We start from the raw sequence: 56,521 nt of genomic DNA on the forward strand, positions 1-56,521 counted from the left end.
GCGGCTGCCCTTCCACAAGTCGCCCAAAGTCGTCGTGTTTGGCACGGACATCCCCGTGACTTCCACGGGCAAATACCAGCGCAACAAACTGAAGGCTTACTTTGAACCGTGGCGTGACGCCCAGTTCACCGCATAGGCCGGCTGATCGTGGGCGGGCGTGGACAGTTCCCGCTGCGGCTGCCGGGACGCCGGCTGGTCGCGGTAGGGGCAGTGACGGCAGCCCGAACCACAGCAGCGCCCACGGGCCAGAAGATACCGCGCCGTAAAGACGTAGCAGCCGTTTTCAAGGTAGTAGTCGTCGCCTTCGATGAGCGCCATCCCGCTTGACCGATGGGCCGGTGAACGCGGCCATTATGGGCAGTCTGTGGGGACGGACGGCGGCGTGCGCCAGAGAATTTCGGTTTGCTGCGCCGAAATGAGCCGGTAGGCAATCCCGCGCCATACAACAACCCGGCAGAACAGCGACACGACCGTATTGGCAGCATACAGCATGGCCGTCGGGATGTGGAGACAGCAAAACAGGATGCGCCGCCGCCAGTCGCCGATGTGCTGCGCGCCGAGCGCCTGCCGGACGGCCAGCAGGGACAGGGCATCATCCAGCCCGCCGAGCAGCCACAGCCCGACCAGTCCCAGGTGGGCTGTCGAAAGCACACCGGCCCAGGCATCCCGCAGCCCTTCCAGCCCGATGCCGAGGACGACGAGCGTAAAGAAGCCGTACCAGAGCAGGGCAATGCGCCACATCGCCGGGTGATAAATGCGGGTGATGAGGATTTGCCGGGTCGTAAACTCCCACAGATCGCGCCAGCCAAGGCCATCGGATGAGGCCACAAGACAGGTTGGAACAAACACCATCCGTCGCCGGTAGGCGCGCAGGGCGGCGCTGGCAACGTAGTCATCGCTGAGTGTTCCACGCCATCGTTCGGCCAAGCGGAGTTGTGCGAACGTCGCCCGCCGGAGCGCCATCGAGCCGCCCCAGACAAAGCTCGATCCGCCGGGTTTGAGGTTGGTCAGGATGACGGTGTTCCAGTGTGCGCGCCACAGGCTGGGCAGATCAGCGTTGTCCAGCGAGTACCACCGCATGCCGCTGGTCGCGCCAACCTGCTCATCGCCAAGGGGTGCGACCAGTTCGCGCAACCAGTCGGGCGGGATTTCGATGTCGGAGTCGAGAAACGCCAGCACTTCACTGTCCGGCCGGGCGGCTGCCACACCAGCCAGCAGGTTGTGAACTTTCTGACCGCTGTCGGTGGCCAGCCCGGCGACAACAAGGCGGAGGCGTCCGGGATGTTGCAGCACCCATTGGGAAAGCTGCTGATAAGCCGGATCGGTCTCGCTTTCGACGACAAACACCACCTCGTAGTCGGGAAAGTCGAGGGCGGCCAGTCGCGGCAGGCTGCGACGCAGTCCGTCGTCATCACCCTTGCACGGCGCAATGACGGTCACAAAGGGCGCGTAGTCCTTGGGATGCGCCCGTGCGGCAACAAAGCGTCGCACACAGGCAAGGAGCTGGAAGCCTTCCCAGAGCCGAAGCAGGGCGCGGCCCAGCAGCGGTAGCAGCAGCAGGTCAAACCCGTGTGTGACCAGTCCTCCGGTCATAGGGTCTGACCACTCGGCTTCAGCGCCATACCGGCCAGGGCCCTGGCGACACAGCCGGACAGCGTGCGGACGGCCTGGTTGGGTGCATGGGGCGGAAGTTCATAAACGGCCGTAAACCCGGCGGCGCGCCACTGCGCTTCGGTCAACCGGACGCGCCCGGCAAAGGCCACCACCGGCAGGTGGCGCTGCGCGCCCAGTGCGGCCAGAAATCCCGTGGACTTGCCGTGAAGGGACTGTTCATCAAGTTGTCCTTCACCCGTGAGCAGCGCTGTGGCGCGGGTCAGTTCAGCCTGGAAGCGGGGGTGTTCGGTCAGCCAGCGCGCGCCCAGTACCCGTTCGGCGCCGAGCCAGGCAACCAAGGCAAAGGCCGTACCGCCGGCCGCGCCAGTACCGGGAAGGTCGCGGACGCGGCGACCGGTTACGGCTTCAAGGACCTCGGCCCAGTGGTGGAGGTTGGCTTCGAGCTGCGGCAGTTCGTCGGGTGTCGCGCCTTTCTGTTCGGCAAAGGTATGGACCGCGCCGCTGGGGCCGAGCAGCGGATGCAGCACGTCACAGGCGCAGATGAGGCGACCGCCGCGCGCCCGGAAGGTTTCCGGCGGGCTGTCCGGTTCAGGCCCTTCAATCCGCTCCACCTGACCGAGGCCCGCGTTGCCGGGAGGCACCGGGTTGCCATCGCGGTCAAGCAGCCGGACACCAAGCGCCTGCAACACCCCGGCGCCGCCGTCCATCGTCGCCGTGTCGCCCAGACCAAGCACGATGGTGTGCACCTGCGGGCGCGCCATGATGGACCGGAGCAGTTCGCTCGTCCCGCGACTGGAGAGGTGCGCCGGGCGCCGGGCTGTTTCCGGCACGAGATCAAGCCCCGACGCCAGCGCCATTTCGGCATAGGCTGTCCCGTCTTCGCCCAGAAGAAACGTGACCGGAATACGCCTTCCAACCGGTGGGTGCACGTTCGTCTGGTGTTTCCGCAGGTGTGGGGAGAGGCGGCGAATGGCATCGAGAAAGCCGCGCCCGCCGTCACTCATCGGAAAGCTTGTGGAGTCGAGCGTTGGATGGGCGCGATGCAAGCCCAAGGCTATGGCCCGGGCCGCCTGCACCGACGAAAGCGTACCTTTGAACCCGTTGGGAGCGATGAGGATCACGCGCTTATTCAGGCTTCTTTTCGGTCACGACCTGTTTGACAGCATGCAGGAGTTCATTTTCGCTGAAGGGCTTGGCCAGAAACACCGTGTCCAGCGGCAAATCCGTCGCCCGGTCGCGGGCGCCAAAAGAACCGCTCATGAGAATACACCGGCAGTTCGGATATTCTCTGGCGATGTCCTGAAAGACACGCTGTCCGCCGCCTTCCGGCAGGATGTCATCGGTGATGAGCAGGTGAATGGGTTTGCCACTCTGCGCCACGATGTGGTGAAGCGCCTCTTCGGCGGTTTGGGCGGAGAGAACTGAAAAGCCGGCATCGGTGAGCCACTCGCAGACGAGTTCGAGCAGGTCCGGTTCATCTTCGACGACGAGCGCCGTCAGACCGACGTAGTTGCCGGTCGGACGCCAGGACAGACGCGCTCTGGGCACCAGGCTCGGATCGGCTTCGGCCATGGGCAGGAACAGGTGAAACGTCGTTCCCAACCCAAGTTTGGACTCCACTTCAATGAAGCCACCGGCTTCGGTCACACAGCCATAGACGGCCGCCAGGCCGAGACCCGTGCCTTTACCGGCTGGTTTGGTGGTGAAAAAGGGTTCAAAGAGACGGTGGCGCGTTTCGGCGCTCATGCCAACGCCGGTGTCCGAAACCGCGATGACGGCGTAATCGCCGGGCGCAGGCGGGGTGGCACAGGCCCGGATGCGTTCCGGTGAGGGGATAAGCTGGTCTTCCGTGAGGAAATGTCGCGTCGTCTTCACGGTCAGGGTGCCGCCTTCCGGCATGGCATCCCGCGCATTGACAATGAGGTTGAGCAGGCACTGCGAGAGCTGTCCGGCGTCTATGGACACGAACAAGGCCTCTGGATGAAGCTGCCTGGTGAATGTCACCCGCGCCGACAGGATGCGCTCGGCGAGAACGGCCGTTTCGGCCGCAACCGGATTGATGTCCTGAACGAGGGCAACGGAGTCGCTTTTGCGGCTGAAAATCATAAGCTGCCGCACGAGTTCAGCGCCACGCTTGGCTGCCGTCAGAATGGACGACCGCTGCTTGGCGAGGCGCGCATCGAGCTGGCTGGACCGCGCCCCAATCATTTCGGCATAGCCTTGGATGACGGACAGGATGTTGTTGAAGTTGTGGGCCACGCCGGAGGTCAGTTGCCCGATGGCTTCCAGGCGCTGCATGCGCCGGAACTGCTCTTCCCGCTGTTGCCGGCCGAAGGTTTCTTCGGCCACGGCGACACAAAATTCCCTGGCGCACAGCTCCAGACGGGCCAGGGAGAGGTGCACACTGATGGGGACACCCGCTTTGGTCTGATGCCGCCAGGCCACCGGCTGGGTGAACCTTTCCATCGCCACTTTCTGGCAGGGGGCCTGCACAAGGTAGTCCTGCCAGGCAACAGCCGTATCTGTCGTGGCCAATTGCCGCACATCCATCCCCACCCACTCATCGGCTGGATAGCCATAGAGTTCCAGGGCGGCGACGTTTCCGTACTCAATCTTCAGGTTTTGAGGGTCGAACGACCAGACCGGCAGCGGAAAGTGGTCGAAAAGCCGGTGCCAGGTTTGGGTTGTCAGGGAGGCTTCGCGGGCGTGGAACTGTTCGTCCTGCAGGGCCGCCAGCAGCTCTCCGGCACGCATCAGGGCGGACGGAGACAAGGTTCCCGCTTCAAGCAGGGCTGCCAAGGCTTCATGGTGAAGCGCCGTGAGCCGGTGTGTGTCGGTGGAAGCTGCCGCGAGTGATGCCGTCAGGGAGGTGAGCGCCGTTGGAAGGCCGGCCGGATCGTCGAGGCAGATCTTGAGCGCCTGCAAATAGGCTGCAAACAGTGGTTCTGGAGAAGACATGGAAAGGCCCATCTGACCAATGGATGAGCGGAGTCTAAAACAGGCTGTTACACGTAAGCAATCAACGTAGTCTGCCGTTCATACACGTTCGCCGGGAGGGGAGGGGGGCTTTGGCAGTTTCCCGGCCCAGTCCGAAGTGCCTGGGCGCCTGCCCGTTGGGCAACGGTTTCGATGTGAATTGCAGGAAGTCTTGAGGCAGCCATCCACACAACTGGCTGTTCTGCCGCTCACACCAAGGCGGCACTCAAAGCCGGAAGTTATATGACAGCTTGAAAAAGAACGTCCGGGCCTGGCGAAAAAGTCCCGGCGTCCGGCGTCCGGCGATAGGGTCAAAGCCGTTGAACAGCAAGTCGTTATAGCCCACAAAGACCGCTGTGTTGGGGTATGGGTTATAGGCATAGAGCACGCTCAGCCCAAAGCGACGGGCGGCGCTGTCGTAGTCAAACAGCCCGCGAAAGGATGTGTTCTGGGTGAACTGGTACGTTGTGCGCAGGCGAAAGATATTTTGATCGAAGAAGGGACTCCTGGTGCGCTGGTCGCGCAGGCGGCTTTTCAGATAGAGCAGTTCCAGGTTGAGTCGTTCATTGGGGCGAAAGGTGATGGTTTCACGCAGGTCGAGACGCCGACCAACCGTGGTGTTGGAGGGGTCAAGGTTGAGTCCGGTTCCAAAACTCAGGTTGCCCGAAAATGTCAGACGCTTGAAGCGCGTAACCGAGTGTCGTAGTTGCACTGCCCGGTGTGAAAGAACCCTGCCGGCAAAGCCATCGCGGTTGAACTCATAGCCCGCATAGAAAAAAATACCCCGGCGCAGTGTCACATCAATACCAGGCTTGACGTTCTGGAGTTCGGGGAATCCCGTGCTGGTTTGTGAGCGATAAGCCTGGACGAACGGCCAGATTTCGGCATACCACTTTCTGTCATCAACCGGACGAAAGGCATAACCCACTTCAGCAAATGTTCCCTGGTAGCCGGTTCGATCCACGAACCCGGCATCGTTGCGATACGTGGGGTCCACCTGCTGGTGATCGGCAAAAATGCGCCAGTTGCGCCCGAATAAGCTGTAGTTGACTGTAAATGATTTGCCGCGTTGTGTCAGTCCGTCGGGCGTGGTGGTTTGGGTTTGCGTGAACTGCCCCCGAAGCGTGGTATCTGAGCGCACACGGACGCGCGTATCCACCGCTGCCGCCTGGTTGGTTGTGCCGGCCCAGTGCGTCCTGGTGAAAAAGCCGCCGATGGCCGAGTCCCGCCAGAAGTCCCGCTGGTAGCGTCCAACGAGGAACAGGGCATTGGCGCCGGCTCCAGTCTGTCCGGGAGCCACCCGCTTGCCGGGCGCACGGTCGCTGGCCGCCAGAAAGGCAAAGGTATTCCGGCCAACTTTGCCTGTCAGCTTGGCACCCCAGTCTGGATCAACGATGGTCCGACTGTTGAACGGCGAAAGCCCGTTGTACTGTTCGTTTACGGCCAGACTCCGAAAGAATTCCTGTCCTTCCAGAAAGAAGGGCCGACGTTCCGGGAAAAAGAGTATGAAGCGCTGGTTGACATTGACCTGCGGCGTATCAGCTTCAACCTGTGAAAAATCGGGATTGGCCGTCGCGGTGAGGGTGATGTTGGGTGTGATGGAGAAAGCGACGGTAAGCCCGGCCTCGGCCTTGCGGAAGGTGGCCACCCGTCCGTCAGGGCGTCGTTCGTCGTTGAGCGAGCCGATGACGATAGGAACGACATCAAGTGTGCGACTGATCCGCAGGTCGTCAAACCCCCGGAGTTCGCCACTTTGAACCAGAAGGTTCGATACCTGGCGTGACACGGGCTGCCATGACGTGCGCTCGGCTTTGCGGGCAATCCACCGCTGGAGATGCAGTCCCCACACCGCATCCTTACCAGCCCGAAAACGCAGGGTTTTGAATGGAATCGCGATCTCGACCACATAGCCATTGGCGGTGACGCGCCCCTTTGACCTGAAGATGCCGTCCCAAGTGTTGTCAACGTCTCCTTCCTGGTTGATAAAGCCGTCGGATTGAATGCCCAGCGGGTTGAAGCTCAACCGGTATGCCCGCACGTGGTCATTGTAGGTGTCAAGCATCACGATGACATAATCATCATCGTCAATGTCGTCCCGTCGGGTCACGCGCGCGCGAATGGACTGCGAATCCGTGTCGTGCGCCTGGAAGGCCAGGTACAGGTGTTGATCATCACGTGCCAGCCAGGCTTCTGTTTTTTCTGAAGCCGGGGCGTTGTCGCCCGGTTCAACCTGGAATGGCAGTTCGACCTTGACGGCTACCTGCCATTCGTCCGGCTCAAGCCTGCCATCCACTACGGGCGGTGTGGCAAGGAGCGGCAACGTGAGTGCCGTGTCTCCCGCTGCGCTTGCCCGTCCTGTGCCGGTCGCCACCAGAAGCCAGGTCAGCAGGCAGGTGAGTAATCCCACAGCGGTACGGAACGGCATCCTCATGGGTTTCGGCTGGAAGCTTGCAACGGATTCGGTCTGTACCGCTATTCGCAGATAGGATAAATCTTATCTGCGCTGCTTCAGAGCCTATGCCCGAGTGAAACCGGCTGTCAAGTCCGCTGCGGAGAACAGTCTGCTGTATTTGGCAGGAACCAGCTTAGGTGATTGTGGCATTCGCTGTGGTCATAACCCCGTGACACTACCTCGTCGTAGCCCATAAGCCAGCAGGCCACAGCCGACGGCGCCGGCCGTGAGCGTGCCGAACAGCCACCAGCGCAGCGGAATCGGTTGCCGTTCGCGGGGTTGGCGGGGCATCCAGATGGGCCACGGGCGGCCGACGTAAAACACCTCAAAGTTGAGCGCCCACAGCGGGCCATCGTCCGCCCACTCAGGTGACAGCCCAAAGATGCAATAGGTGTTGGTGTCGTCGTAGGGGCCGGGCCGAAACCAGCAGGCTTTGTCCCGTGCCGACGGGTTGACCGGATCGAGCAGTTCCGCCGGCCGCGCCAGCAGCGCACTTTCCCGGAAATAAAAGCCCGGGTCCGTTGCCCAGAAGTGCGGCGGCAGACAGCGTTCCAGAAAGAACCGCTGGTGGTCGAGGCTCAATCCCAGCGCCTGCACCCCCAGCCCGACGGCGACGATGACCACCGCCCCCCAGCGCATCAGGGTATTTGAGGGCAAAAAGGCAAAGGTCAGTGACCACAGCGGCAGGATGGGCAGCAGATACCGCGGCCCCCAGCACCAGTCGCCACCATAAAACGAGATGCACCCGATGAAGCCGACGAGGACCACCGAGGCTGCCAGGGTCATCTGCGCCACCATAGGCGCGCGCGCCCGCAACCCGGCGTAGCCAAAGAACGCCAGCAAGATCGGCGGGCTGTACCACAATACCCCTTTGCCGGGGCTGATGAGGATGCCCGGCACACCATAGAGCGGATTGCCCCAGAAGGAAGGATGTCCGGGAATGTCGAACTTGCCGGTGGCGAGAGGATGCCCGAAACGAAGCGTGTTATAGACCCCGAAGATCACCAGCCCAACGCCGCAGGCCAGACTGAAGGCTGCGATGCGTTGCAGTGAAGCGCGTCCGGCGTCCGTCTTCCAGAAGTCCGTCCAGAGGTGGGTCAGCCAGGGACGCATGTCGCCAGACCATGGAGGCCGGGTGATGTTCACCCGCGAACACATCAGCGCCAGAAAGGGCCACAGCAGCACAAGGTGTTCGACAAAGTTGACCAGCCAGCCGGCGCACAGTCCCCCGGCAAGGGCATACCCGACCGACTGCCGCCGGGCGCTGCGGTAGGCGCACCAGGCAGCACACAGGACGAACAATGCCTGCTGGAGGTTGTCAAACGTCGTCGTGGCGCCAATAAACGTCAATGTGGCAAAGGCATTGACCAGTGTCCACACCACGGCGCGACCGGGAGAAACGCCAAGGTCAAGCAGAAAGAAAAACAGCACTACGGCCAATCCCGCGCCAACAAGGGCGCAGGTGAGGGAAAACAGAAAACGCTGGCGTTCGCCTTTCCAGTCGTCGCCGATTTTGCCGAGGGCTACCAGTGGCACGCCCATTGCCGAAGCACCCAGACCATAGTGGCTATACAGCCGCTGGTCTTTTCCCCGAACGCCAATCCACTGGAGCGCCGGGTCGCGCAGGGTCGGTTGTCCGGCTTCCACCAAGCTGCGCGCCACCTCGAAGCGGCACTGACCGTCAATGATGTCAATCCGGCCGGGACTCATCAGGACATAGACCGCCCCGACGAACAAAAACAGCCCGGCAGCCAGCCAATGCGCACAGGATTTCACAAAAAACAATCGTGGAGACGACAGGATTTGAGCTTGCATTCGGGTTTTGGGCGCAAGTATATGCACACCCATGAGGTTTGCCCATGCCTGCTTTCATACACTGTGGCCCCTCACTGTGGCCCCTGCCGCGCTGGGCCGTGGCCGGGGCTTGTGCGCTGGCCGTTGCGCTGCCTTTGTGGACAACACCGTTCCCACCAGTCACCGACCTGCCCCAGCACGTTGCCCAGGTGCGGCTGTGGTTTGAAACCCTGGCCGGAATGCCACACCCGGACGGAACGCGCTACATCATTCAGTGGTGGACGCCCTACAGCCTGACCTACTGGCTCATGGGCGGATTATGGCAGATGTTGCCGCCGGTGCGCGTCGGGCAGGCGATAGTGCTATTGCAGGCGCTCGCCTGGGTGTTTCTGGTGCACTGGCTGGCGGCCCGGCGGCAACGCTCGGCGGCTGCGGCGGCCCTGGCCACGACCCTGTTTTTCAACCATACGCTGTACTGGGGATTTGTCAGCTTCATGACCGGTGGCCCCCTGTTTCTGCTGTGGGTTCACACAACGGCCCGGGACGCGCCCATGACACGCCGCCGGCAACTGCTTCTTCTAGGCTTGGCAGCGTTGCTCTATGCCGCCCACGCCCTGTGGTTTGCCATGGCGCTGCTGTGGTTTGGGGTGATGGCGTGGGGATTGCGACGCCCTTGGCGCACGGTGCTGCACAACGGCCTGTGGCTGCTGCCGCTCGCGGCGCTGGCGGCACTGATGTACAGCCGGATTGGCTACGCCACAACTCTCGTGGAGCATAAAACCCTGTGGCGCGTGCCGGTGGTCGGGCGGCTGTTCACCCCGTGGTTGCCGGAATCGGTCTATGGCGGCCTGAGCGGTCCCGTGGAGCCGCTGGCGCTGGCCGGGGTGGGGCTGTGGCTGGTTGCCGGATTGGTCCGGCATCGGCGCCAGTGGCGGTCCGCCAGCGATCCGGTCTGGCTGCTGGCTGGCGGGCTGTGCCTGGCCGCCGGGTTGCTGCTGCCTTACCAGTATCAGTACACCATTGAGTTTGCCGAACGCTGGATGCCAGCCGCCGTAACCTGTCTGCTGCTCGGCGCACCGGCTTTGGATGTACCACCGCCCGGCAGCGACACCCGTTCTGTTCCGGGTTGGCCGCGCGCCGTCGCCACAGCGGGCTGTGTCGTCTTCTGCGGCTGGACGGCGCTGGTCTGGCAGGCGTTTCAGCGCGACTACCTGCCCGGTCTGCCCGAAGCGCTGGCGGCGCTTCCGTCCCAACCGCGTGTCGTCGGGCTGGATTTCGTCAAGGAAATTCCGGGCTTCCAGCGGCGTCCGCTGATGCAGATGCCTGCCTATGCCCAGGTGCTGCACGGCGGCGCCTACAGCCTGTCCTTTGCCAAGTTTCCGCAGAGCTTCGTGCGCTATGAAACGGATGCCGTGGTGGGCTGGACGGATGGCCTTGAATGGTCACCCGAACGCCTGACGGAGCGTGACCTGGGCTACTTTGATTTTGTGCTGGCCGTGGGCGACCGCTGGGCGCACGAGCGTTTGCAGACAAAGTTTCCCCGGCTTCAGCCCCTCACCGGCGACGACCGCACTCCCTGGCGGTTGTATCGCATCAGCGCCTGCGCCCATCACCAGTGATGTTCCCCAGGCGCACCGGGGAACACGTGGGCGTTACTCGTACTGTTCCCGCCGCCCGCGCGGCGAAGGCTGGAAGCTTTCGGGATAGTTGGCACTCTCGATGAGGTTGAGTCCCGACAGGGCCGGCGCAGATTCTTCCAGGATTTGCTTGGTGATTTCGATATTGGCGAGCAGTTCGTCGAAGTCCAGGTCCGTCGCGCCCGCCCCGTCCAAGGCCGTCATGGTCACGATATGGTCGTTGATCAGACTGAAGCGGTTTTCAATCGCCTGAAGTTGGGCCTCGACCCGGCGGACACTGCGCTCAATCTCATCGAAGGTCTTGAGGCGGCGGCGGAGAACATCCAGGTTGTGTTCGAGCAGGGGGCGGGTGGCTGCATCGGCCGTGGTCATCTGGCGCTCAATCTGGATGATCTGGTTTTGAATGGCATTCCGGTTGACCGACCGCAGGTGGGTTTTGCGCCGCCGATAGACATCAAGCAGGTCAACGAACTGCTCCCACATCGTATCCAGGCACTGGATGGATTCCGGGAGTTTTTCGAGTTTGGTGAACTTGAGATAGTTTTCGTAGATTTTGCTTTTCTGGAAGCGCAGATACTCGACCATTTCACGGTCGCGCGGCTCGAAGGTGCGGATGAGTTCTTCCCGCTGCCGCCGCCGAAGCATCTGCCGCTGCCGGGCCGCCCGGCGTTCGACAAGACGCCGGTAAGCATTCATCGCCGGGACGACCGTGAGATAGGTCGCTTCCAGCGCCGCGCCCGCCACGAGGGGCATCCAGTCCTGGGTGTAGGCGGCCGCCGACAAAAACAACACCATCGTCCAGATGTTGTAGGGTTCGCCAGCGGCTTCCTTGACATAGTTGATTCGTGAGGTAGCAGAGGTCAAACCGCTCATGACACTTTGGACCTGGATGTGGCCAGTGTTTGCTCGTGGGAGCGTCAAAGTGTCGCACCATCGTTCTGGCATTTCAAGGCATTCTCACATTCCTGCGCGGGCCACATGGTGCCTGTGGGTGATGCCTTGCCGCCGCCGGCCGGTCTGGTTTGAAAACCCCGGGAGGCTTACATACAGTCGGCTTTCCCTTGTCCGAGCCACTTGCACACCCTGCTGATCCACCACGAGGCTTGTTCATGGCTGCCCTGCTTTCTGCGCCCTCAAAATCAGCCACAATGCCGCCAACCGCCGTTGGGAAGGACCAGGCGTTGGTGTGGACGAGCTGGGCGACCCTGTTGGCGCTCGTGGTGTTTGCCCTGTGCAGTGGGCAGGTCTATGCGCCTCCCGTGGCGCGCCTGACAGAGCCGGAAGCACTGACCCGCGCCGAACGTCTGCTGGAGCGTCTGCGCCCAGCCGACCTCTCCGGTGTGCCGCTGGCGGCGTACCAGAGAGCCGGGCAGTGTCAACGGCATCCGGTTGATTTGGCCCGGTGGGAGTTTGCTTTTCTGGCGCCGGACAGGAGCCACCTGTACCGCCTGACGCTGAATGCCACCGGCGACTTCCGGTACTTCGCTGTTTATCGGCGTCGCCCGGCAGTGGAAGCCGCCGCCGCGTTCAATGAGGCTGCCGTACGTCAGCAGTCCGAAGTCTGGCGGGACTTTCTCAGAGCGGAAGCCGGAATCACCCCGGTGCCTGTGACCGAAGCGCCACCGCCCGTCCGGGAAAGTCCCTTTCCAGGTTCGGTCCGGGACATCCTGCGGCGTTGGAAAACCGATCATGCGCAGTGGGCCTTTGTGGAAGTCAGCTTCGACCAGCAGGGGCTTCAATCCCTGGGGGTGACACCGGCGGAGACACCACGCCCTACCGGAGGCAGCGTTTGGGGTGGTGTCCTTGTCATCGGGTTTCTCGCGCTGGTTTTCTGGCTTCCCTGGCTCCTGGTGTTTGTGCGTGGGATTGCCCGCCGTGAAATGGGATCGCTCACCACGCTCGTTACAAGCGGGGTCCTGGCGACGCTGCTGATGCTTTGGCTCACAACGCTTCTGGGGGTTACATTGGTCACACACTTTGCCTGGCTGAACCCGTCCATCTCGGAGGAGGGATTTGTTGTCCTGCTGTCAGATGCCGGCTATCGGTGGGTGATCTTTTTCATCACTTTGCTGGTGGCGGCGGGCGTGTCGCTGGGGGCGCTGGGTGTGGGGCTGGTTTCTCTGGCCGTGACGGAGTCTTACGACTGGAAGCGCCAGCGGCAGTTGCTGGGCGATGTGTATCGCCTGACGCGCCGGGGCGGCCTGACGCCCTTGCAAATGCTGCGGCTCAGTGTGGGGAGCGTCGCGCTGGCATCGTGGGTGCTGGCGCTGGAAACCGGCGTCCAGTGGATAACCGGGCAGCCTCTCCTTCCCTGGCATGAGTTTGCTGTCTGGTCGCAAAGTCTGGCTATCGGGCGGTGGCCGGGTTGGAAAATCATCGGCGAATGCCTGGCCGACGTATGGCTGATGACCATCTGGCTGCTGCCCCTGGTGGCCTTTGCCCGCGACCGCCTTCAGGATCGTTCCACGGGACTGGCGGTTGGAGTGCTGTTGGGCTTGATGGGTTTGCCCTTCGTCATCGGCGACTGGGCCATGGCCTTAGGCTATGCCCTGCTGGTCACGGGACTGGTCTGGGCGCTGCTGAACTATGGCTGGCTGGCCGTTGTGTTTGGCCAGCTTCTGGTAGGCGGGCTGTTTCCTCTGCTGTGGGGGCTGCGGTTTCCAAATGGTTTCGAGCCGGCGTTTCTGCTGGGTGGGATGCTCATCATCCTGCCGCTTGGGTTCCTCATCGGGTTTCGCCGGCCGGCGCGCCGCCTGCGAAAAGAGACTTTCGATCTCGCCCCTCGGTACATCCGCGATCGCCTCCGCCTCGAACGCTGGCGCGAAGACCGCGAAGTGCGGTGGCTGATTCACTGCAACCTGCTGCCGCCCTCCGGTTTTCGGGATGAGCGGCAGCGCGTCCTTGCCGAGTACGCCCACCTGCCCGAACAGGGCCAGGAGTGGTTTATCGTGCTGCCGTTGGGTCCGGAGCGGATTGGCGTGGGGATTGGGGAAGTGAGCGGACAGGAACTCCAGGCTTCCCTGCTGGTGGCGATTGTACTGGCGGCCATCCGGTCCAAGGCGGCCCACTATGCAGACTGTCCAGCGCAGGTCATCGAGCGCCTCAATGACTTTTTATCCCCCCGCTTGCGGGCGATTGGTTCGCAGGTCCGGCTGCTGTACGGTATCGCCGATTTCCGCACGGGTGAGTTTATCTACTGTAATGCCGGCTATGTTGCGCCGGTGGTGCTGCGACCGCGTGCGGGGGAAAAGCCGTCGCCCTCCAGCCTGACGGGGGCGCGGAACAGTGCGCTGGACGGCCGCACGGACCTGCGGTTTACCGAAAATCGGGTGTGTCTCGAACGGGGGAGCCGGGTAGTGCTGATGAGTGACTGGCTGGCTGAAGTTCAGGGGCTGGAGTCTGATGCGCCCGACCTTGCCTCACGCTACGAAACCCTGTTGGCGTCTCTGGATGAACCGCCGGAGGGCAACCTGCCACGTGCCGTAATTGACTATGCGCGTGAGCGCCTTCAGCCACCGCCCGGTGAATCGTTTGCCAAGTCCCCGGCTGAGACTGAAATCACCGTCGTCTGCCTCACCTTCTAAGCCTGGGGAAGGCATCCGCCGGGTCACCGGCCGTGTGATTCGGCAGCGGCGCGCTGTCTGCTCTTGCCGTGGGTACGCCAAACAAGTACCTTGCGTGGCCGGGCATGTGGCTTGTCTGGTGTGGCCGTGGCCCGTGATTGCACCCCTTCCCGGAGATGTTGCCGCAATGTCTTTCCTCGATCAGATGACCAAAGAACTGCTCAAGCGGTACGGACGCCTTGCCTTGGGCAAGCCGTTTGCCCCGGTTTTCCTCAACATTCTGGCGACGTCCGTCTGTGACATGCGCTGTGTCCACTGCTTTTTCACCGAAGAACTGGATGACAAAGAGCGCAAAAAGAACCAGATGAAAACGGAAAACATCGTCCGGGTCAGCGAGACCCTGGGGGGGAATCTCTCCGTGCTGGTCATTGCCGGCGGCGAACCGTTCACCCGCCTCGACCTGCCGGATATTGCCCGGGCGTTTTACGAAAACAACCAGCTTGAATCCATCTACCTGATGTCCAACGGGCAAATCCAGAAGCGCATTCTGCCCGATGTCGAACGCATCCTGACCGAGTGCCCGAAACTTCACGTCACCGTGGCGCTGGGCCTTGACGGACTCGAAGCCGACCACGACCGGATTCGGCAGAAACCGGGCAGTTGGGCGCGGGCCATTGACACGGCACGGCAGCTCCAGAAACTGAAGAAAAGCCTGGCGCGGCTCGACGTACAGACCTGCACGTGCGTGATGAACTCGAACCAGGACCGGCTGTTCGAGTGGTATGACTTTCTCAAGCACGACCTCCGGCCGGACAAAATCAACGTCAACTACATCCGTCCGCCGGCGGCCCGCCCCGAAGAACTCAACATTGATCTTGAGCGTTACCGGCGGTTGTCCCAGATGATCCTTGAAGATTCGCGCAGCGGACAGGCCAAGAACGTGTACGGCGGGCCGAATGGCGCCTTCAAGGCTGCCGTGGACATCTACATGCACGAACTCATCGCCAAAACCCAGGAAGAGAAAAAAGCCCAGCTCCGGTGTTTTGCCGGTACAGCCGGCGGCGTCATCTACGACGAAGGCACGGTGTCGAGCTGCGAAAACCTGCCGCCCATCGGCAACCTGCGGGATTACGACTGGAATTTTTCGGCCCTGTGGTACTCCGAAGCCATGCAGATGCGGCGCGCGCGGGTCAAGGACGGCTGCTTCTGTACGCACGAAAGCAACTGCTACTACCCATCGCTGGCGTTCAATCCGAAGCACCTGGTCAAGATCAAGCGTCTCGAACGCGACATCATTGCCGCCCGCAAGCGGGTCGAAGCCGTTGAACAGCAGGCAACCGTCGCCACGGCTTCATCCTGAACCGCACGGCATGTTCAACCTGGTGTGAAAGGCACAGCGGCGGCAGGAAGCGTCTTCCGGCCGCCGTTGCTCTGTTGTGTGTGCTTCCGGTGATTCGTTTTTGCCGGGGGCCTGTGCCTGACCGGTTTGACGGCCGGGTTGCACACCTGCCGTCGGGTTCGTCATAATCGGCTGCGGCTGGTGGCTGTTCCGCCACCTCTTCCGAAGTCACTCCAGGTTGGAATTTTGGGGTTTGTCCGATGCGTACCTTTCGCCGCTATGCCCCATCCCTTCGTTTGCGGGTCGCTCTGACCTGCCTCCCGTTGCGGCGGCGGGCCGATCTTTTTGCTGACTAGCCTTCCTTGGAAATCGGTTGCTCTGTCTGTCACACGCCGGCCGCACCAGGCCTGCCGGTTGCCCTTATTGCCGATGCCTTTTTCCAAGGAGGTCATCATGTCAGCCGCGATTCCAACGCTTACCAAATTCCCGCAGCTCATCACGGAACTGCCCGGCCCGAAGGCCCGGGCCATCGTTGAACAGGACCATCGCTACGTTTCGCCGAGTTATACACGCCCTTACCCGCTGGTCATCGAGCGCGGCTGGGGCGCGATGATTCAGGATGTGGACGGCAATGTGTTTTTGGACTTCAATGCCGGGGTCGCTGTGCTGGCGACGGGCCATGCCCACCCGGAGATTGTGGCCGCGATTGCCAAACAGGCGGCGGAGTTTGTCCACATTGCCGGGGCGGATTACTACTACCCACAACTTGCGGCTCTGGCCGAGCGGCTCCAGACGGAAACGCCGGGGGATTTCCCCAAGCGGGTTCACTTTGGTAACTCCGGCGCAGAGGCCGTCGAATGCGCCCTCAAGGTGGCGATGTATGCCACCCGGCGCACGAAGTTCATCGCCTTTTTCAACAGCTTTCACGGGCGGACGATGGGGGCGCTGTCGCTCACCTCTTCGCGGGCGGCCCAGCGGTTGGGCTTCGGCCGCGCGGCGCTCGATGTCACCCATATCCCCTATGCCAACTGTCTGCGCTGCGCCTACGGCAAAACGCCTGACACCTGCCAGGTGGAATGTGTGAAGGTCATCGAAGAGCGGCTGTTCAAAACCACCTGCCCGAAGGAAGAAGTCGCCGCCGTCGTGGTCGAGGCGGTACAGGGCGAAGGCGGCTACGTCGTTCCCCCGGCCAAGTTTCACCACGAACTGCGCCGGCTGTGCGATGAGCACAACATCGTCCTCATCGTGGATGAGGTTCAGTCCGGCATGGGACGTACCGGGAAGATGTTTGCCATCGAGCACTTTGGGGTTGTCCCGGACGTGCTGTGCGCGGCCAAGGGGATTGCGTCGGGGCTGCCGCTGAGCGCAACCGTGGCGCGGGCTGACCTGATGAACTGGCACGTCGGCGCGCATGCTTCGACCTTTGGCGGCAATCCCGTCGCCATTGCCGCTTCGCTCAAGACCTTTGAACTGCTCCACAACGGCCTGCTCAGGAACGCGGCCGAAATGGGCGAACGCATGCTGGGCGGACTGCGCCTGGTGCAGGCAAAGTATGCCGACCGGATTGCCGACGTGCGCGGATTGGGCCTGATGATTGGCGTCGAGTTTGTCACTGACCGGCGCAGCCTGACGCCTGATCCTGAACTCCGCAACCGCATCGAGCAGGAGTGTTTCCGCCGCGGCCTCATCGTGCTGGGGGCCGGGGAGTCCACAATCCGGTTCTCACCACCGCTCGTCATTGACGCCGAGCAGGTGGACTGCGCCGTGGAAATTTTTTCAGAGGCTATCGGCGCGGCACTCAATGCCTGAGTATCCAGCCACAGCCATATCTGGTGGGCGTCCCTTGGGGAGCGGCCCACCCTCGCTTTTTGGGCTGTCTCTGGGATAGGTTGCCCTTGGTACGTCCGGCTTCGGTGCCGGTCGCCTATCCGATTGCTGAAAGGATGTCGTTCCATGCAACCAGTCGGTTATGCCCCACCGCCGCCACCGGCCAAAAAACGCAATGTCTGGCTGTGGGTTCTGGGTGGCTGCGGAGTCCTCACCCTGCTCGGTATCGTGGCCGTTGGCGTGGTTCTCTACATTGCCTATTACGCCGCCTCGCGGGCCGTGGATGAAGTCTCGAAGAACCCCGTCCGCACGGCAGCCAAACTCATCGAGTTGGCTAATCCCGACATTGAGGTGGTGTCGGTGGATGAGGAAAAGAAGCTGGTGACCTTCCGCGACAAAAAGACCGGCACCACGACGACCGTTTCGCTTGAAGAGTTTGAGAAGCAGGCCAAGTCCGGGGAGGAAACGGGTAGTCCGGGTCCGTCCACCGGCAGCCAGCCGTCGTCTTCGCCGCCGGATGTCGGCATCAGCGAAAAGGATAACCTTCCCAACTGGGTCCCGGTGTATCCGGGGGCCAAGGTCACGGCCAAGGTGACATCGGGCAGCGGCAACAATGCGTCCGGTTCGCTGACCTTGATGACGAGAGACAAGCTCGAAGCGGTGTTCAGCTTCTATGAAACCAGGCTGGACGGTACTGGTTTTTCCGTGACACGTGCCGCATCCGGCGGCTACCGGGCGATTGCCGCCAAACGTGACTCCGGGGAAAGTATCAGCGTCATGGTGATGAAAATGGAGGCTGAGGACCACACGGGAGACGATGACGACTACACGGGTATCGTGATCACCTACAAGTTGGAGTAGTGATGCCCGCCAGTGTCACGCCCAGCCTTGGACGGCATACATCAGCAGCCCGGAGCGGAGCTTCGGCTCAAACCAGGTGGACTTCGGGGGCATCACTTCTCCCCGGTCAGCAACAGCAAACAACGCCTCCAGCGAAGTCGGGTAAAGGGAAAAGGCGACTGCTGCCTGTCCGGTGTTGACCCGCCGTTCCAGTTCCGCCGTGCCGCGAATCCCGCCGACGAAATCCAGCCGCCTGTCCGTACGGGGATCGCCAATGCCCAGCAGCGGCTCCAGTACCTGCATTTGCAGGCGGCTGACATCCAGCCGCGCCAGGATGTCCTCCCCTTCTGCCGGACGAAAGCGGAAGCTGTGCCACCGGCCGGCGCAATAGACCGAAAAATCACCTTCCGCAGTGGGCGTTGGCGTGGCCGGACGTGGCTCGCATCGGGCTTGCAAAGCCGCGATGAAGTCCGTTGGTGCATAGCCGTTGAGGTCACTGACAACGCGGTTGTAGGGCAGTATCCGCAGTTGACCCGCCGGGAAAAGCACCGCCAGAAAAAAGTTGTAGGGTGCTTCCGCTGACGGGTGCGGGTCCTGCGCACGCCATACGGCGCGGGCGCGGCTGGCGCTGGCCGAACGGTGATGCCCGTCGGCGACATAGAGCGTCGGAACATCCGCAAAGGCCAGGCGAACCTGGTCGGTCTCCGGCATGCGCCAGACCGTGTGCTGAATGCCATCCTCAGCCGTGAAGTCATACAGCGGCCCACCGGAACAGGTCTGCGCCACGAGCGCCTCCAGCGCCGGTACGTCCCGGTAGGCCAGAAACACCGGCTCCGTATGGACGCCCAGCGCCAGCAGATGCCGGGTGCGGTCGTCTTCCTTGTCCGGGCGTGTCTTTTCGTGCTTGCGGATCATGTCCCGGTCGTAGTCGTCCACGGCGCAGACGCCGACGATGCCGGTCTGTGCCCGTCCCGCCATGACGAGCCGATAGACAAAGAAACCGGCTTCCTCATCAGTCAGCAGCGGCGCTTCCCGGATGAGCCGCTCCAGGTTGGCCCGGGCGGTCTGGTACTGGAGTTCCGCCTCCGGCGGGGTGTCGTCCGGCAGGTCCACGTCCGGCCGGGTGACGTGCAGCAGGCTGTAGGGGTTGTTGGCAACCAGCGCACGGGCTTCGTCGCGGCTGACAACATCGTAGGGAACCGCGGCCACGTCCGCGACGCGGGCGGGCTGGGGACGAAGTGCGCGAAAGGGATGAACAATGGCCATGGTGTGTCCGATACCGGTTTGAACGTGCAGGGAATGGGGAAAGGCTGGTTACTCCAATGGCGGGCCCTGGCGATGCAGCGCCGCCTCGGCCACGAAGTGCTTGAACAGGGCTTGTGAAAAGGGATCGTGGTCGGCGTTGATTTCCGGGTGCCACTGCACGCCGAGCACGAAGTGGTTGGGCTGGGTTCCGACGACGGCCTCGATGACGCCATCCGCCGCCCAGGCGATGGCGCGCAGGTCGCGGCCGAGTTCGTCAATTGCCTGGTGATGGTGACTGTTGACACGTGCTGTGACGCCTCCGGCCAGCTTGGCCAGCAGGCTGTCCCGGTCAATCTGAATGCCATGGGCAACCCGGCGAAAAGTGCCGCGCTGCTGGTGCTGCATGACGTTTTCGACCTGCGAGGGCAGGTCCTGAAACAGCGTTCCGCCACGGTGGACGTTGAGCAGTTGCATCCCGTAGCAGATGGCAAGGACGGGAAGCCGTCGGGCATCGGCAAGGCGCAACAACTGAAGGTCGGTTTCATCCCGTTCCGGGTGAACCGGGCCGAGTGCGACATGCGGCGCCTGCCCGTAGCGGAACGGGTCAATATCACCGGGATTGCCGGACAAAAGGATACCGTCAAGCACCTGGGCGACGGCGTCAAGGTAGCCCGGCTCCGTCAGCAGCGGGATGAGCAGCGGAATCCCACCGGCGTGCAAAACCGCGCGCGGGTAGGTCGTGCGCAGATGATAGGTGTCCTTGTCGGGGTCAATCCGAACGGTGATACCAATGATGGGCTGCTTCGTGTATGGTGCGGGCATCGTCGGATGTTCTCGTCAGACCTGTTCGCTGGCGTGGGCGCAAGCCAGCCTTGGCCCCGCCAGATCACGTAAAACTCAGAATGGCGCAGCATCGCGCCAAAGGATGACCATAACGTGACAAACCTTGCAATCACAGACCTGCAAACCGGCGCCGGCGCGGTAGCTGAAAACGGTCATGTCGTCACCGTCCACTACACCGGCTGGCTGCTTGATGGAACGAAATTCGACAGCTCCCACGACCGGCGGCAGCCCTTCGAGTTTGTGCTTGGGTTAGGGCAGGTCATTCGCGGCTGGGACCTGGGGGTTGCCGGCATGCGCGTTGGCGGCAAGCGGCAACTGACCATTCCGCCAGAGCTGGCCTATGGTAGCCGAGGGATTGGGCCGATTCCACCCAACGCCACCCTGCGCTTTGAGGTCGAACTGTTGTCGGTCAAACCGTGAGGGCGTTGGTCATTGTCCCCGGCCATGCCATTTGTCTGAGACCTGATGCCCCGGACTTGACGGCGGATGACGCTTGGGCGCTTCAGCCATACCAGCGCGGGGAAGGTGGTTGCTACCTGGAGCACATCCGGGCGGGCGTCCGGTGGACAGCGGAAGATGACCACCGGTGGCTGGTGTTCTCCGGCGGAGATACCCACCGGGAGTATCCGACCCGAAGCGAAGCCGAAAGCTACCGGCAGGTGGCCGAAGCCCAAGGTTGGTGGCACTGCCGGGAAGTTGCCGCGCGGACGCTGACCGAGACCTTTGCCCGCGATTCCTACGAGAACCTGCGCTTCGGTCTGTGGCGCTTCCACGATGCCTTGGGTGCGTGGCCGGCCGAAGTCTTCGTGGTTGGCTGGGCATTCAAGCAGCAGCGGTTTCAGTGGCATGCCGCCGCCTTGGGCTGGCCCGCAGAGCGGTTTCACTACATAGGCGTCAATGATCCGCCGGACCTGGCTGCGGCCCAGGCTGGCGAATCACAGGCACTCCGCGATTTCCTGGCCGACCCCCACGGCCGGCAGGGGCGGCTGGCCGCCAAGCGCCACGCCCGCAATCCGTTCGGGCACCAGCCGCCGGCACACTGGCAGGCTCTGGGCTGGCTCACGAGGCTGGTTCCTGGAGAAGCTTTTTGACCTTGCGCTCAAAAATCCCTTCGTTGATGCCGCCGGTAACGGTGTCCCGGATGTTGCCGCGCCGGTCAATGAAGACGGTGTAGGGAATCGAGTTACCAATCCCGAAGCGGGCCGCCGTGGTGGAATCAGCCATGCCAATGGGGTAGCTGATTTGGCGTTTGGCAAGAAATTCCCTGACGACCTTCGGCCCTTCCTGATCGACCGAAAGACCAACGATTTCGAGACCGTCGCCTTTGAGACGACGGTAGGTGGCATCGAAGCCAGGCATTTCGGCAACGCAGGGCGGGCACCAGGTGGCCCAGAAGTTGACGACCACGACCTTTCCACGATGGGCGCTCAAATCGAACTTGCCGGCGTTGAAGGTTTCGACGGCAAGGTTGGGCGCCGCCCGCGCGGCTTCCGGCGCTGGCGAAGAAGAAGCCGTTTTGGACGGCGCACCCGATGAAGATGGAGACGGTGAATCCGTCGGCGTGGACTGACAGGCCAGCCCCAGCGTGGCGCCAAGAACCAACACCAGGGTGAGACCATAACGTGGGGTAGGCGTGGACATTGTCATAGACGCTCCAGCGTGGTGAAATCCCATGTGGTTATCATGCGCCGAATGTCACCTCCAAGACAACCGGCTTGCTACCGGCCAGACCTTTAGGTAGCGTCAACCTACGCTCAGCGCCGCTCATTGCCAGCACCACGCACTGGTGAAAAACGCCATGGGGTTCGTTCCACTTATTCTGGTTGTCATCGTGCTTCTGCCCCTCGTGTGGCTGGAGCTGCGGCGCTACGGCCGGGCGCGGCTGGACGGCAAGGTGTCCGACGCAATGCGGGCGCGGCTGGGCCGCCGGTTGCTGAGCGCCGGTTTGCTGGTTGTCGTCACGGCGCTGGTGGGGTTTGGGCTTGAGTTCCGTACGCTGTTTCAGCCTTCCCAACTGGTGGGCTACTTCCTCATCTGCGGATTGCTGCTGTGTCTGCTGGTGGGCACGATGATCTATGACATCCGCGCCGTGGTGCGTCAGTCGCTGCTGGAATTTCACGACCGGGATGCCGAAGCCGCACGTTTCCAGGCGTTCATGGCGCGGGATGCCAGCCTGCCCCACGAGTTGTTCCAGAAGGGCCAATCGGGCGGGAGAGAGCCAGGGCGAACCCGCAAGCCACTGGGCTGAACCTTAGAAAGTGCACTGCCATGAGTGAAACGATTGCCATGATACCCCCGTCGCCGCCGGCTGGCGATCCGTTGATTGGACGAACGATTGCCGGACGCTTCCGGGTCATCAGCAAGCTGGGCGAAGGGGGGATGGGGGCGGTGTACAAGGCGGAGCAGCTCAAGGTCAATCGCCTGTGCGCCATCAAAATTCTCAGTGCTTCCTTTGCCTCCGACCCGGATGCCCTGGCCCGTTTCAACCGTGAGGCGCAGATGTCGAGCGCCTTCAGTCATCCCCACGCGGTGACGATTTACGACTTCGGGGATGACAACGGGTTGCACTACCTCGCCATGGAATTCGTCGAAGGGGAAACACTGTCGTCGGTGTTGCGCCGGGAGGGACCCTTGCCATTGGCGCGAACCCTGGCGATTGCCCGGCAGGCCTGTGCCGCTCTTGATGCCGCCCACCGCATGAACATCGTGCACCGCGACCTCAAGCCGGACAACATCATGCTGTCCCGCCGCGACGATGGCGATTGGGTGAAAATACTCGACTTTGGGATTGCCAAAATGGCCGGCGACGCCCCGCAGCGCGGGCAGGATTTGACTCAGGCCGGATTTGTGGTAGGGACGCCACTCTACATGTCGCCGGAGCAGTTGGCCGGCGAGCGGCTCGATCCCCGGTCAGACATCTACAGCCTGGCCATCATCATTTACCAGATGTTGACGGGGCAGTTGCCCTTTGCCGGCGACAACATGCAGTCCGTCATGGTCAAGCGGCTGACGGAAGACCCGCTGCCGGTGTGGAAGGTCAACCCCCGAGTGGCGATTCCTCCCGGTGTCGAGGCGGCCCTGATGCGCGCCCTGCAGCGCCACCGTGACCGCCGGACACCCACCGTGCGGGATTTCATCGGCGAGCTGGAAGCCGGATGTGCTGCGCCCGGTGTGGCTGCCCCCGGAGCAACACAGGCGCAGCCGGCCGCCGGGAGTACGTCGCCTTTCGCACCGGGCACCTCCCCCTTTCCAGGCGAGGAAGCCTACCAGACGACGCCGGGTGCCACGCCGATGGCTTCCACGCCACCTCCCAGTCCGGTTGCCACGGGAGGCGCGTCCCCGCTGCCAACGGTGGCGGCCAGCCCGCCGCCGGTTGGAGGAACGGTCATGCAACCGGGTGCTGCCCCCGGGCAGGCGCTCCCGCCGCCGTATCCGGCTGCGCCTTATGCACCTCCTCCGCCGGGGTATCCGCCGGCCCAGACCGGTTTTCCTCCCGCGCCGTCGGTGGCTCCGGCCGCCAGGTCGGGCGGTGGGGTCGGCATGATTTTGGCGGTGGTGGCCTTTGTCGGGGTGCTCGTTCTGGGGGGCGGGGCGCTGGGTGCCTATTTCTTTCTGTGGCCGCGGGATAGCGGGCGACAGACGCGGGACGACACGCCACCCCGACGGAATGGGTCAGCCCAGGAGCCGCCCAAGCCGTCTCCTGTTGAGGCGTCTGGTAGTGGTGCGCCGTCCAATGCAGCCAAGGAAGCCTTCGCCAGCGGCGTTCAGGCGCTTGCCCAAAAAAGCTACGCCACGGCGGAACGCCATTTCCGTGCGGCACTCGATGCCTCTCCCGGATTCGGGAAGGCGCATCTCAACCTTGGCATTGCCCTGTATCACCAGCGGAAGTTCGGCGAGGCGCTCGATCGCTTTGCCCAGGCGGCCCGCCTGTGTGATGACGAAGCCTGCAAGAACTTCGCCTGGAACTACCGTGGGCGCCTGCACTGGGAGCAACGCGAGTACGCGCTGGCCGAAGAGGATTTCCGGCAGGCTCTGACCCACGATGGCAACGATCTGTCGTCGCTGGCGTTTCGCGGCTTTATGCTGCGGCTGGACGGGCGGACGGCTGCGGCCAACGAACTGTTCGACCAGGTGCTGGCGCGCAGTCAGGACGAAAATCTGAAGTCGGTCGTCCGGCAGTGCAAAGGCGCGGCGCTGCCACCGGCAACCGCTTCTGATGCCGGGATTGGCCCGGGGCAGTAACGGTTTCAGCACACCACAGTCTTATGACGCCAACCATCATCGTTCTGGATGATGAAAGTTCGGTGGCCTTCACCGTCGCCCACGCCATTGCGGCCCTGGGCTGGCATCCGGTGGTATGTCCGCTGGCACTGACGGATGCCACCCGGCTGGATGAGCTGGCGCCGACGCATGTCGTCCTCGTCACCGGCCAGGCCCCGGCGGTATCCCAACCGGTCATAGACACGCTCGTGGCCGCGCGGCTGGGGCACACGGCTTTGATTGGGATTGGCCAGGGAGCCCTGTCCTTGGGGGTGGCGCTGGGGCTTTCGGTGCCACCGGAGCGCCCGGTGAGTCCGGGACTGGTTGAGGTCTGCCACGATGGTTGCCTGGCGTTTGGCAATCTCAAGTATCGCTTTCGGGCCTGGGCATCCCGTCTTCCCCGTCTGGGGGCGGAGAATCTGCCAGAGGCGCTGGAGATGACGGCCACGACGCCTGCCGGACTGCTGCTTGGCTTCCGTCACCGAACGCACCCATGTGAAGGGGTGCTGTTTCAGCCTGAATCAAGCGGTACGCCGGACGGACTCCAGTGGTTTGCCAATGTATTTGGCGTCCGCTCGTGATGCCGGCCGGCAGCCGCACGCGCCGCCGCCAGCAGGTGCGCCATCGTCTGGCTGGCGTAGCCGGTGAGGGCAACGTCTGCGCCGACCGGCTCGATGGTGCCATCCGTCAGGTTCAGGGTTTCTTCGAGCGTGGCCGCACCCTGCCCCCCGATGGCATTCAGTCCACCACCGCCAATGATGCGCGGCGCCAGAAAGCAGGTGATTTTGTCAACCAGACGGGCATCCACGAAGGCCCCGGCCAGCGTGCTGCCACCTTCGACGAGCAGGCTGGCGATGCCCTCGGCAAAAAGCTGATTCAGCGCCGCCGGTAGCTGTGGACGGCCCTGGGCATCGGCTTCCACATAAAAAATACGGACACCGTACTGTTCGAGCCGGGACAGGTCTTCCAGCCGCTGCGGTGAAACAACGGTGACCAGCCACGTTGGACATACCCGGGCCGTCTGGACGAGGTGTGCCGTCAGGGGAAGGCGCACCCGCGCCGAATCAAACACCACCCGCACGAGCGGGCGGTGGCGGTACTGCCCGGTGCGGTCCGTGAGCTGCGGGTTGTCGGCCAGAACCGTGCCTGTGCCAACGGCAATCGCATCGTAGCGATGCCGCAACTCCTGTCCGGCCGCACGGGCGGCGGCACCCGTCACCCACTGGGAAGCGCCGGTGCGGGTGGCGATGCGTCCATCCAGACTCGTGGCCAGCTTGAGGTGAACGAAGGGGCGGCGTTCAAGCTGATTGATGATAAAGACTTCATTGAGCTGCGTGCCTTCCACGGGAAGCACATCCGTCAGCACTTCGATACCGGCTGCGCGCAACCGGGCAAAGCCACGTCCGTTGACCTGTGGGTTGGGGTCACGAATGCTGGCCACGACGCGCTGGATGCCGGCGGCAATGATGGCTTCGGTACAGGGTGGGGTGCGTCCGTAGTGGGAGCAGGGTTCGAGATTGACGTACAGGGTTGCCCCCCGGGCCCGATGGCCGGCTTCGCGCAGCGCCCAGACTTCGGCGTGGGTGGGTTCCGGTTCGTGATAGAAGCCGCGTCCCACGATGGCCCCGTCGCGGACAACGAGGGAGCCCACCAGCGGGCGGGGGCTGACCCGCCCCCGTCCCTGCCCGGCAAGGCATAAGGTTTCACGCATCAGGGCTTCATGCTGTGTCATACGGTTTCTGTCGCGTCCGGCGCTGAGCCTCACCCTGGGCCTTATGGAAGCACAAAGCCGAGCGCGGATGCACGAACCACAGCCTGTTTTCTGTGTCTTTATGTCTCTGTGCTCTCACGCCCCGCCAGTGGGGCCAGCGCACCGGCAAAAGCTGTGGTATAGTGTGACCATCGAAACGGCATGGTTCACTGTATAACGACAGGCCCAGCGCCGAATATCCATTCTGAAGCGAGCCGGTCAGCTTGTTTTCCGGTCTCACTTCCGCCGGGTGGCAGTCCTGCCCCCGATGAAAGGCGCGGTTCTACGGAGAGCACCAAGGATACGTATGTCGCAGTCACTGCCACCGGCCGACGAGCATCTGACGGACTTGCTGGCGACGCTCTCTCCCTTCAATCTGCTTCAGAGCCTGTCCCACGAGTTGCGCGCCCCGCTGACGGCGATTCTGGGCTGGACGGAGTGGTTTTCAGAAGGCATTACCGACGCCCGGCAACAGCAGGAAGGCATCCGTCACATCCGGTCGGCTGCGGAAAAGATGCTGCAACTCCTTGACGACTACAGTGATCTGGCCCGGTTCGGGGAGGCCGAAGGTCTGGCGACGGCGGCCACCGACCTGCTGGTGACGCTGCGCCGCATTGGCCACGGGCTGGAACTGGTGGCCCAGCCGCGACGGCAATCGCTCCTGATTGCCGTGGAAGAACAGGCGTCATCGGTGACCGTCTCCCCGGTGGTGCGGCAGGCACTGTGGCTCGTCATGCGGCACGCTTTCCAGATGTTGCCGGAGGGGGCCGTGGTGAAGGTAAGCTTCAATCCGGTTGGCCAGGTGTTGGTGGAGAGCGATGCGGCGCCCCAAGAGAAGGTCAGTGCCGGGGGACTGAAGCTGGCGCGTTTCCTCATCGCGCGTGAGGGAGGGGCGCTGCTGGTCGAGCCACGTGATACCGGGATGGGCATTGTCATCCAGTTGCCCACCCCGGACATGATCACCGTGCCGCCCCCGGCGACGTTGACCGGCCCGGCGGGCAGCGCGGATGACAGTCTGGCGCCGGCCCCCAGGGCCAGGAAAGTCCTCGTCATTGACGATGATGAAAACCTGCTGAAGCTGCTGGGGGCCGTTGTCAGTGCGGCCGGATATTGCCCCTACCTGGCGACGAGCGGGGTGCGTGGCCTCGAAACGGCCCGGGCCACGAAGCCGGATGTCGTGCTGCTCGATATTGGCATGCCGGGCATGGATGGCTTTGCCACATTCAACATACTGCGTGCCGAGCCGGAGTTGGCCAGATCGAAAATCGTGGCGCTGACGGCCTACACGGGCGCGGCCGAACGGGAACGGATTGCGCTCCACGGCTTTGATGGCTTCATTCCCAAGCCATTCCGGCGCGAGCAGTTGATTCAGGTGCTTTCAGAACTTTCAGTCTGAACAAGGGTGACAGCGCATGTCCAGGACACGTCCAATGGTGCTTGAAGCCTCCGAGCTGGAAAAACAACTCGGTGATTTGTCAGCCTGGCAGTGCCAATCCGGTCGTCTGGTGCGGACACTGACCTTTCGCAACTTCGCGGATGCCTTGGATTTCGTCAACCGGGTTGGAAAACTGGCCGAAGAAGCCGACCACCACCCGGACATCCTGCTGCACAACTGGAACCAGGTTACGCTGACCCTTTGGACGCATGACGTGGGCGGGCTGACCATGCTGGATGTGAACCTGGCCCACAAAATTGATGCCGTTGTCAGCTAGGGCGCACGAAGCTCCCAAGGCACACAAGCGGTGATCGCCGGTGATGTTTTCACCCGGGTAAGGGCTGGCGCGCCTTTTGCGCGAGGCGTTCGGCCGCAGCCAGGCCACTGAGAAAAGCCGCCTCGACCCGCCCGCCAATCAGATAGTCGCCACAGAGGTCGAGATTGAAGTCAGCGCCGGCTGTTGCGGCATCCGGGTTCGGCAGGCCTACCGCCGGGTTGGCATAGCGCCACTGTTTGATGTTCACCCACCGGAGCGTCGGCAGGTCAATCTGGAAGTGCTCACTCAGTGCGCTTGCCAGAACCTGGATGACCGTTCCTTCCGGCTGGTCAAGCAGGCTGTGGCTTGCATCCGGGCCAAACTGGGCGATGACAATGCTGTTTCCGTCAGGCACCCGGTACGGTGCCAGCCGGTCGAGCCAGGCCAGCCAGCCAATGGGAGCCTCCCTGGATGTGGCCCGCAGCGCGCCTACGCCGGGGTAGGCCGTACTGGGTGGCGCGCCCCAGACCACGGTGATACAGGGGTGATACGTCACCCCTTCGAGAGCCGTTTGCAGTGTGGTGAAAGGCGTTGGGAGGGGATGGCTGCGCGCCAGAAGCTGGGCGGCCTGTGGCGCCGGAAGCGCCAGGATGACCCAGTCGGCCGAGCGGATCCCACCCAGGGTCGTGTTGTCTCCACGGGTGTGAATGCTCCAGCGGCGCAGCGTCGCGTCCCAGGCAATGGCTTCGACAAAGCATTCCCGGACGACCCGCGACTCGCCTATCCGCGCCACAATGGCCTTGGCCAGGGTGGTCATCCCGGAACGAAACATATAACGGTGCGGAAAACCGGGAACGGCACTGACTTCAGGCTGACTGGCATCTGCCAGAGCCGTGGCCAGGTCGTGAAAGGGATAACTCACGACCGGGGCCGCCAGAGGAGCCAGGGCTTCAGTGACGCCGACTTCGTGCAGAAAATCGGCAAAGGCAGTCGTCTTGACCGTGAAGTACTGCGCCCCGTGGTCGAAAGAGGTGTCCTCGTGGCGACGGGTGGCCATGCGTCCACCCAGCGCGCGGCTCTTTTCCAGGACTTCACAGTTGAAGCCACGCTGCGTCAGGGTATAAGCCGCCGTCAGTCCGGCCAGGCCCGCGCCGATGATGATGACATCCATGACGGTTCAGAAGGGCGGGAGGCACGGCATCGCGCGTCCCGGTATCTTTCAGGGGAAATAAACCCTTGGCCTGGCACCTAGCTTGGGGGCGTACCGCCATGCCACTGCAGGTTGCGCCCGTAGGCGTCCAGGATCATCTGCGCGGCACGAAAACCGGACAGCGTGGCCCCTTCCATGCTCGGCGTGTACCCGTGGTGGGTAAAGTCGCCGCAGAGAAAGAAGTTTTCGATGGGGGTCTTCTGGGTCGGGCGCCGGCTTTCAGCGCCTGGCTCACAACGATACAGGGCCTGGGGAATCCGCACCACAGTGCTTTTGATGAGGTTCGCCTGGGCCACTTCCGGGAAGAGTTCGGTGAGGTCGTCGAGGCACAGGCGGACGATTTCACCATCGTCGAGGTGGAAGATGTCCTTGGCCGGGGCGACGATCATTTCGATGAGACACACATCGTCAGCGTAACCCGGACTCGTGACCGACAGGTTGACGACCAGCGACATCACCGTTCCGATGGCAAATACGGCATTGTCGAGGGCAATCACCTTGCGGTCAAAGCGAAGCTGGACGGTGATGACCGGGATTTCTTCAACCTGCCAGAGGCGTGAAAAGAACGGATAGCTCCAGGCCTGACCCGGCAGGACTTCCCGCAGCGCGTGCAGTTCCATGGCCGAGACATAGACATCAGCGGTAAGGAATTCACCGTTGGTCAGTTCCAGCCCCAGCGCGCGGGGAGCGTCGTTGGAGAAGTCAATCCGCGCCAGCCGGGCATTGGTACGAATGCGCGCCCCGCGCTTTTCGAGGTAAGCCTGGATGGGTTGAAAGAGCCGCTGGCAGGGATCGCCGTCGAGAAAGCCGATGCGTGTGGCGTTGAACCCCTGGGCAATCGAGGCCATCTGGAAAATGATGACCCGTGCGGAGACTTCGTCGGGGCGCAGGAAACTGACCGTCCGTGACAGTGGATCGAAAAACCGTCCGATGGCTTCCCGGTTGACGCCCAGGTTGGCTGCCCAGTCGCTGAAGTTTTTGACATCCTGGTTTTCGATGAAGTTCTTGTCACCGGTAAAGGCCGGCAGCAGACCTGTCAGCAGCTTGAGTTTGTCGCCGAAGCCGAGCAGGTCACTGCCAATCATCGAGCGCAGGATTTCGACCGGCCCGGCCGAGGGCGAAAAGGAAATGTTGGAGATTTTTCCACCCTTGCTGGCATACACCAGTTGCTGCTTTTTCCACTGGATGCGGTCGGCAATGCCCACCCGCTCCATGAGGGCGATGAGGGATTTGTAGCTACCCCGAATGACGTGTGGGGCCGTTTCAACCCAGTCGCCGTCTTTGTCCAGCCAGGAGGAGACCCGTCCGCCCAGCACTGGGCGTTTCTCCAGCACTTCCACTTCGTAGCCGTTGTCGGCCAGTTCGACGGCACAGGCCAGTCCTGCCAGGCCAGCGCCAATGACGATGACTTTCATAGTGCAAACAATCCAGTGACAGCAGTCCCGTCTGGCAAGCCACGGGGTATCCTGCTCCGTCCTGCCAGAACGGGAATGAACGATACGCGCAATGCAGCCACCTAAGCTAGTGATTTTCGCTGGCCGCGAATGCGAGCTTCTGAACGCTTCGTGTCCCGTCCGTTGACCTGTTGGCGCGGGCAAGGTAAACACATACCCGGTGCCAGGATTCCCCGGCCCGACGCCAGGATTCCCCGGCCAACAAACTTTGTGTTTCGACGCTCAAACTTTTTTCCATGTCCGAACAAAAATTGCCAACGCGCGCCGAGGACTTCAATGAGTGGTACAACCAGTTGGTTCTCCGCGCCGAGCTTGCGGATTATGCCCCGGTGCGTGGCTGCATGATCGTCCGGCCCTACGGCTGGGCGCTGTGGGAAAACATTCAGGCGGCGCTCGACCGCCGCTTCAAGGCCACGGGCCACCTCAACGCTGCTTTTCCCCTGCTCATTCCAAAGAGCTTTCTGGAACGCGAAGCCTCGCACGTCGAAGGGTTCTCGCCCGAACTGGCCGTGGTCACGATTGGCGGCAACAAGGAACTCGAAGAACCGCTTGTGGTGCGCCCAACGTCGGAGACGGTCATCGGGCACGCATACGCCAGGTGGATTCAGTCCTACCGTGACCTGCCGGTGCTCATCAACCAGTGGTGCAGCGTCGTCCGGTGGGAACTGCGGACGAAGCTCTTTCTGCGCACGCTGGAATTTTTCTGGCAGGAAGGGCATACGGCGCACGCCACCTTCGAGGAAGCCGAAGCCGAAACCCGCCAGATGCTGGATGTCTATACCGATTTTGCCGTCAACGAGGCGGCGCTGCCGGTCATTCCCGGTATCAAGTCCGAGTCGGAGCGCTTTGCCGGCGCTGACCGCACCTACTCGATTGAAGCCATGATGGGCGACGGCAAGGCGCTCCAGGCCGGTACTTCCCACAACCTGGGGCAGAATTTTGCCAGGGCGTTTGACATCCAGTTCCTTGACCGCGATGGCGAACGGAAATACTGCTGGACAACGTCGTGGGGGATGTCCACGCGGATCGTGGGCGCGATCATCATGGTGCACGGCGACGACCAGGGCCTGGTCCTGCCGCCCCGCCTGGCGCCGATTCATGTGGTCGTTGTTCCGATTCACAAAAACGAGGACGAACGCGCGCGGGTGATGGAATCCGCCACGGGCCTGTATCAGGAAATGGTCAAGGTGGGCCTCCGGGTCAAACTTGATACGCGGGAAGGGTTGACGCCCGGCTTCAAGTTCAATGACTGGGAAATGCGCGGTGTTCCCCTGCGCATCGAGATTGGGCCGAAGGATGTGGAGAAGGGCGTCGTCGTGCTGGCACGGCGGGACCGTCCGGGCAGGGAGGGCAAGTCGGTGGTGGGCCGTGAAGGTGCCATTGTCACCATTGCCTCCATGCTGGAGGACATCCAGCTCGCCATGCTCGCTAAGGCCAAGGCGTTTCGGGATGCCCGTCTCCACGATGTGGCCGACTATGGCGCTTTCAAGGAAGCCATCGAAACGGGCTTTGCACGGGTGTGGTGGGATGGCGATGCCGCACTCGAACGTCAGATCAAGGAAGAAACCAAGGCAACGCTCCGGTGCATTCCGCTCGACCAGCCTGACCAGATGGGAAGGTGCTTTATGACCGGGCGGCCGACCCGCACCCAGGCCATCTTTGCGCGGGCCTATTAGGGGCGGCAAGCCAGGGGCGGCAAGCGACTCCGGCTGGCGACGTGTTGCCGTCCGTCCGGCTGGCTTGGTCCGGCTGGCTTGGGTTGCCCGGCCGGGCAAAATCAAGCAAGCTGAAACTCCCCACCGGTTTTTTCCGCAATCGTTTCTGTTCCAAGGACACCTGCCATGTCGTCTGACGAGCCTCTTTCGCCCCAACCCGAATCGGAAGCAGACTCTGCACCGGATACGGACCGGGCATCCGGGGAAGCCTCCGGGGACACTGCGCCGGCTGCTTCCACGGCGACGGATGCCGCCGCCGAAGCTGCACCTGGGACGGCGGAGCGGGAAGTTCGCTGCCGTTACTGCGGGCAGCGCAACCGCGTCCGCGCCGACTGGACGCCACGGGCCGGCGTCCGCTGTGGCCGCTGCCGGCTGCCGCTCGATGAGCAGGCGCACCGCAAGTTTCCGGGGCTGTCGCCACATGAATACATCCACCCGCTCGACTCCCAGGCGCTGGAAACCCTTCAGCTCATTCCGGGCATTGACCCGCTGCTCAAAAAGGCGCTCGAAGTCACGGGCGAAACCTACCTGCGGGTGATGTTTACGGCCAACGGCGTCAAGGTTTCGGAAAAACAGTGTCCTGACCTGCATGCCAAACTGGAGGTTGCCTGCCAGACCCTTGGCATCCGGGAGTTGCCGGAGCTGTATCTCAGTGTGACGAATCCTCTGGGCGGCGGCGGACTGGGCTTCAATGCGTTCACGAGCGGCGTCGAGCGTCCGTTCATCGTGTTGTTTACGCCGCTCATTGAACGGCTCGATGACATCGAGGTGCTGGCCGTCATGGCCCACGAACTGGGACACATTCACTGTCACCATCTGCTCTACAAAGTCGCCGCCGAACTGCTGTTTCAACTGGGCAGCTATGCGCTGTCCCGCGCACCGTTGCCGCCGGGAATTCCCGATCTGCTGACCTGGCCCGTGCGCAGCGCCCTGCTGACCTGGTATCAGAAAGCCGAGTTGAGCTGTGACCGGGCGGCCCAGCTCGTCGTTCAGGAACCGCACGTGTTGACCAGACTCATGATGAAGCTGGCCGGCGGCACGCTGACCTCGCGGCTCAATCACGAGGAGTTCATTGCCCAGGCCCGCGCCTTCGACCAGCGCAATGAGAGCAACTTCATTGACCGCTTCTGGACGTGGCAGATTGCCAGTGGGCGCACGCATCCCTTCCCCATCTGGCGGGTTTCAGAAATTCTCAAGTGGACAGAGAGCGAAGATGGCTTCAAAAAACTGATGAAGCCCGCCGCGCTCGCCACCCTATCCTGACTGATTCAAGCCGGTTTGAGCCGGCACGCAACGCATGAGGGCATTTTCGGCTTCCACCCCGCACGAACCCCGACTTGACTTTCACGAATGGAAAACCGGGACGATCATCGTTGAGCGGACAGGCATCCGGCGTCCGCTGTTTGCCCTGCGGCAGGCCGATCAGGTTCTGGCACATCTGGTGTGGCAGCGCCGGCGCGCCGGACGGTATGTGGCACTGGCCGACGGCCTGACGCTCGATGTGAGCGTCGCGCGCATGGGCTATGAACTCACCATTCGGGATGACACCCAAGGGTTGTCCCGGTTGCGGATCAACCGCCGGCGCAACCCACATCGCGCCCGGATGACCATCGAGTTGCCGGCCGGCCGGTTTTTCGTACGGCTGCGCCGCGACAAACGCCAACCGGGGGATTTTGCGCTCCACGTACGGCGGGAGTTCTACAAACAGGACCTGCTCGAAGTGCAGTTCGAGCGCGCCCACCTCAACGCTCACCATGCTTCGCTGTCGCGCCGTCTGCTCACCATTCAGGTGTATCCCGTCATGCGCTGGGAGGCCGTTCACTTCCACCACCTCGTCGCCTTGCTGGTGGGGTGCATCGTGTTCGTCGGCGGACACGATCAGTTCCGCTTTGATCCACGGGTGAATCCCTACATGGTCAAGCGGCGCGGATGAACATCCTGCACGTCAGCTCAGGCGATGCCTTCGGCGGCGGGGAGCGGCACGTGCTGGAACTCGTCCTTGCCCTGGCTGCCCGTGGGCATCGGCTGCACGTGGCCACCCCGGCCGACGGGGCCTTGGCCCGAAGGTTGCGCGAAGCCGCCGGCGCGCAGCCATCCGTTGTGCTGCATCCGCTCCGGGTGCGTCATGCGCTTGATCTGGGGGCAATGTGGTCGTTGGTGCGCCTGGTGCGCACACACCGCATAGACATCCTGCACGCCCACTATGCGCGCGACTATCCGGTGGCCGCCGGCGTCGTCCGCTGGCAACGCCAGTGGGGAAACCACCGCCCGGCCCTGTTTCTGACCCGTCACCACTATGCGCCGTTGAACGGGCATCGGCTGTATGCCTGGTGGTTGAGTGTGGCGGAACGGTTCATTGCCGTATCGGGCTATGTGCGTGACCAGCTCAAGGCATCGCTCGGATGGGATGACCGGCGGTTCGTGGTCATCCCGAACTGGGTGGATTCCAGCCGTTTTCGCCGCCCGGCAGTCTTTGACCGGGCAGGCTGCCGCCAGCGGTTCGGCCTGCCCCGGGACGGGTTTATCGTCGGCTGTCTCAATCGGCTGGAGCCGGACAAGGGGCAGGCGACGTTGCTCTTTGCCCTGGAGCTGGCCCGGCGCCAGGCACCACAGCTTCATCTGGTGCTGGCCGGAAACGCCGATGCTGCTTATCTTGCCCGCTTGCAGCAGCAGGCCCGGACGGCCGGTTTGACGGCTCAGGTGAGCTTTCCGGGCTTTGTCGAAGATGTGCCGGCCCTGCTTTTCGCCTGCGATGTCGTGGCCATTCCCTCCCGGAATGAGGCGTTTTCGCTGGGCGTCCTTGAAGCCTGGGCCGCCGGTGTGCCGGTGGTCGTCTCCGACGTGGGTGGGTTGGCTGAGTTGGTCGCCCACGAAGAAAATGGCTTGCGGGTGGGCGTGCGGGATGTGAAGGGATGGGCGGCTGCCCTGTGTCGGCTGGCCTGTGATACAGTGCTGTGTCAGCGGTTGGTCAGGGCAGGGCAGCAGTCCGTTGGGCGCTACACGCTCAGCCACGCTGTGGTGGCGCTGGAACAGCTCTATCTGGCCCGGGCCACAAAATTCTGATTCAACAAATCGCGGTTTCTGCAACGGGATGAGCATTTCGCTCGTCTGAGGTGTCAGTTGTCCAGGTTCAGGTCAGGAACACACCCATGAGAGCCAAGGGATACGTCAGAAACCAGGTCATCCGGCGCGGATTGGCACTGCTTGTCCTGCTGGGGATGGTGGCCGGGCCCTTCCCGGCTGCGTTGGCCCAGTCCGGCCGACAGGTTACACGTCCACGGGTGGTCGCTCCGCGCCCACCGGCAGAGCCTTCACCAGCTCCCGAAGGAGAAGACACCGCGCCTTCGACTTCCCGCCCGCGCCCCAGCCTGGGGCGGCGTGGGGAGGACGCCCCACGCCCGTCCGTGCCGTCCCCGTCCGCGCGGCCGCCGGCTGCTGACGTTGACGATGACATCATCACCATTCAGGCGACGCTGGTCACGATTCCGGTTATCGTCAGTGACGACTACAACCGCTACCTGCCGTTTCTGCGGAAAAACCAATTCTCCCTGCTGGAAGACAACGTACCCCAGGAAATCACCTTTTTTGCGTCCGAACAGGTGCCTTTTCACGTCGCCCTGGTGCTCGATGTCAGCCGCAGCGCCTACCTGAGCATTAACGACATGTGCAGTGCGGCCAATGCCTTCATTGACTACATCCGCCCGGATGACAAGGTCAGCGTCTTCACCTTCTCGGACAAGATTCGGCAGCTCTGTCCCTTCACCAGCAACCAGATGACGCTCCGGCAGGCCGTGGCGAGTGCTAGGATTGAAGGCGGTACCCGGCTCTATGACGCGGCCCAGCAAATTCTGGAGGGCTATCTGGCGCCCATCGAAGGCCGCAAGGCCATGATTCTGCTGACTGATGGTGAGGATACGACGAGCCGGCACTACAAGCCGCGGGATGTTCTCGACCGTGTGGCTGAATCCGATGTGCTGGTCTATACGGTGCAGTATCCCGCGGCGGACCCAAATCTGGTCCAGCCTTCGATTCAGTTTCCGTTCCCATTCCCATTTCCTCTGCCGGGGCGCCGTCCACGTCGCGGCCCGTTCTTCCCGCTGGACGATCCACCACAGGGAGGCGGCAGCAGCCGGCAGGAACCGTCGGTGATGGGGATTGAGGAGACCTTCCTGCGGGATGTCGCCACGATTTCCGGCGGGATGCACAGTCCGTTCACCGATGTTGGTACGGCGCGGACGATCTTCAGAAACATTGCCGAGGAGTTACGCCACGTCTATGTTCTGGGCTACTACCCGACACGCGGACTCGACCAGGCCGGCTATCGCCGGGTGCGGGTGCGCGTCAATCTCCCTGAAGCCAGGGTACGGGCGCGTCTTGGCTATGTCGTCACCGAGCAGATGGCCCAGCGCAACCGGACGCCTGTTCCCACCAATGCCCGTGACTGATGCGTAACCACCGGCTCGTCATTCTCGATTACGGCGTCGGCAACCTGCGCAACCTGGAGCGCGCCTTTGCCCACCTGGGCCTTACGGCCCGGATTTCATCTGACCCGGAGGTGGTTCACCGGGCAACGCACCTGGTGCTGCCCGGTGTGGGGGCTTTCGGCGCGGCCATGGATGAACTCCGGTCGCGGGGACTCGAACCGGTCGTCCGGTCAGTGGCGCAGTCCGGTGTGCCGCTGCTCGGCGTTTGCGTGGGTTTTCAGATGCTCTTTGAGACCGGTCACGAGTTTGGCCGCCACGCCGGACTGGGATTGCTTGAAGGCGAGGTGCTGCGCTTTCCAGCCGAAGTCCGGCCCGTGCCCCACGTCGGATGGAATCAGGTCATCCAGACTCAGGCGCATCCCCTGTGGAAAGATATTCCCGACGGTGCCTTTTTCTACTTCGTGCATTCGTACTACGCCGCGCCACAGGTTTCCGGGCAGGTTCTGGGTGCAACGGATTATGGTCTGCGCTATGCCAGTGCTGTCGCGGGTGACAACGTTATGGGCGTACAGTTTCATCCCGAAAAAAGCCACCAGGTCGGCTTACGTCTGCTCCATAACTTCGCCAGCCTGTAGTGGCACCGCGTGGCCTGCCACACCTGCCTTGCGGCTTGTCTTGCGCGCACCGGCGAAATGGAAAGCCGGACAGGGAAGGGCTGGAAGGTGGCGTGGGCTACGTTGGTTCGCGTGCGAGGCGCTGCCAGAGAAAATCAGCCAGCGGCAGATCGTCCGGGTGCGTGATTTTCAGGTTCCAGCGCGGCCCGGGCACGATCCGTACCGGCACGCCCAACCGTTCAACCAGCATGGCGTCATCGGTTGCCGTCACCTGTTCGGCTGCGGCGCGCGCGTGGGCGTCCCGGAGCAGTCCGGTCTCGAAGGCCTGTGGCGTCTGCACCGCATAGAGGGTTGAACGGGGAGGGGTTTCGTAGGCCAACCCGTCCTGTACCAGCTTGATGGTGTCCGTGGCCGGGTGCCCGACCACAGCCGCGCGGTCGGCCCGGGCAGCAGCTATTGTGGCGGTGATGAGTTCTGTCGTGGCAAAGGGCCGTACAGCATCGTGGACGACGACCACCGATGCCGCATCCGGCACGGCCGCCAGCGCCAGCCGTACCGATTCCTGCCGCTCCGCTCCACCGGCAACGGCCGTGATGGGTTTTTCGACGGGGAAGGTTTCCAGCAGGGCGTCAAACACCGGCCGCGCCGTCGGCGGCAACGCCACGACGATGTGGCTTACGTCCGGGCAGGCGGCCAGCCGGCGCAGCGTGTGAATGATGATGGGACAGCCGGCAAGTTCGAGAAACTGTTTCGGGCGGTCAGCGCCAAACCGGGCACCAAGCCCACCGGCCGGAACAATGGCAACAGCCGTCATGCCCGGGCTTCAAGGATCATCGGCATGCCGTACTTCGGGCGCAGGGTGATGAGCGGCTCCGGCACGACGCGCGCTTCAGGGGCCAGGCGCAGGCGCCACTTCTGCGCCAGGGTCGCCAGAATGAGCACGCCTTCCATCCAGGCGAACCCTTCGCCAATGCAGGCGCGCGGCCCGCCGCCAAAGGGAAAGTAGCTGAACTTCGGACGTTTTTCCTTTTCCTCCGGCGTCCAGCGTTCAGGGATGAAACGCTCCGGCGCCGGGTAGAAATCCGAGCGGCGCTGGACAACATACGGACTCATGAGAATCAGCGCGCGCGCCGGCAGGCGGTAGTTGCCCAGCGAAAAGGCTTCGAGGGCGCGCCGTCCGAAGACCCAGGCAGGCGGATACAGCCGCATGCTTTCGGCAAAGACCATTTCCGTGTACTTGAGCTTGCCATAATCGGCGGCCGTGGGCAGGCGTCCACCTAAGACGGCATCCACTTCGGTGTGCAGGCGGGCTTCGACTTCGGGATGCTGCGACAGCAGATACCACGTCCAGGTGAGGGCATTGGCCGTGGTTTCGTGGCCGGCAAGGAAGATGGTCATGGCTTCGTCGCGGAGCTGTTCATCGGTCATCCCCGTGCCGTCGCCTTCTTCGTCCTGGGCGATGAGCAGCATCGAAAGCAGGTCTCCCCGGTCTTCGCTGGTGCGGCGGCGTTCTTCGATGATGCGATAGACGGTTTCATCCAGCCGCGCCCGCGCCGCACGGAAGCGGTAGTTGAACGGCAGCGGGAGTTTTTCGATCAGCTCGAAGAAGGGCAGCGTCATGACAGCGGAAAACAGTTCGATGGTCGTCGTCAGCGCCGCGCCAATTTCGTCCATTTCGCTTTTGACTTCAGCATCGAACAACGTCTTGGCGACGACCCGCAGCGTCAGCCGCATCATTTCTTTGGCCATGTCATGTTGTTCGCCGGGCTGCCATTCGTCGCGCATTTCAGCCGCATACTGCGCCATGATGCGCGCATAGAGCGCAATGCGCTCCCGGTGAAAGGCCGGCTGCGACAGCCGGCGCTGCCGTTTGTGAAACTCACCTTCGCTCGTGAGCAGGCCGTTGCCCAGAAACTTGCGCGCCCGTTGCAGGCCGCGCCCCTTGATGAAGTTCTTGTGGTTGGTGATGAGAATTTCCCGGATGTAGTCGGGATTGCTCACCATAAAGACCCGCTCACTTCCGAGGCGAAACTGCACGATGTCACCGTACCGGCGGTACATGCCCTGCAGGAGCCGGAGGGCATCCGTCCGAAAGCGGTAGATGTTGGCGCCTGGCAGGGTCCGCGCGGCGCGTGGCGCTTCGAGTTGGGCAATCATGGCAACGTTGTTTCCGGCGGATGAAGTATCGGCGCAAGCGGCCGACCTCTGGACAACAGGCGACCGTCGGGCGCTCGGCAGCGGCGAAATTGTATGTCCGGTCAAGCCATGACGCAATCGGGAAATTTGAGTTTGGCTTCAGTTTTTGCCGGCCCGGTTTTCACTGGGAGGCTTTGGTCTCCCACTGCCTGCCCGTCCGGCGCACGACGAGTTGTGCCAGTTCGATACCGCTGGTGTCATCCGGTGGCCGGAAGTGGATGCGCTGGTTCTGCCCGATGATGATGTAGGTGGGGTGTCCGCAGCGACGCAGGTTGACGCGCAGTGCTGTCACTTCCGGCCAAGGGAGCGTCACCTGCTGCCAGACGCCCTGATATTCAACGTGGAAGGGGGTGATGGTGAGGTTGACCCGCGCCATGCTCCACGCCAGAAGCAGGGCCAGGATGCCAGGCGGCATCAGCAGCACGGCGGCCACCAGACTGCCAAGCCACAGCGGGAGCAGGAGCAACAACAGTCCAAGCCCATACACCGGAAAGCGCCAGGGGGAACGCAACGGGAATTCGCACGTGCCAAGGAAATAGGTCTCGCTCCGGGCGTTGCCGATCCACTGGGCCGTCGGCCAGTCGAAGGTGATGCGGAGTTGCGGGCCGCCGTAGCCAAGTTCGATTTCGTCTCCGCTGGTCAGGCTGGCCCGGCTGACATAGTTGCCGTTGAGGCGCGTGCCGTTGGTGCTTTCCAGGTCTTCAATCCAGATGGCAGTGCCGTCGGAGGACAGCCGGGCGTGGTGGCCGGAAGCTGCCGTGTCGTCGGGGGCCAGGCGCACCTCACAGTGGTGCGAACGGCCGATGACGGCCGGGAGGTGCCGGATGACCTGCTGCTTGCCTGCCAGACCGCCGCGCAGGTGGAGTACCGTCACGGTGACGGCGGCATTTTCCGGGAAATGGACGGCGGCTTCATTCGTCGTCGGCATCATCGCCTGTGGGCGCAAGGGGAGCGGTGGTGACGCTGCCATCGGCGGACTTGAGAATGATTTCAATCCGCTGCTCAGCGGCCAGAAGCCGCTCACGGCAGCGGCGCGCCAGCGTCATCCCCCGCTCAAAAAGATCGAGCGCCTCTTCCAGCGGAAGCTGCCCGTCCTCCATCTGCTGGACAATCTGCTCCAGTTCGGCAAGGGCTGCTTCGTAGGTGAGTGATTCAGGCGCTTTGGGAGCCGGCATAGGTTCAGAGTGTGCGCAGGTACGCGATGAGATCGTCGAGTTGCTGGGCCGTGTACTTGCTGCCAAAGGCCGGCATTCCGCCGCCGCCTTTCTGAATCTGGGCTTTGACGACGGCAACCGAAACCGGGCGATTGGTGGCCGGCATTTTCCTGCCTTTGAACAATCCCTGCAAGCCGGGCCCGATATTGGTCGTTTTGCTCGTTGCACTGTGGCAGGGGGCACAGGTTTCAGCAAACAACTGCCTGCCGGTGGCGGCGTTTCCGGTTGCTTTGCCTTTTTGCGCAACGGCCGCGGTCAGACTGGTCGCCAGAGCGCCAAGCAGCGCGAGTGCCAGCAGGAGTGATTTGAGAGTGGTCATAATGTCTCCGGGGAGTAAAAAGCCCCTGCCGACACACACGTGGGCAGGGGCGGGAGTTGTGGCACAGGGTTAGCCCAAGTTGGACTGGTTGGACAGCCTATTTAACGACCGGCCCCTGAAGCAGCGGGTCCTTCTGGAGAACGAAACGCAGGAGTGCGGCATGCTGCGCCTCGGCCGCGCCGATACCGGCCAGCACCGGAATCAGGTCTTTTTCCGAGAAGGACGTCAGCACGCCGATGTAGGCCCCAGCCGCCTGCTCTTCAAGCGTCAGGGCAAATTCGAGAATGTCCGTGGCTGACTTGATGTTCGGCACGGCTTCCGCAATGGCTTCATATTCCTCGGGGTTTTTCTTCGGCTCGACGGGCGTCCCGCCAAACTTCTTGATGACGCCCATGAGCGCATCCCGGTGCGCCTCGTGGTGGCTCATAAACAGCTTGGCCGCCGCCAGCGCCGGGCCTTCGAGCAGTCCCGTGCCGGCACCGACGCCATAAGCGGCAATCGCCTGGTGTTCAAGGTTGAGCGCCACGTTGGCAATCTTCACGTCGCCGGCCTTGTCCGCGCCCAAGGCCACGGATGGCGTCAGAAGTGAGCTGCCGAGCATGGTGAAGGCGCTGGCCCCGAGGCCCACCACGCCCGCCTTGAGCGCCGCCCGGCGGCCGCGTTGAATGAGTTCACCGACTTCCAGGTACTTGTTGGTCAGGTCGCGTTCTTTCATTGGAATCACATCCTCCGAAAATGTGAAAAAAACCGCGTTACAACGATGTCGAACGGTGTGACGAAACCGCACGACGGCATCTTGAGTGCGCGTATGCCGCACATGGCAGACATACAACCAGTGGTTTGGCCCGGATGAATGTTTTTTGGAAACACTCCCCGCGGCCACAGAGTTGCGGGAGGTTTATTGCATCGAACATCAGGATGCAAAGTTTTTGGGGCTTTCAAGCCAGGGAAGCCCCACGGGCGAACCCTCTGATGCCTGCCGGGGGTGCAGGATTGTGTTGTGAGGGACTACCATGGCGGCGCATGTCGGCTCTGGCTGCTGCCGTACGGACACGCCGCGCTGGATTGGCCATGGGGGGCTTTCCATGGGCGGCTACGGCCCATGGGCGGCTACGGCGCGGCGTCCCGGCGGAGGAAAGCCTCGGCGCGTGCCACAATTCCGGGGCCGGCTGTTTCCGGTGTCCCGGCCGTGAAGGGTGGCTGGGGCGCATATTCAATGAAAAGCTGCATGAGTTCGGCTGTTTCCTGCCCGCAGTCGAGCGCGGCGAGTGTCAGAGCGGCGTCAATTCCGGCTGAAACACCGGCCGCCGTAAGGATGTTGCCCCGGCGGACGACACGCGCCTGGCTGGGCGTGATGCCAAACTGCCGCAACATCCCGCGGGCCGACCAGTGGGTGGCCGCTTCGCCGCCGGTGAGAATCCCGGCGGCAGCCAGAATCAACGAGCCGGTACACACGCTCAGCGTCCAGCGTGTGGTGGGATACAGGCAGCGCAACCACGCCAGGGTGTCCGGGTTGCGCATTTGTGCCGGTGCATTTCCGCCCGGAACCACGAGGATGTCCGCCCGTGTGACTTCGTCACAGCTTAGGTCCGCCTGGAGACGCAGAAAGGTTGAGTCAACGGTGACGGGTCCCCGTTGCCGGGCGACAAACTGCACGACCGCACCCGGCAGCCCACGCAAAATCTCGTAGGGGCCAATGGCATCGAGAGCCGTCATGCCGGGATAGAGATACACGACAATGGTACGGGTGGATTCCATGGAGTGAAGGGCGGTGTGCCAACCGGAGGTTTGACAGAGAATAAAGGCAGACCATAGCATCGGACGGCTTTCCCGAACATCATCACACGCCCTTCCGTTGGAACATGTCCCTTTTTGTCCGTCTGTTCCGTACGAAATCCGTGGCGCGCATCCAGGCGGATGCGGCGTCCGGCCTGAGTGATCACGAAACCGGCAGCACCCTGGCCAAGGAACTCACCACCTTTGATTTGACGGCCCTGGGCATTGCCGCCGTCATTGGCGCCGGGATTTTTTCAACCGTCGGTAATGCGGCCTACAGCGGCGGCCCGGCCGTATCGCTGCTGTTCATCTTCACGGCCGTTGCCTGTGGTTTTGCGGCCCTGTGCTATGCCGAGTTTGCCTCGATGATCCCGGTGGCCGGGTCGGCCTACACCTATGCCTACGCCAGTTTTGGGGAACTCGTCGCCTGGATCATCGGCTGGGACCTCATTCTGGAATACGCCATCGGCAACATTGCCGTAGCCATTTCGTGGAGTGAGTATTTTTCCAATCTGCTGTCCGGGTGGGGCTATCCCATCCCGCCCTACTTCCGCATGGATTTTCTCACGGCCAGACGTGGCTTTGCGGCCGTCAACGAACTGCTCGGACAGGGACAAAACCTCGAAGCCATCCGCGCGTTGGAGGGGATGGCGTCCCAGGTCACGGCCTATGAAGCCTGGCTCAATGCGCCGCGCCTGGGGGGGCTGCCCCTTGTCTGCAATCTCCCGGCCCTCGCCATCGTGACGCTGATTACGGCGCTGGTGTACGTCGGCATCCGCGAGTCCAAGCGGGTGTCCAATGCAATGGTGGTCTTCAAGGTGGCCGTCGTGGTGTTTGTGATCGTCGTGGGGGCCTTTTACATCCAGCCGGAAAACTGGAAGCCCTTTGCGCCCAACGGGGTGGCCGGGGTGCTCAAGGGTGTGGCGGCCGTGTTTTTCGCCTACATCGGCTTTGACGCCATTTCGACGACAGCCGAAGAATGCCGCAATGCCCAGCGTGACCTGCCACGGGGGATCATCTACTCGCTGCTTATCTGTACGCTGCTCTACGTCCTGGTTTCCCTTGTGCTGACCGGCATGGTGCCCTACACCAAGCTCCAGGTGGCCGACCCGATGGCGTTTGTCTTCGGCAGGGAAGGGGCGAATCTGCTCATCGTCGAGCGTATCGTTGCCGTCAGCGCCGTGGTGGCCACAACCACCGTGCTGCTTGTCTTTCAGATTGGCCAGCCGCGTATCTGGATGGCGATGGCGCGGGACGGTCTGCTGCCCAAGGTGTTTGCCCGGGTTCACCCACGGTTCAAAACGCCGGGATTTGCCACCATCGTGACCGGCTTTCTGGTGGCGATTCCCTCGTTGTTTATGAACCTGACCGAAGTGACCGACCTCACCAGCATCGGGACGCTCTTTGCCTTCGTGCTCGTGTGCGGCGGGGTGCTCATCCTGGAGCAGACCGCGCCTTCCGCAGAACGGAAGTTTCGTGTGCCCTACATCAACGCCAAGTACATTGTGCCGGCCGGAGTCGTGATAGCCGGGCTGGTCTTTGCCATGTATCCGCCGGCAAGGGCCGTGGCGCGCGATTTTCTGACCGTCACACCGGCCGCCGGGGAAAGCTGGCTGGGAGCCGTTTCGCACAAGCTGCCGTTCCTGGTCTTTGCCGTGGGAACGGTGGCGCTGGCGGGGCTGTGCTTTCTCAAGGACCTTTCCCTGATTCCTGTCCTGGGTTTGCTGTTGTGCAGTTATCTGATGACAGAGTTGGGAATCGTCAACTGGCTGCGGTTTCTGGGGTGGCTGGCGGTTGGTCTCGTCATTTACTTCGGCTATGGCTTCCGGCACAGCCGTCTTGAAATGGAAGCCAGGAAGCAGGTTTCCGGCTGAGAGACGGATGCGCTAGGGGGGAAGCCGGGCGTCCAGCGCGCGCAGCCGTTGCGCCAGGCGGAGCAGCTCTGCGTCGCCCATCGCTGCCCGGCCCTCGATGACGGCCTGGCACCGCTCGGTGACGGCTTGCCACTCACTCATCGGATGCCCGGAACGTTCACTCGCCGCCAGGCACAGCTCTTTGAGCGGCGCTGTCGTGGGGAGTCCCGTGTAGTGACACAGCCGCCGGTGAAAGCGCCGGTACAGGTTTTCAAGCGCCAGATCGCGCGCCGCTGCCGCTTTCTGAATCTGCGCCATGGCTGTGACGAACTCCAGGGCATTCGTGCGGGGTTTGACCGGCAGCCGCACCGGTCGTCCGAAGCGGCGTCCCAGGGTGTAGGCCGCCAGGAGTCCCAGGGCGACGATGTGCCACACCATCCAGGGAATGGGTGTTCCCCGGAAATAGCCCAGCAGACCAAGCAGCCCGCCGTTGGTGGTGCGGTAGCCGTGATGGTAGTCGTCAAAAACCACCTGTCCGGCGTTGTCGCGTGTCGCCAGCCGCACGAGATTGAGCAGAAAGCGTGCATTGTCGCCTTCGGCCAGTCCCTGGTTGGCAATGACGAAAGGATCGCCGACGTGGATGATACGTCCCTCCCCGTAACGGACTTCAGCAACGGCCGGGGTGTCCTGAACGCCGGCCAGCGGCACGCAGGCCGCCATCTGGAACGGAAAGGGGAAATCATCCCCTGTGTCGGAGATCGGCGCTGGCTGCATTATCACGGTTGTGGCTTTGGGAGAGACGCCCAACCAGCTCACGCCCTGAAAGGCACCGCCCGGTTGCCATGGCACTGCGCGTTGCACCGGAACCTGACCGAAAGCCGAACCGGAACCTTCCGGCAGCAGGTGCGAACCCGGAAGAAGCTGCTGGCGGCCGAGCCGGAGCGGCCACCAGCGCTCGAACATGACGAACGTTCCGCCCCGCCCAATCCATTCCGCCAGCGCCCGGAGTTGCCTGGCTCCGGGCTTGGTACGAGGCTCGACAAAGATGACGACCCGCACATCCTGTCGGTCGGCCAGGGCACGGTAGTCCTGTTCCCAGCGGCTGACCCGCACACCCGATTCCTGCAGGAGCAGGTAAGCGCCCAGTGTGCCGTAGGGCCGGCCGGAATGGGTCGAGCGGTCGGCGGCATAGTCATCCATTTCCGCATCCGGTTCCGGTTTGACGTAAAACAGCAGATTGATGCCCAGCAGCAGGGCCACCACCAGGGCAACGAGCAGGCTGTTGGTCAGAGTTTGGCGGTTCATGCGGCAGGGGTTTCAGGTCGGGCCGGAATGAGGGGGGGGCATCCCACCGGCAATGGCCGGGCAAAACAGGTCAGGCAAAACTAGGCGGTGGTCGGCAGGGCGGCGCGCACTTCCTGGTAACGTGACAGGCAGCGTTCGTAATCTTCCCGGCTGCCCTGGCGTTGTCCATACCAGAGTCGGTCGAAGCGGTCGGTCAGCTCGTGCATTGCCGGGTAGAGACGCGCCTGGGCGCGGACGGCGGAGAGATACTCGCGGTTGGTCCAGGCCGGGTTCAACAAGATCACTTCCCGCCGGTCGAGTTCGTGGAGCAGGGCAATATAGACCTTGCGCACCGCCTGTCTCCAGTCGCCGGCTTCAGCCGCAGCCTGCGCCTGTGCCAGCAGATCGTCGGCATCCAGATCAAGCGCGACGGGTTCGCCCAGAATGATCCGTGTCCCGTCTTCCGCATCGGTTGGCGGTCGGCGCAGGCGACGTGCGAGCCAGACGGCCCCACCGGCAAGCAGGAGCGTCAGGCTGACCCACAGGCCCATTTGCACCCACTGGTTTGACCAGAGCCCACCACTTTCGGCGTCAGATGGTTGGCCCCGGGGCATTCTGCCAAAAATCCTTTCCAGCCACGCCACCAGCCACTCCTGCAGGTGCTCAAGCGGGGTCTTGGTCTTTCTGATGGGTTGAAAGTCCTTGCGGGCAAGAATTTCCTGGACGTTGGCTGTGGGCCCATCCGGTACATCGTTGGCGTGGTGCTCCAGAATGGCGATATGGGCTTTCAGGGACTGTAGCCGTTCGTGGATGTCCATCGCATCCATAGCCTGACAGAGTTCGTCAAGGGCCGCGCGAAGGCTTCGGTTGTCCACGGTCAGCCGGCCGGTCGGGGTCGTAATGCCTGGGTGCTCCGGCAAAAGCCGATACAGTGCTTCCCGGTCACGGGGGGGAAGGCAGCGGTCCAAGGGCGCCACAGCGCCTTCGGATTCGTTGTCGTCCAACGCGGGTGTCCGGGTGGGGGAAGCCTGGTAGGGGTTTTCGAGGATGTCCCGGGCTTTTTCGATGATTTCCCGTGCTTGCGCCAGGCGCGTGCGATACTCATCCAGCGACATTTCCTCCGGCACGGCGGACTGAACAGGGAGTGTGCCGAGCAGCAGGCACAGCCACCACCCTATCCGGCAGAACCGAAGCCGTCCGGTATCGCCTCTGGTACCATTCATGGTCAGTATTCGTAGAAACCGCGTCCCGTTTTCCGCCCAAGCCAGCCGGCGGCGACATACTGCCGCAGCAGCGGGCACGCCCGGTACTTCGGATCGCCAAAACCTTCGTAGAGCACGTCCAGAATGGCCAGGCACACGTCGAGTCCGATGAAATCGGCCAGCGTCAACGGTCCCATCGGATGGTTCATGCCGAGTTTCATGATGCCATCAATGGCCTCGCGGGTGGCGACGCCTTCGTAGAGGGCAAACATGGCTTCGTTGAGCATGGGCATGAGAATCCGGTTGGAGACAAAGCCGGGGAAATCGTTGGCCATCAGGCAGGTTTTGCCCAGTCTGGCGCCCAGTTCGAGGACGTAGCTGGCGGTGGCCTCGCTGGTGGCGCAGCCACGGATGACCTCGACGAGCGGCATGACCGGCACGGGATTCATGAAGTGCATGCCGATGACCTGTGCCGGGCGTTTGGTCGTCGCGGCGATCTTTGTAATCGAAATCGAGGAAGTGTTGGTGGCCAGAACCGTTTCCGGGGGCGTCAGGGCGTCGAGTTCACGGAACAGGGAGGCCTTGGCATCGAAGTTCTCGATGATGGCCTCGACAACGATTTCTGCGCCGGCCACCTCCGCCAGTTCCGTTGTCGGGCGGATACGGGCCAGAATTTCCTCCTGCCGGGCAACGGTCAGGCGTTCCTTTTTGACATCGCGTTCAAGGCTGGAACGGATGGCTGCCAGTCCACGGTCAAGGTACTCCGGGGCAATATCCCGGAGCACGACCTGGAATCCGGCGCGCGCGGCCACCTGGGCAATCCCACTGCCCATCGTTCCCGCGCCAATCACGGCAAATGTACCCATACACTCTTGTAATCCTTGCGCAATAAACAGTTACGACTGGAACTAATGGCGTGGCGTCAATACCGTAGCGCAACGCCCGGTGTGTTGCACAGTCATTTTGTCACCGTAGCCAGCGGGCCAAGTCTGATTTGCACGATGCCCGTCGGGCCATGCACAGGTGCGTCCACGATTCGATGCCAGCCGGCGAAATGCACTAACAGTACACCGAGACGCCGGCCGGAATCGGCGCAAAGTCTTCCCCGCTACACGGCTGGAAGCCGTCCGGCCAGCGAGCGTGCATCCGACACAAGACACGATTCTGTAAGGGGGCATCGTGGTTCACGCGCGCGACACACAGCTTGATGAATTCGGTGTCGCACTGTTTCACAAGCTGCCGAATGTCATGCGCCAGGTAGCGCGGCACGAAGCCAATCTGCATTGGCTCGTTCCCGGTGCGGACAGCCACGGCATGTCGGTCATACTCATTCTGAAGGTCGAGCATGATCTTCAGCGGTTCCTCCGGGGCCAGTCGGGCAATTCGTTCGAGGGCTGCCGGGGGCATCCAGTGAACGCCATGCAGGAAAAACTTGTTCAGGTAACAGCCGTCCGCGTCGGGGACGGGGCAGGGAAACACCTCAACCGCATCCGTCCGGCGAAGTCCCTCCGTCACTCCCAGGATCACGAGGGGGTCAGGTGGGCTGTCCGTGTCGAAGCCGCTCCAGCGCAGGTAGGCTTCATACTCCGGCCGGGCCTTCGACAGCAGCCGGTTGGCAAAAAGCGGAAACAGCTCATCTGATTCGTAAATCTGGTTCAGGTTCGTCATTCCCGCGAACGGTTGAAACCCTGGCTTCCGTGCGCCTTGCAGGTAACAGAAGCGGTAGAGTCCGCCATCGTGTTCCAGCCGGCCGACGGGCCGCCAGCCGGTTTGATCGGGCATAGGCGGACGCCAGGCGACAAAAAGGGAGTTCATTGCCGTTTGTCCTGTTCCAGCAGCCGACGTTGGTTCGTCAGCAACAATTCCAGCGTGAAATTCCTGCACGTTTCGGACATGCGCGCCGGCGGCACGCTTTCCAGAATACCCCGGATTCCCTCCCGGTTCACCGTCCGCAGCCGCTCCTGCCACGCACGCGCCGCATCTGGAGCATAGGCAGCGAAGGCCCGGAATGCCTCACGCAACTCCAACGGCTTGTTGCTGGCGGGTGAACTGTAGAAGGCACTCCGCCCCCGGGCCGCAAATGTCGCAATCGTCCGGTTCCGATCCTTGCTCGTCAGCCGTTCTTCCCGCTCTTCGTCAAGGAGATTCCTTGCCAGTGCTGCGCCGTGATCAAAGGTCGGGGCCAGCCGCAACGTGCTGCCATCCCGGAGCGCTCCCCAGTTTTCGTGATGCCGATCCTGGTTTGCAATCCAGGCATCCAGCAGGACATATCCGACGAAAACATCCAGGGCCGATTCAATACCGGGGGGAACATGCGTCATCCAATCCTCAGATGGAGGGCTTAGCTGTGCAACGATGTCGCATACTGCTTCGACTGTGTGTTGCCGGACCTTGAACCGCTGTGCTTGGGGATACTGCGGATCGGCCGCCAGCAACAGTTCGTTGCCCAGCACCAGCACGAAGGGCTTGTGGGTCATGTTCTCGCAGACCACGCCGGGACGAATGTACTGCTCGCCGTCGTACTCGGCCGCCAGTTCGTATTTGACGTGGGGCAGGCCCAGCAAACCACACAGGTGACAGGCGACAACTTCGGCCCAGTCCTCGCCGGTTCCCCGGTCTTCCGCCTTGAACAGCAGCCGCCGGTTGCCGTCGCTAAACCAGAACTTCGGCTTGCTGCCCAGTGGTTCGACGGATTGCGAAAGCGAGCGGTCAACCCGGCGTATGGAAAACTCGCCCATGCGTTCATTCTACCGGCTGCGTACCCACGAGCATCACTTCCACATCCGTCTTGGCTGTCCTGGCGCGGGACTGGACTGGGCCTCAGCCCTGAGTCACGCAATTTCACTCATCTAAATTGCGCGGGAGACTCCGCCCTGAAGGGCGGAGAGGGATAGCGCGGCTCCTGTTCCCGCTTCTTCTTTCACCAAAGCTGTCCTGCTCCACGCATACCCATAACCGTCGGCACGTTGCATCAAGGCACAGAACCGGTGATGAATCCCTTGCACCAGACCGTTTTTGGTCTGGAGATTGAAACTGCCGCTGGCGCGAATGGCAACCCGACCAACATACGTGCCCACCTTCCTGCCAGTCGTCACCACCGCCCGCACCATGTCGCCCGTCTGAAATCCGAAGTGGCGTTTGCTGCGGGTCAGGTATCCGCGTGGGAAGCCATGCCGGTTGAGCCGTGTGCGCTGGTAGCTGCCGCGTCCGGCGCACTGGATGCCAAGGGTCGGCACGCTCCAGCCACGCACGGCGGCGACATCCCCCACGCAAACGGCATCGAGAGCGTGCGTTTTCGGAATACCGAACCGCAAGCGATTGAATTTCGTCCGGCCGCCAGTACCCACCTCAACCGGAAGACCCGTTTCCTTCAGCGCCGCGTAAAGCGCCCAGCGGGTGCTGTTGACCGCTGACGCATCACGCAGCGGGGATAGGGCCTGCGCTTCAATGCGCGCCAATCGCTGCGGGTCACGGGCCAGGAACTCCGCCACATCGCGGTTGCCCTTCTTCTGGTTGCAGGTTCGGCAAGCGATCACAAGATTGCTCACCCGATGACTGCCGCCTTTTGAGCGCGGATGGATATGGTCAATCTCCAACGGCACATCCTGCGTGTCACAGTAGGCGCACTTACGCTTCCACTTCTCCAGCAGGTATTCGCGTACCTCGTATGTACGGGCGGCTTCGGAAGCCGCCCCTACCGATACCGTCCGCACCCGAATTTCGGGATGTTGCATCGCCTGCATATCAAAGCGCGCCAGTTCCTGCGAGATTGCGGTCACAGGTGTCCAGCGGCAAAGCCGATTGACCCAGGAAAGCGTTGTTTCCACCCGATGGCGCAGCGATGGGGCAAGCCATCCTTCAGGCTTCCGACGATTGGCGAACCGACAGGCGCGATGGCGCAGGTTGGCGCTTCGGCGTCTTCGCCGAAACGCCCGGCGGGCCGTCATCGCATCCCGGATCGCGTGGCCCCGGTGGGACAACTCCGCAAGAAACACCACATGCGCGGCTTGGCGCACTTCGCCCGTTTCGGCGTCAACCTCTTCGCTTTCCCGAACCAGCGCCAGGCCCGTGGTCCTGCTTCCCGGGTCGATCTTGATCCGCACAGGTTGCACGACGGACGCTTCCACCGTCCGATCAACCAGACGGATCGTGAATGGCACGAGCCGATGTACCCGCGCGCGTCCGCGCTCAAGCAACAGCCGGGCCCGTTTTTCGGAACACGGCATCAGCGGCCGCTTCCGCTTGTCCAGGACAAACACTGCCAAGTCTGACGCCTCCTGTAACGGTCCCTTACGGGACTTGTGACGTGAGCCTTGCGGCCCATCTCCCCTCGGAAATGTCTGCAACCGGCTCCTTCCTTGCGGAAGCGATGAGAACCTTCGGCGCTTTACCTTTCACCAGCATGATCCCCACCTTCCAGTGTCCGGGACTGAGGAAGCATCCCGGAGTGGGTCTTGACGACCTGTTGCCAACGTAGCGGGTTGGATACCGCTTTTCCTGGTCAACCCGGCTTGCTCCCAAAACTCCGGCCTTTGGGCCGGGGTAGTGAACAAGCTCCGCCCTTCAGGGCGGGGTAGTTGACCGGCGTTTGTGATGACACCGACCGGCGTCGGCACTTTGAACCACTCAGACAGCTTCACAAAGGGCGAAGCATCCTTCGGCGGGGCGTGCCGTGTTCGCTGACCCGCCGCTGGCAAGGAAGTTCAGACAGAAAAAAGAAAGGTGGTTTTCTTGCGGCTGTTCCCTGTGGCTTACGGGCGCGGCAGCGCCGGAAGGGAAGCATGAACGACACCCCCAGGTCTGTTCCAAAGACCCGCCCCCTGTGGACGGCCATCAGTAGTACCGGTCGCGGTCGTCGTCATCGTCGTCGTCATAATCGTCATCGTAGTCCTCGTCCTCGTCGTCGTAGTCCGATTCGAGGTCGAGTTCAATCGGGTCGAGTCCGACCAGGCGGAGTATGGCACCACATTCATCACACTCGATGATGTCGCCTTTATCCGCATCCTCATCTACGTGAATCGCTGCTTTGCACTCGGGACAAGTTCCCTGTGGCATGACCATCCATCTCCTTGGCTGTGCATGGCGGGTTGCGTGGCACGAACGTAATCCAGTCAGTAACCGGCTGCAAGTCAGTCCCTGCCCCGAAACGGAAAGCGCGCAACCCGCACGCGCCGGGCCAGGTGAAACGTGGATGTCTCTTGTCGGTCTGCGCGCTGATGGTTAGAGTCAACGCCTTCGTTCCCAAACCCATCGTTTTTTGGTTGTCCACGGATGTCATCAACGGAAAAAGCGGCACAGATCAAGCTTCTGGAATCCCAGTTGGCGCAGCTTTCCGCCGCGCCCCACACTCCGGCACAGGATGCTGAAATTCTGAGACTCCAGGCGCGTGTCCGTGAACTACAGGCGGAAATTCTAGGCGAGGCGAATGAAAGGCATGAGATGACGCCCATGGACCGGGTTCGGCTGGCCCGGCACCCCGACCGTCCGTATTCCCTGGATTTCATCCACCTGCTGTTTACCGACTTTCACGAACTGCATGGCGACCGACGCTTTGCCGATGATCCGGCCATTGTCTGCGGCTTTGCCCGGTTTGAAGGGGAGCCGGTGTTCATCGTCGGGCAGCAGAAAGCCAACTACAAGCAGCGCAAGATGGAAGACCGCAAATACCGCAACTTCGGCATGCCCAAGCCGGAAGGCTACCGCAAAGCCATCCGGTTGATGCAGATAGCCGCCAAGTTCCGGCGTCCGATCCTGTCGTTCATTGACACACCGGGGGCCTATCCCGGCATCGAAGCCGAAGAGCGGGGGCAGGGAGAGGCGATTGCCCGGAACATCATCGAAATGATGCGGCTGCCGACGCCCACGATAGGCATCATCATCGGCGAGGGGGGGTCGGGCGGCGCGTTGGCCGTCGGCGCCTGTGACCGCATTGACATGCTGGAAAACACGATTTATTCCGTCATTTCGCCCGAAGGCTGCGCTTCCATTCTCTGGAGGGATGCCAACAAGGCGGACCTGGCCGCCGCCGCCATGAAAATCACGCCGGAACCGCTCAAGGCAGCCGGGATCGTGGATGAGATTGTTCCTGAGCCGGGGGAAGGCGCCCATACCGACCATGCCGCCGCGGCCGAAAATCTGCGGCCGGTGCTGATCAGGCAACTCAAAGAACTGCGCGCGCTGTCGCCGGAAAAACTCATCGAGCAGCGGTATGCGCGCTACTGTCGGCTGGGGGCCTTCGTCGTCGAGAACTGAAGCCGGGTTCAGTAGTGGGTTCAGTAGTCTGCCACCTGCGCCTGGTAGCCGGCCACGTTGCGCTGCATTTCCACCAGCGAGTCGCCGCCGAATTTCTCGCACCAGACCTGCGCCAGCACCAGGGCCGTCATGGCTTCGGCAATGACACCGGCGGCCGGCACGGCCGTTGTGTCTGATCGCTCGAAAGCAGCGGCCTGGGTTTCCTTCGTCAGGACATCCACACTTTGCAGCGCACGGCGGAGCGTCGAAATGGGTTTGAGGTGTCCCCGGAGACGCAGCGGCTGGCCGTTGGTCATGCCCCCTTCCAGTCCGCCGGCATGGTTGGTGGGGCGGGTGAAACCCGTTCCGTCGTAGGCAATTTCGTCGTGCAGTTGTGCACCGGAACGTTGCGACACCGCGACGCCAGCGCCAATCTCAACCGCCTTGACGGCCTGAATGGACATCAGTGCCTGGGCCAGGCGTCCGTCAAGCCGCAGGTCCCATTGGGTGTGTGTTCCAAGCCCGACCGGTAGCCCCCGGACGACGACTTCAAACGCGCCGCCCAGCGTGTCACCACGTTCGCGGGCCGCATCCACGGCGGCCACCATCTCGGCTTCAATGGCCGGGTCAATGCACCGGAGCACCGGGCTGTCCTGAACAGCAGCAATACGTTCCCACGGCGCATCGGCCAGCATGTCGTCGGCCGGAATACCCCCGACGCGGATGACGTGACTGGCAATTTCGACGCCGAACACGGCCAGCAACTGCCGGGCGAGCGCCCCGGCCGCCACCCGCGCCGCGGTCTCACGCGCGCTGGCGCGCTCCAGGATGTCGCGCAGGTCATGGGTGGCGTACTTGAGTCCGCCGGCCAGGTCGGCGTGGCCCGGCCGCGGGCGCGTCACGCGGCGCGACTTCTTCGGATCATCGGCAATGGCATCCCACTCCGGCGTCGGCTGGCTGGCCATGACAGCCTGCCAGTTCTCGAAGTCGGCGTTGCGGATGAGCAGCGCCACCGGCGAGCCAAGCGTCCGACCGTGGCGCAGCCCGGAAAGGACCTCAACCCGGTCACGTTCAATCTTCATGCGGCCGCCGCGTCCATAGCCGAGCTGCCGCCGATGAAGCTGGGCATCAATGGCGGCAACGTCAACCGGTAGCCCGGCCGGCAAACCTTCGACAATCGTGACCAGCGCCGGCCCGTGGGATTCGCCGGCCGTGATGAAACGCAACATAACACCCGATCCTTTCACCCTTTATTCAACCGTTCCGATTTCGTCCGGCTAGCGCGCTGCCGGCGGGGAAGGCGGCGCGCCCGGCCGGGAAGCCACGTCGAGCGCAGCCAGGTTGGCCCCCAGCAGAAGCAGCAGGGAAGACACAAACGCCCACATCACAAGCGAGACCGTCACGTAAAACGGGCCGTAGGTTTTGCGGAAGTCAATGAGCGGCAGGCAGGCGACGAAAACATAATGCGCCGCCTCCCACAGCAGTCCCACCCAGACGGCCATCGGCAACACCCGCCGCGCCGCCGGACGTTCACTCGGCAGGATCATGTACAGCCCGAAAAGCATGCCGATGGTGATGGGCAGGGACAGCACCTTGGCCCCGACAAGCGTCATGAAGGATGCTAGGCGCGGCACTCCGGCGTTGCCGAGCAGTTGTGTGGCCAACCATTGCATACCGGCCGTGAGGGCGACGATCAGCAGGAAACAGACGCCACACACCGGTACGAGTCCCATGGCGAGCAACTGGCTTTTCCAGCCGCTCCGGGGCTGTTTGACGCGCCAGGCCCGGTTCAGCGCCAGTTCCAGCGGAGTGAAAATACCGGCGCTCGTAAAAATCAGCGCCACAATCGAGAACACCGCCACACCCCGGTTGGTGTGCTCTTCCAGCACAACCCGCAGGTTGCGCACAATGAAATCCTCGGCAACCGGCAGGTAAGTCGTCTTGAGCAGAAACAGCGTGGTTTCGACCCCCGTGTTCCAGTGCAGGACTTCGCGGCACGTCAACAGTACGAGCAGCAGAAAGGGATAGAGCGCCAGCAGGGCGTTGAAGGCAATGGCCGAGGCCAGCACATAGACTTCGTTGCTGGCCAGGTCGGCAATTGCCGGAAAAATGCGGCGGGCCGTGAGTCCAATGCGGTAGAAAAAGCCCAGTTGCCCCGGAGTTGCCAGCGGCGGAGCCACGTTGGGGGCCTGGTTGGCAGGGAGTGTGGTAGCAGGCATGTCCGAATTCCAAAAAAGCTTTTCGTGCATAGGTTGCCGAAGGCAAGGCGGTGATTTCAAGGCACAGTAACCATCCGCCTGCCAAAAGGTATCGTCAGCCGGCCGTCGCCAAACTACAATGCGTCCCGGTTGTTTCGGGAACAACCGGGTGCCTGCTCCGTTGACTCGACAGCGCCACTGCTTTGACAAGCCGCGTCATGCGGCACGACTTCCTGCGATGACTTCTTCACGAGGTATTCAGACAATGAAAAGTGCATTCAAACGTGCGTCGGTGCTTTGCATGCTGGCCGCCGCGCTATTTGTGGCGGCCTGTACGGCCGCCAATACGGCAACGGCGACGCCGCCAGCCGGAACGCCGGCGCCACCCTTCACGGCCGTGGACAGCAACGGCAAAAAACACTCACTCAGCGATTTCAAGGGCAAATTCGTCGTGCTCGAATGGGTCAACTTCGATTGTCCCTTCGTGGTGCGGCACTACAAGAGCGGCAACATGCAGGCGCTCCAGCGCAAGTACACCGCCAAGGGCGTGGTGTGGCTTTCCATCAACTCATCTGCGGTGGGCAAGCAGGGCCATTTCAGCCCCGCTGAAATCAACGCCAAAATCAAGGAGCGGAATGCCGCGCCAACAGCCTATCTGATTGACACCGATGGCACTATTGGCAAGGCTTACGGGGCCAAAACGACGCCCCACATGTACGTCATTGATCCCGAAGGCAATCTGATTTACCAGGGCGCCATTGACGATTCCGTGTCCACGGACCCCAACGAAAAGGCCAAGGTCAACTACGTTGAAGCCGCCCTCGACGCGGCGATGGCCGGCAAGCCGGTGGCGGTCGCCACGACGAAGCCTTATGGGTGCAGTGTCAAGTATCAGTAACTTGGCAGACCTGATGTAAGGATGGCCGGACGGAGAGCGGATCGGCGCCGGCCGGTGAGACCCGGGCAAAGCGAACCTGGCGATGCAGAGGGAGGCCGATAC

The 56,521-nt window shown here is 62.6% G+C and carries 51 protein-coding genes (1 of these 51 only partly in view); 22 read left to right on the forward strand and 29 right to left on the reverse strand.

Annotation, left to right across the window (positions count from 1 at the left end):
- Positions 1-136 carry the 3' portion of a class I adenylate-forming enzyme family protein gene (locus J8C05_RS01150; RefSeq protein ID WP_211422409.1) on the forward strand. 1,511 nt of this gene lie to the left of the window's left edge, so 136 of the gene's 1,647 nt are visible here — the last part of the coding sequence; the start codon falls outside the window, past its left edge; the stop codon is at positions 134-136.
- On the opposite strand, the gene J8C05_RS01155 is transcribed toward J8C05_RS01150, so the two are convergent.
- The 6 genes from J8C05_RS01155 to J8C05_RS01180 all read right to left on the reverse strand — a co-directional run bounded on the left by J8C05_RS01155 (position 97) and on the right by J8C05_RS01180 (position 8,857).
- Positions 97-318, reverse strand: coding sequence for a DUF5522 domain-containing protein (locus J8C05_RS01155; RefSeq protein WP_211422410.1), 222 nt, complete (start codon positions 316-318; stop codon positions 97-99). The genes J8C05_RS01150 and J8C05_RS01155 overlap by 40 nt on opposite strands.
- A gap of 33 nt (positions 319-351) precedes the next feature.
- Positions 352-1,593 carry a glycosyltransferase gene (locus J8C05_RS01160; protein WP_211422411.1) on the reverse strand — a complete coding sequence of 414 codons (1,242 nt, stop codon included), beginning with the start codon at positions 1,591-1,593 and terminating at the stop codon, positions 352-354.
- Positions 1,590-2,735 carry a glycerate kinase gene (locus tag J8C05_RS01165; RefSeq protein WP_211422412.1) on the reverse strand — a complete coding sequence of 382 codons (1,146 nt, stop codon included), beginning with the start codon at positions 2,733-2,735 and terminating at the stop codon, positions 1,590-1,592. Before J8C05_RS01165 ends, J8C05_RS01160 begins: the two co-directional genes overlap by 4 nt.
- Positions 2,736-2,739: 4 nt before the next feature.
- Entirely contained in the window at positions 2,740-4,572 is a 1,833-nt protein-coding gene (locus J8C05_RS01170) for an ATP-binding protein (RefSeq protein ID WP_211422413.1), read from the reverse strand.
- Positions 4,573-4,816: 244 nt separating this feature from the next.
- On the reverse strand, positions 4,817-7,015 hold the full coding sequence (locus J8C05_RS01175; RefSeq protein WP_211422414.1) for a carbohydrate binding family 9 domain-containing protein: 2,199 nt from the start codon (positions 7,013-7,015) through the stop codon (positions 4,817-4,819).
- A gap of 186 nt (positions 7,016-7,201) precedes the next feature.
- The gene (locus J8C05_RS01180; RefSeq protein WP_211422415.1) at positions 7,202-8,857 is read right to left on the reverse strand and encodes a hypothetical protein; all 1,656 of its coding nucleotides are present in this window, start codon (positions 8,855-8,857) and stop codon (positions 7,202-7,204) included.
- Positions 8,858-8,901: 44 nt separating this feature from the next.
- On the opposite strand from J8C05_RS01180, the gene J8C05_RS01185 reads away from it, so the two are divergent.
- Positions 8,902-10,455 (forward strand): hypothetical protein, encoded by a 1,554-nt coding sequence (locus J8C05_RS01185; protein WP_211422416.1) that lies wholly within the window; start codon positions 8,902-8,904, stop codon positions 10,453-10,455.
- Between the two features lie 33 nt (positions 10,456-10,488).
- Here J8C05_RS01185 and J8C05_RS01190 read toward each other — a convergent pair whose 3' ends face one another.
- Positions 10,489-11,346, reverse strand: coding sequence for a hypothetical protein (locus J8C05_RS01190; RefSeq protein WP_211422417.1), 858 nt, complete (start codon positions 11,344-11,346; stop codon positions 10,489-10,491).
- Positions 11,347-11,582: 236 nt separating this feature from the next.
- Between J8C05_RS01190 and J8C05_RS01195 the strand changes: the two genes are divergently transcribed.
- The 4 genes from J8C05_RS01195 (at position 11,583) to J8C05_RS01210 (ending at position 18,063) form a co-directional block, all read left to right on the forward strand.
- Positions 11,583-14,057: a PP2C family protein-serine/threonine phosphatase gene (locus J8C05_RS01195; protein WP_211422418.1), complete on the forward strand. Its 2,475-nt coding sequence runs from the start codon at positions 11,583-11,585 to the stop codon at positions 14,055-14,057.
- Between the two features lie 166 nt (positions 14,058-14,223).
- Positions 14,224-15,396 (forward strand): radical SAM protein, encoded by a 1,173-nt coding sequence (locus J8C05_RS01200; protein ID WP_211422419.1) that lies wholly within the window; start codon positions 14,224-14,226, stop codon positions 15,394-15,396.
- Positions 15,397-15,828: 432 nt separating this feature from the next.
- Positions 15,829-17,184, forward strand: a complete 1,356-nt coding sequence (locus J8C05_RS01205) for an acetyl ornithine aminotransferase family protein (RefSeq protein ID WP_246840713.1) — start codon at positions 15,829-15,831, stop codon at positions 17,182-17,184.
- A gap of 144 nt (positions 17,185-17,328) precedes the next feature.
- Positions 17,329-18,063, forward strand: coding sequence for a hypothetical protein (locus J8C05_RS01210; RefSeq protein WP_211422421.1), 735 nt, complete (start codon positions 17,329-17,331; stop codon positions 18,061-18,063).
- Positions 18,064-18,078: 15 nt separating this feature from the next.
- Here J8C05_RS01210 and J8C05_RS01215 read toward each other — a convergent pair whose 3' ends face one another.
- Both J8C05_RS01215 and J8C05_RS01220 read right to left on the reverse strand, forming a co-directional pair.
- Positions 18,079-19,308, reverse strand: coding sequence for a DUF1015 domain-containing protein (locus J8C05_RS01215; RefSeq protein WP_211422422.1), 1,230 nt, complete (start codon positions 19,306-19,308; stop codon positions 18,079-18,081).
- A 48-nt stretch (positions 19,309-19,356) separates the two neighbouring features.
- Complete coding sequence (locus tag J8C05_RS01220; RefSeq protein ID WP_211422423.1) at positions 19,357-20,109, reverse strand: gamma-glutamyl-gamma-aminobutyrate hydrolase family protein; 753 nt, start codon at positions 20,107-20,109, stop codon at positions 19,357-19,359.
- Between the two features lie 114 nt (positions 20,110-20,223).
- Here J8C05_RS01220 and J8C05_RS01225 point away from each other — a divergent pair, with 114 nt between their 5' ends.
- Together J8C05_RS01225 and J8C05_RS01230 are read left to right on the forward strand one after the other, a co-directional pair.
- Complete coding sequence (locus J8C05_RS01225) at positions 20,224-20,550, forward strand: FKBP-type peptidyl-prolyl cis-trans isomerase (RefSeq protein WP_058868264.1); 327 nt, start codon at positions 20,224-20,226, stop codon at positions 20,548-20,550.
- Positions 20,551-20,606: 56 nt separating this feature from the next.
- The gene (locus tag J8C05_RS01230; protein WP_211422424.1) at positions 20,607-21,221 is read left to right on the forward strand and encodes a YdcF family protein; all 615 of its coding nucleotides are present in this window, start codon (positions 20,607-20,609) and stop codon (positions 21,219-21,221) included.
- On the opposite strand, the gene J8C05_RS01235 is transcribed toward J8C05_RS01230, so the two are convergent.
- Positions 21,190-21,771 (reverse strand): TlpA disulfide reductase family protein, encoded by a 582-nt coding sequence (locus J8C05_RS01235; protein ID WP_211422425.1) that lies wholly within the window; start codon positions 21,769-21,771, stop codon positions 21,190-21,192. The two genes, J8C05_RS01230 and J8C05_RS01235, sit on opposite strands and share 32 nt — an antisense overlap.
- Positions 21,772-21,928: 157 nt before the next feature.
- Here J8C05_RS01235 and J8C05_RS01240 point away from each other — a divergent pair, with 157 nt between their 5' ends.
- The 3 genes from J8C05_RS01240 to J8C05_RS01250 are packed head-to-tail and all read left to right on the forward strand — an operon-like array spanning position 21,929 to position 24,971.
- On the forward strand, positions 21,929-22,378 hold the full coding sequence (locus J8C05_RS01240) for a hypothetical protein (RefSeq protein WP_211422426.1): 450 nt from the start codon (positions 21,929-21,931) through the stop codon (positions 22,376-22,378).
- 20 nt (positions 22,379-22,398) lie between these two features.
- Entirely contained in the window at positions 22,399-24,372 is a 1,974-nt protein-coding gene (locus tag J8C05_RS01245; RefSeq protein ID WP_211422427.1) for a protein kinase domain-containing protein, read from the forward strand.
- Between the two features lie 23 nt (positions 24,373-24,395).
- Entirely contained in the window at positions 24,396-24,971 is a 576-nt protein-coding gene (locus tag J8C05_RS01250) for a glutamine amidotransferase-related protein (protein ID WP_211422428.1), read from the forward strand.
- On the opposite strand, the gene ribD is transcribed toward J8C05_RS01250, so the two are convergent.
- A complete protein-coding gene (ribD, locus tag J8C05_RS01255; protein ID WP_211422429.1) occupies positions 24,902-26,122 on the reverse strand; it encodes a bifunctional diaminohydroxyphosphoribosylaminopyrimidine deaminase/5-amino-6-(5-phosphoribosylamino)uracil reductase RibD in 1,221 nt (406 codons plus the stop codon). The two genes, J8C05_RS01250 and ribD, sit on opposite strands and share 70 nt — an antisense overlap.
- Positions 26,123-26,447: 325 nt before the next feature.
- On the opposite strand from ribD, the gene J8C05_RS01260 reads away from it, so the two are divergent.
- Positions 26,448-27,536, forward strand: a complete 1,089-nt coding sequence (locus J8C05_RS01260) for a response regulator (protein WP_211422430.1) — start codon at positions 26,448-26,450, stop codon at positions 27,534-27,536.
- 16 nt (positions 27,537-27,552) lie between these two features.
- On the forward strand, positions 27,553-27,852 hold the full coding sequence (locus J8C05_RS01265) for a 4a-hydroxytetrahydrobiopterin dehydratase (protein WP_246840714.1): 300 nt from the start codon (positions 27,553-27,555) through the stop codon (positions 27,850-27,852).
- A 49-nt stretch (positions 27,853-27,901) separates the two neighbouring features.
- On the opposite strand, the gene J8C05_RS01270 is transcribed toward J8C05_RS01265, so the two are convergent.
- Both J8C05_RS01270 and J8C05_RS01275 read right to left on the reverse strand, forming a co-directional pair.
- Positions 27,902-29,002: an NAD(P)/FAD-dependent oxidoreductase gene (locus tag J8C05_RS01270; protein ID WP_211422431.1), complete on the reverse strand. Its 1,101-nt coding sequence runs from the start codon at positions 29,000-29,002 to the stop codon at positions 27,902-27,904.
- Between the two features lie 77 nt (positions 29,003-29,079).
- The gene (locus tag J8C05_RS01275; protein ID WP_211422432.1) at positions 29,080-30,456 is read right to left on the reverse strand and encodes an FAD-dependent oxidoreductase; all 1,377 of its coding nucleotides are present in this window, start codon (positions 30,454-30,456) and stop codon (positions 29,080-29,082) included.
- 275 nt (positions 30,457-30,731) lie between these two features.
- Between J8C05_RS01275 and proS the strand changes: the two genes are divergently transcribed.
- The 6 genes from proS (at position 30,732) to hisH (ending at position 37,269) form a co-directional block, all read left to right on the forward strand.
- On the forward strand, positions 30,732-32,171 hold the full coding sequence (gene proS, locus J8C05_RS01280) for a proline--tRNA ligase (protein WP_211422433.1): 1,440 nt from the start codon (positions 30,732-30,734) through the stop codon (positions 32,169-32,171).
- Positions 32,172-32,336: 165 nt separating this feature from the next.
- A complete protein-coding gene (locus J8C05_RS01285; protein WP_211422434.1) occupies positions 32,337-33,473 on the forward strand; it encodes a M48 family metallopeptidase in 1,137 nt (378 codons plus the stop codon).
- 34 nt (positions 33,474-33,507) lie between these two features.
- On the forward strand, positions 33,508-34,143 hold the full coding sequence (locus J8C05_RS01290; protein ID WP_211422435.1) for a hypothetical protein: 636 nt from the start codon (positions 33,508-33,510) through the stop codon (positions 34,141-34,143).
- Positions 34,140-35,273 (forward strand): glycosyltransferase family 4 protein, encoded by a 1,134-nt coding sequence (locus tag J8C05_RS01295; RefSeq protein ID WP_211422436.1) that lies wholly within the window; start codon positions 34,140-34,142, stop codon positions 35,271-35,273. Before J8C05_RS01290 ends, J8C05_RS01295 begins: the two co-directional genes overlap by 4 nt.
- Positions 35,274-35,359: 86 nt before the next feature.
- On the forward strand, positions 35,360-36,655 hold the full coding sequence (locus J8C05_RS01300; RefSeq protein ID WP_211422437.1) for a VWA domain-containing protein: 1,296 nt from the start codon (positions 35,360-35,362) through the stop codon (positions 36,653-36,655).
- On the forward strand, positions 36,655-37,269 hold the full coding sequence (hisH, locus tag J8C05_RS01305) for an imidazole glycerol phosphate synthase subunit HisH (RefSeq protein ID WP_211422438.1): 615 nt from the start codon (positions 36,655-36,657) through the stop codon (positions 37,267-37,269). The genes J8C05_RS01300 and hisH overlap by 1 nt, the downstream gene beginning before the upstream one ends.
- A gap of 97 nt (positions 37,270-37,366) precedes the next feature.
- Here the strand turns inward: hisH and ispD are convergent, their stop codons facing one another.
- The 7 genes from ispD to J8C05_RS01340 all read right to left on the reverse strand — a co-directional run bounded on the left by ispD (position 37,367) and on the right by J8C05_RS01340 (position 42,735).
- Positions 37,367-38,062, reverse strand: coding sequence for a 2-C-methyl-D-erythritol 4-phosphate cytidylyltransferase (gene ispD, locus J8C05_RS01310; RefSeq protein ID WP_211422439.1), 696 nt, complete (start codon positions 38,060-38,062; stop codon positions 37,367-37,369).
- Entirely contained in the window at positions 38,059-39,405 is a 1,347-nt protein-coding gene (locus J8C05_RS01315) for a cytochrome P450 (RefSeq protein WP_211422440.1), read from the reverse strand. The genes ispD and J8C05_RS01315 overlap by 4 nt, the downstream gene beginning before the upstream one ends.
- A 160-nt stretch (positions 39,406-39,565) precedes the next feature.
- On the reverse strand, positions 39,566-40,414 hold the full coding sequence (locus tag J8C05_RS01320) for an FHA domain-containing protein (RefSeq protein ID WP_211422441.1): 849 nt from the start codon (positions 40,412-40,414) through the stop codon (positions 39,566-39,568).
- Positions 40,356-40,619, reverse strand: coding sequence for an exodeoxyribonuclease VII small subunit (xseB, locus tag J8C05_RS01325; RefSeq protein WP_211422442.1), 264 nt, complete (start codon positions 40,617-40,619; stop codon positions 40,356-40,358). The genes J8C05_RS01320 and xseB overlap by 59 nt, the downstream gene beginning before the upstream one ends.
- 4 nt (positions 40,620-40,623) lie before the next feature.
- Complete coding sequence (locus J8C05_RS01330) at positions 40,624-40,977, reverse strand: c-type cytochrome (protein WP_014098785.1); 354 nt, start codon at positions 40,975-40,977, stop codon at positions 40,624-40,626.
- 97 nt (positions 40,978-41,074) lie between these two features.
- Positions 41,075-41,692, reverse strand: coding sequence for a ferritin-like domain-containing protein (locus tag J8C05_RS01335; RefSeq protein WP_211422443.1), 618 nt, complete (start codon positions 41,690-41,692; stop codon positions 41,075-41,077).
- 395 nt (positions 41,693-42,087) lie between these two features.
- Positions 42,088-42,735, reverse strand: a complete 648-nt coding sequence (locus J8C05_RS01340) for a DJ-1/PfpI family protein (protein ID WP_211422444.1) — start codon at positions 42,733-42,735, stop codon at positions 42,088-42,090.
- Positions 42,736-42,839: 104 nt separating this feature from the next.
- Between J8C05_RS01340 and J8C05_RS01345 the strand changes: the two genes are divergently transcribed.
- Complete coding sequence (locus J8C05_RS01345) at positions 42,840-44,627, forward strand: amino acid permease (RefSeq protein ID WP_211422445.1); 1,788 nt, start codon at positions 42,840-42,842, stop codon at positions 44,625-44,627.
- A gap of 12 nt (positions 44,628-44,639) precedes the next feature.
- Here the strand turns inward: J8C05_RS01345 and J8C05_RS01350 are convergent, their stop codons facing one another.
- From J8C05_RS01350 to J8C05_RS01380, 7 genes are all read right to left on the reverse strand, one after another.
- The gene (locus J8C05_RS01350; protein WP_211422446.1) at positions 44,640-45,911 is read right to left on the reverse strand and encodes a DUF4350 domain-containing protein; all 1,272 of its coding nucleotides are present in this window, start codon (positions 45,909-45,911) and stop codon (positions 44,640-44,642) included.
- A gap of 80 nt (positions 45,912-45,991) precedes the next feature.
- On the reverse strand, positions 45,992-47,113 hold the full coding sequence (locus tag J8C05_RS01355) for a DUF4129 domain-containing protein (RefSeq protein WP_211422447.1): 1,122 nt from the start codon (positions 47,111-47,113) through the stop codon (positions 45,992-45,994).
- A 2-nt stretch (positions 47,114-47,115) separates the two neighbouring features.
- The gene (locus J8C05_RS01360) at positions 47,116-47,958 is read right to left on the reverse strand and encodes a 3-hydroxybutyryl-CoA dehydrogenase (RefSeq protein ID WP_211422448.1); all 843 of its coding nucleotides are present in this window, start codon (positions 47,956-47,958) and stop codon (positions 47,116-47,118) included.
- 193 nt (positions 47,959-48,151) lie between these two features.
- Complete coding sequence (locus J8C05_RS01365) at positions 48,152-48,907, reverse strand: HIRAN domain-containing protein (protein ID WP_211422449.1); 756 nt, start codon at positions 48,905-48,907, stop codon at positions 48,152-48,154.
- Positions 48,904-49,830 carry a HipA domain-containing protein gene (locus J8C05_RS01370; protein WP_211422450.1) on the reverse strand — a complete coding sequence of 309 codons (927 nt, stop codon included), beginning with the start codon at positions 49,828-49,830 and terminating at the stop codon, positions 48,904-48,906. Before J8C05_RS01370 ends, J8C05_RS01365 begins: the two co-directional genes overlap by 4 nt.
- Before the next feature lie 111 nt (positions 49,831-49,941).
- The gene (gene iscB, locus J8C05_RS01375) at positions 49,942-51,351 is read right to left on the reverse strand and encodes an RNA-guided endonuclease IscB (RefSeq protein WP_459543841.1); all 1,410 of its coding nucleotides are present in this window, start codon (positions 51,349-51,351) and stop codon (positions 49,942-49,944) included.
- A 574-nt stretch (positions 51,352-51,925) separates the two neighbouring features.
- Complete coding sequence (locus J8C05_RS01380) at positions 51,926-52,147, reverse strand: hypothetical protein (protein ID WP_211422452.1); 222 nt, start codon at positions 52,145-52,147, stop codon at positions 51,926-51,928.
- 216 nt (positions 52,148-52,363) lie between these two features.
- Here J8C05_RS01380 and J8C05_RS01385 point away from each other — a divergent pair, with 216 nt between their 5' ends.
- The gene (locus tag J8C05_RS01385; protein WP_211422453.1) at positions 52,364-53,344 is read left to right on the forward strand and encodes an acetyl-CoA carboxylase carboxyltransferase subunit alpha; all 981 of its coding nucleotides are present in this window, start codon (positions 52,364-52,366) and stop codon (positions 53,342-53,344) included.
- 20 nt (positions 53,345-53,364) lie between these two features.
- On the opposite strand, the gene aroC is transcribed toward J8C05_RS01385, so the two are convergent.
- Together aroC and J8C05_RS01395 are read right to left on the reverse strand one after the other, a co-directional pair.
- Positions 53,365-54,552 (reverse strand): chorismate synthase, encoded by a 1,188-nt coding sequence (aroC, locus tag J8C05_RS01390; RefSeq protein WP_281503757.1) that lies wholly within the window; start codon positions 54,550-54,552, stop codon positions 53,365-53,367.
- Between the two features lie 48 nt (positions 54,553-54,600).
- The gene (locus tag J8C05_RS01395; protein ID WP_211422454.1) at positions 54,601-55,542 is read right to left on the reverse strand and encodes a YihY/virulence factor BrkB family protein; all 942 of its coding nucleotides are present in this window, start codon (positions 55,540-55,542) and stop codon (positions 54,601-54,603) included.
- A gap of 244 nt (positions 55,543-55,786) precedes the next feature.
- Between J8C05_RS01395 and J8C05_RS01400 the strand changes: the two genes are divergently transcribed.
- Complete coding sequence (locus J8C05_RS01400) at positions 55,787-56,419, forward strand: thioredoxin family protein (protein WP_246840715.1); 633 nt, start codon at positions 55,787-55,789, stop codon at positions 56,417-56,419.
- The last annotated feature ends 102 nt before the right edge of the window (positions 56,420-56,521 follow it).

Source organism: Chloracidobacterium sp. N (assembly GCF_018304765.1).
GTDB lineage: Bacteria > Acidobacteriota > Blastocatellia > Chloracidobacteriales > Chloracidobacteriaceae > Chloracidobacterium > Chloracidobacterium aggregatum.

Bases quoted from the DNA above. Each gene is read 5' to 3' on its own strand.
- J8C05_RS01155 (WP_211422410.1), bottom strand. From the start codon at position 318: ATGGCGCTCATCGAAGGCGACGACTACTACCTTGAAAACGGCTGCTAC.
- J8C05_RS01160 (WP_211422411.1), bottom strand. From the start codon at position 1,593: ATGACCGGAGGACTGGTCACACACGGGTTTGACCTGCTGCTGCTACCG.
- J8C05_RS01170 (WP_211422413.1), bottom strand. From the start codon at position 4,572: ATGTCTTCTCCAGAACCACTGTTTGCAGCCTATTTGCAGGCGCTCAAG.
- J8C05_RS01175 (WP_211422414.1), bottom strand. From the start codon at position 7,015: ATGCCGTTCCGTACCGCTGTGGGATTACTCACCTGCCTGCTGACCTGG.
- J8C05_RS01180 (WP_211422415.1), bottom strand. From the start codon at position 8,857: ATGCAAGCTCAAATCCTGTCGTCTCCACGATTGTTTTTTGTGAAATCC.
- J8C05_RS01185 (WP_211422416.1), top strand. From the start codon at position 8,902: ATGCCTGCTTTCATACACTGTGGCCCCTCACTGTGGCCCCTGCCGCGC.
- J8C05_RS01190 (WP_211422417.1), bottom strand. From the start codon at position 11,346: ATGAGCGGTTTGACCTCTGCTACCTCACGAATCAACTATGTCAAGGAA.
- J8C05_RS01195 (WP_211422418.1), top strand. From the start codon at position 11,583: ATGGCTGCCCTGCTTTCTGCGCCCTCAAAATCAGCCACAATGCCGCCA.
- J8C05_RS01200 (WP_211422419.1), top strand. From the start codon at position 14,224: ATGTCTTTCCTCGATCAGATGACCAAAGAACTGCTCAAGCGGTACGGA.
- J8C05_RS01205 (WP_246840713.1), top strand. From the start codon at position 15,829: ATGTCAGCCGCGATTCCAACGCTTACCAAATTCCCGCAGCTCATCACG.
- J8C05_RS01210 (WP_211422421.1), top strand. From the start codon at position 17,329: ATGCAACCAGTCGGTTATGCCCCACCGCCGCCACCGGCCAAAAAACGC.
- J8C05_RS01215 (WP_211422422.1), bottom strand. From the start codon at position 19,308: ATGGCCATTGTTCATCCCTTTCGCGCACTTCGTCCCCAGCCCGCCCGC.
- J8C05_RS01220 (WP_211422423.1), bottom strand. From the start codon at position 20,109: ATGCCCGCACCATACACGAAGCAGCCCATCATTGGTATCACCGTTCGG.
- J8C05_RS01235 (WP_211422425.1), bottom strand. From the start codon at position 21,771: ATGTCCACGCCTACCCCACGTTATGGTCTCACCCTGGTGTTGGTTCTT.
- J8C05_RS01240 (WP_211422426.1), top strand. From the start codon at position 21,929: ATGGGGTTCGTTCCACTTATTCTGGTTGTCATCGTGCTTCTGCCCCTC.
- J8C05_RS01245 (WP_211422427.1), top strand. From the start codon at position 22,399: ATGAGTGAAACGATTGCCATGATACCCCCGTCGCCGCCGGCTGGCGAT.
- J8C05_RS01250 (WP_211422428.1), top strand. From the start codon at position 24,396: ATGACGCCAACCATCATCGTTCTGGATGATGAAAGTTCGGTGGCCTTC.
- ribD (WP_211422429.1), bottom strand. From the start codon at position 26,122: ATGACACAGCATGAAGCCCTGATGCGTGAAACCTTATGCCTTGCCGGG.
- J8C05_RS01260 (WP_211422430.1), top strand. From the start codon at position 26,448: ATGTCGCAGTCACTGCCACCGGCCGACGAGCATCTGACGGACTTGCTG.
- J8C05_RS01265 (WP_246840714.1), top strand. From the start codon at position 27,553: ATGTCCAGGACACGTCCAATGGTGCTTGAAGCCTCCGAGCTGGAAAAA.
- J8C05_RS01270 (WP_211422431.1), bottom strand. From the start codon at position 29,002: ATGGATGTCATCATCATCGGCGCGGGCCTGGCCGGACTGACGGCGGCT.
- J8C05_RS01275 (WP_211422432.1), bottom strand. From the start codon at position 30,456: ATGAAAGTCATCGTCATTGGCGCTGGCCTGGCAGGACTGGCCTGTGCC.
- proS (WP_211422433.1), top strand. From the start codon at position 30,732: ATGTCCGAACAAAAATTGCCAACGCGCGCCGAGGACTTCAATGAGTGG.
- J8C05_RS01285 (WP_211422434.1), top strand. From the start codon at position 32,337: ATGTCGTCTGACGAGCCTCTTTCGCCCCAACCCGAATCGGAAGCAGAC.
- J8C05_RS01290 (WP_211422435.1), top strand. From the start codon at position 33,508: ATGAGGGCATTTTCGGCTTCCACCCCGCACGAACCCCGACTTGACTTT.
- J8C05_RS01295 (WP_211422436.1), top strand. From the start codon at position 34,140: ATGAACATCCTGCACGTCAGCTCAGGCGATGCCTTCGGCGGCGGGGAG.
- J8C05_RS01300 (WP_211422437.1), top strand. From the start codon at position 35,360: ATGAGAGCCAAGGGATACGTCAGAAACCAGGTCATCCGGCGCGGATTG.
- hisH (WP_211422438.1), top strand. From the start codon at position 36,655: ATGCGTAACCACCGGCTCGTCATTCTCGATTACGGCGTCGGCAACCTG.
- ispD (WP_211422439.1), bottom strand. From the start codon at position 38,062: ATGACGGCTGTTGCCATTGTTCCGGCCGGTGGGCTTGGTGCCCGGTTT.
- J8C05_RS01315 (WP_211422440.1), bottom strand. From the start codon at position 39,405: ATGATTGCCCAACTCGAAGCGCCACGCGCCGCGCGGACCCTGCCAGGC.
- J8C05_RS01320 (WP_211422441.1), bottom strand. From the start codon at position 40,414: ATGGCAGCGTCACCACCGCTCCCCTTGCGCCCACAGGCGATGATGCCG.
- xseB (WP_211422442.1), bottom strand. From the start codon at position 40,619: ATGCCGGCTCCCAAAGCGCCTGAATCACTCACCTACGAAGCAGCCCTT.
- J8C05_RS01330 (WP_014098785.1), bottom strand. From the start codon at position 40,977: ATGACCACTCTCAAATCACTCCTGCTGGCACTCGCGCTGCTTGGCGCT.
- J8C05_RS01335 (WP_211422443.1), bottom strand. From the start codon at position 41,692: ATGAAAGAACGCGACCTGACCAACAAGTACCTGGAAGTCGGTGAACTC.
- J8C05_RS01340 (WP_211422444.1), bottom strand. From the start codon at position 42,735: ATGGAATCCACCCGTACCATTGTCGTGTATCTCTATCCCGGCATGACG.
- J8C05_RS01345 (WP_211422445.1), top strand. From the start codon at position 42,840: ATGTCCCTTTTTGTCCGTCTGTTCCGTACGAAATCCGTGGCGCGCATC.
- J8C05_RS01350 (WP_211422446.1), bottom strand. From the start codon at position 45,911: ATGAACCGCCAAACTCTGACCAACAGCCTGCTCGTTGCCCTGGTGGTG.
- J8C05_RS01355 (WP_211422447.1), bottom strand. From the start codon at position 47,113: ATGAATGGTACCAGAGGCGATACCGGACGGCTTCGGTTCTGCCGGATA.
- J8C05_RS01360 (WP_211422448.1), bottom strand. From the start codon at position 47,958: ATGGGTACATTTGCCGTGATTGGCGCGGGAACGATGGGCAGTGGGATT.
- J8C05_RS01365 (WP_211422449.1), bottom strand. From the start codon at position 48,907: ATGAACTCCCTTTTTGTCGCCTGGCGTCCGCCTATGCCCGATCAAACC.
- J8C05_RS01370 (WP_211422450.1), bottom strand. From the start codon at position 49,830: ATGGGCGAGTTTTCCATACGCCGGGTTGACCGCTCGCTTTCGCAATCC.
- J8C05_RS01380 (WP_211422452.1), bottom strand. From the start codon at position 52,147: ATGCCACAGGGAACTTGTCCCGAGTGCAAAGCAGCGATTCACGTAGAT.
- J8C05_RS01385 (WP_211422453.1), top strand. From the start codon at position 52,364: ATGTCATCAACGGAAAAAGCGGCACAGATCAAGCTTCTGGAATCCCAG.
- aroC (WP_281503757.1), bottom strand. From the start codon at position 54,552: ATGTTGCGTTTCATCACGGCCGGCGAATCCCACGGGCCGGCGCTGGTC.
- J8C05_RS01395 (WP_211422454.1), bottom strand. From the start codon at position 55,542: ATGCCTGCTACCACACTCCCTGCCAACCAGGCCCCCAACGTGGCTCCG.
- J8C05_RS01400 (WP_246840715.1), top strand. From the start codon at position 55,787: ATGAAAAGTGCATTCAAACGTGCGTCGGTGCTTTGCATGCTGGCCGCC.